At 67.1% G+C, this 56675-nt stretch carries 50 protein-coding genes (2 of these 50 only partly in view); 19 read left to right on the top strand and 31 right to left on the bottom strand.

What is annotated here, in order from left to right; genetic code table 11:
- The 4 genes in view from ACTJI4_RS12030 to ACTJI4_RS12015 are tightly spaced (at most 26 nt apart) and all read right to left on the bottom strand, a layout consistent with a single transcriptional unit that may run on beyond the window.
- On the bottom strand, window positions 1–321 hold the 5' portion of the coding sequence (locus ACTJI4_RS12030) for a sugar phosphate isomerase/epimerase family protein (protein ID WP_392915563.1). 534 nt of this gene lie to the left of the window's left edge; the window shows 321 of its 855 coding nt (coding positions 1–321); its start codon is at window positions 319–321; its stop codon lies off the left edge, out of view.
- A gap of 19 nt (window positions 322–340) precedes the next feature.
- Complete coding sequence (locus tag ACTJI4_RS12025) at window positions 341–1465, bottom strand: Gfo/Idh/MocA family protein (protein ID WP_392915566.1); 1125 nt, start codon at window positions 1463–1465, stop codon at window positions 341–343.
- Between the two features lie 12 nt (window positions 1466–1477).
- Complete coding sequence (locus ACTJI4_RS12020) at window positions 1478–2695, bottom strand: nucleoside permease (protein WP_440869470.1); 1218 nt, start codon at window positions 2693–2695, stop codon at window positions 1478–1480.
- A 26-nt stretch (window positions 2696–2721) separates the two neighbouring features.
- Window positions 2722–3774: a sugar phosphate isomerase/epimerase family protein gene (locus tag ACTJI4_RS12015; protein WP_392915572.1), complete on the bottom strand. Its 1053-nt coding sequence runs from the start codon at window positions 3772–3774 to the stop codon at window positions 2722–2724.
- A gap of 96 nt (window positions 3775–3870) precedes the next feature.
- On the opposite strand from ACTJI4_RS12015, the gene ACTJI4_RS12010 reads away from it, so the two are divergent.
- The gene (locus ACTJI4_RS12010) at window positions 3871–4872 is read left to right on the top strand and encodes a LacI family DNA-binding transcriptional regulator (protein WP_392915574.1); all 1002 of its coding nucleotides are present in this window, start codon (window positions 3871–3873) and stop codon (window positions 4870–4872) included.
- A gap of 60 nt (window positions 4873–4932) precedes the next feature.
- On the opposite strand, the gene ACTJI4_RS12005 is transcribed toward ACTJI4_RS12010, so the two are convergent.
- The 4 genes from ACTJI4_RS12005 to ACTJI4_RS11990 all read right to left on the bottom strand — a co-directional run bounded on the left by ACTJI4_RS12005 (window position 4933) and on the right by ACTJI4_RS11990 (window position 7817).
- Window positions 4933–5364 carry a hypothetical protein gene (locus ACTJI4_RS12005; protein ID WP_392915577.1) on the bottom strand — a complete coding sequence of 144 codons (432 nt, stop codon included), beginning with the start codon at window positions 5362–5364 and terminating at the stop codon, window positions 4933–4935.
- Window positions 5361–5873, bottom strand: coding sequence for a CC0125/CC1285 family lipoprotein (locus tag ACTJI4_RS12000; RefSeq protein ID WP_440869469.1), 513 nt, complete (start codon window positions 5871–5873; stop codon window positions 5361–5363). The genes ACTJI4_RS12005 and ACTJI4_RS12000 overlap by 4 nt, the downstream gene beginning before the upstream one ends.
- Window positions 5874–6079: 206 nt before the next feature.
- The gene (locus ACTJI4_RS11995) at window positions 6080–7141 is read right to left on the bottom strand and encodes an MBL fold metallo-hydrolase (RefSeq protein WP_440869569.1); all 1062 of its coding nucleotides are present in this window, start codon (window positions 7139–7141) and stop codon (window positions 6080–6082) included.
- 106 nt (window positions 7142–7247) lie between these two features.
- Window positions 7248–7817 carry a TetR/AcrR family transcriptional regulator gene (locus ACTJI4_RS11990; RefSeq protein WP_440869468.1) on the bottom strand — a complete coding sequence of 190 codons (570 nt, stop codon included), beginning with the start codon at window positions 7815–7817 and terminating at the stop codon, window positions 7248–7250.
- A gap of 164 nt (window positions 7818–7981) precedes the next feature.
- On the opposite strand from ACTJI4_RS11990, the gene ACTJI4_RS11985 reads away from it, so the two are divergent.
- Together ACTJI4_RS11985 and ACTJI4_RS11980 are read left to right on the top strand one after the other, a co-directional pair.
- A complete protein-coding gene (locus ACTJI4_RS11985) occupies window positions 7982–8425 on the top strand; it encodes a DUF1801 domain-containing protein (RefSeq protein ID WP_440869467.1) in 444 nt (147 codons plus the stop codon).
- 123 nt (window positions 8426–8548) lie between these two features.
- The gene (locus ACTJI4_RS11980; protein ID WP_440869466.1) at window positions 8549–9673 is read left to right on the top strand and encodes a metallophosphoesterase; all 1125 of its coding nucleotides are present in this window, start codon (window positions 8549–8551) and stop codon (window positions 9671–9673) included.
- On the opposite strand, the gene ACTJI4_RS11975 is transcribed toward ACTJI4_RS11980, so the two are convergent.
- Both ACTJI4_RS11975 and ACTJI4_RS11970 read right to left on the bottom strand, forming a co-directional pair.
- On the bottom strand, window positions 9645–11093 hold the full coding sequence (locus ACTJI4_RS11975) for a DUF2867 domain-containing protein (RefSeq protein ID WP_440869465.1): 1449 nt from the start codon (window positions 11091–11093) through the stop codon (window positions 9645–9647). The two genes, ACTJI4_RS11980 and ACTJI4_RS11975, sit on opposite strands and share 29 nt — an antisense overlap.
- 22 nt (window positions 11094–11115) lie before the next feature.
- The gene (locus ACTJI4_RS11970; RefSeq protein ID WP_392915597.1) at window positions 11116–11436 is read right to left on the bottom strand and encodes a metalloregulator ArsR/SmtB family transcription factor; all 321 of its coding nucleotides are present in this window, start codon (window positions 11434–11436) and stop codon (window positions 11116–11118) included.
- A 174-nt stretch (window positions 11437–11610) separates the two neighbouring features.
- On the opposite strand from ACTJI4_RS11970, the gene ACTJI4_RS11965 reads away from it, so the two are divergent.
- The 9 genes from ACTJI4_RS11965 to ACTJI4_RS11925 all read left to right on the top strand — a co-directional run bounded on the left by ACTJI4_RS11965 (window position 11611) and on the right by ACTJI4_RS11925 (window position 21888).
- The gene (locus tag ACTJI4_RS11965) at window positions 11611–12102 is read left to right on the top strand and encodes an RNA polymerase sigma factor (protein ID WP_392915600.1); all 492 of its coding nucleotides are present in this window, start codon (window positions 11611–11613) and stop codon (window positions 12100–12102) included.
- Complete coding sequence (locus ACTJI4_RS11960; protein WP_440869464.1) at window positions 12099–13160, top strand: FecR family protein; 1062 nt, start codon at window positions 12099–12101, stop codon at window positions 13158–13160. Before ACTJI4_RS11965 ends, ACTJI4_RS11960 begins: the two co-directional genes overlap by 4 nt.
- A 71-nt stretch (window positions 13161–13231) precedes the next feature.
- Window positions 13232–16291: a TonB-dependent receptor gene (locus ACTJI4_RS11955; RefSeq protein ID WP_440869463.1), complete on the top strand. Its 3060-nt coding sequence runs from the start codon at window positions 13232–13234 to the stop codon at window positions 16289–16291.
- A 56-nt stretch (window positions 16292–16347) separates the two neighbouring features.
- The gene (locus tag ACTJI4_RS11950) at window positions 16348–17718 is read left to right on the top strand and encodes a hypothetical protein (protein WP_440869462.1); all 1371 of its coding nucleotides are present in this window, start codon (window positions 16348–16350) and stop codon (window positions 17716–17718) included.
- A 108-nt stretch (window positions 17719–17826) separates the two neighbouring features.
- Window positions 17827–18261, top strand: coding sequence for a pyridoxamine 5'-phosphate oxidase family protein (locus ACTJI4_RS11945; RefSeq protein WP_392915610.1), 435 nt, complete (start codon window positions 17827–17829; stop codon window positions 18259–18261).
- 12 nt (window positions 18262–18273) lie between these two features.
- Window positions 18274–19002 carry a DUF72 domain-containing protein gene (locus ACTJI4_RS11940; RefSeq protein WP_440869461.1) on the top strand — a complete coding sequence of 243 codons (729 nt, stop codon included), beginning with the start codon at window positions 18274–18276 and terminating at the stop codon, window positions 19000–19002.
- Window positions 18995–19723: a DNA-formamidopyrimidine glycosylase family protein gene (locus ACTJI4_RS11935; protein ID WP_440869460.1), complete on the top strand. Its 729-nt coding sequence runs from the start codon at window positions 18995–18997 to the stop codon at window positions 19721–19723. The genes ACTJI4_RS11940 and ACTJI4_RS11935 overlap by 8 nt, the downstream gene beginning before the upstream one ends.
- Window positions 19724–19873: 150 nt before the next feature.
- Window positions 19874–20530 (top strand): class I SAM-dependent methyltransferase, encoded by a 657-nt coding sequence (locus ACTJI4_RS11930; protein ID WP_392915618.1) that lies wholly within the window; start codon window positions 19874–19876, stop codon window positions 20528–20530.
- A gap of 131 nt (window positions 20531–20661) precedes the next feature.
- On the top strand, window positions 20662–21888 hold the full coding sequence (locus tag ACTJI4_RS11925) for an MFS transporter (RefSeq protein WP_392915621.1): 1227 nt from the start codon (window positions 20662–20664) through the stop codon (window positions 21886–21888).
- Between the two features lie 37 nt (window positions 21889–21925).
- Here ACTJI4_RS11925 and ACTJI4_RS11920 read toward each other — a convergent pair whose 3' ends face one another.
- The 13 genes from ACTJI4_RS11920 to ACTJI4_RS11860 all read right to left on the bottom strand — a co-directional run bounded on the left by ACTJI4_RS11920 (window position 21926) and on the right by ACTJI4_RS11860 (window position 36465).
- Window positions 21926–22645: a GntR family transcriptional regulator gene (locus tag ACTJI4_RS11920; RefSeq protein ID WP_392917530.1), complete on the bottom strand. Its 720-nt coding sequence runs from the start codon at window positions 22643–22645 to the stop codon at window positions 21926–21928.
- A gap of 323 nt (window positions 22646–22968) precedes the next feature.
- Complete coding sequence (locus ACTJI4_RS11915; protein ID WP_392915624.1) at window positions 22969–24324, bottom strand: SLC13 family permease; 1356 nt, start codon at window positions 24322–24324, stop codon at window positions 22969–22971.
- An 88-nt stretch (window positions 24325–24412) separates the two neighbouring features.
- Entirely contained in the window at window positions 24413–25333 is a 921-nt protein-coding gene (gene mdcH / locus ACTJI4_RS11910; RefSeq protein WP_392915627.1) for a malonate decarboxylase subunit epsilon, read from the bottom strand.
- A complete protein-coding gene (mdcB, locus tag ACTJI4_RS11905) occupies window positions 25330–26163 on the bottom strand; it encodes a triphosphoribosyl-dephospho-CoA synthase MdcB (protein WP_392915630.1) in 834 nt (277 codons plus the stop codon). The genes mdcH and mdcB overlap by 4 nt, the downstream gene beginning before the upstream one ends.
- Before the next feature lie 8 nt (window positions 26164–26171).
- The gene (gene mdcG / locus ACTJI4_RS11900; protein ID WP_392915632.1) at window positions 26172–26843 is read right to left on the bottom strand and encodes a malonate decarboxylase holo-[acyl-carrier-protein] synthase; all 672 of its coding nucleotides are present in this window, start codon (window positions 26841–26843) and stop codon (window positions 26172–26174) included.
- A complete protein-coding gene (mdcE, locus tag ACTJI4_RS11895; RefSeq protein ID WP_392915635.1) occupies window positions 26836–27546 on the bottom strand; it encodes a biotin-independent malonate decarboxylase subunit gamma in 711 nt (236 codons plus the stop codon). Before mdcE ends, mdcG begins: the two co-directional genes overlap by 8 nt.
- Window positions 27543–28451, bottom strand: a complete 909-nt coding sequence (locus tag ACTJI4_RS11890) for a biotin-independent malonate decarboxylase subunit beta (protein WP_392915638.1) — start codon at window positions 28449–28451, stop codon at window positions 27543–27545. Before ACTJI4_RS11890 ends, mdcE begins: the two co-directional genes overlap by 4 nt.
- On the bottom strand, window positions 28448–28768 hold the full coding sequence (gene mdcC / locus ACTJI4_RS11885; RefSeq protein WP_392915642.1) for a malonate decarboxylase acyl carrier protein: 321 nt from the start codon (window positions 28766–28768) through the stop codon (window positions 28448–28450). The genes ACTJI4_RS11890 and mdcC overlap by 4 nt, the downstream gene beginning before the upstream one ends.
- Before the next feature lie 11 nt (window positions 28769–28779).
- A complete protein-coding gene (mdcA, locus tag ACTJI4_RS11880) occupies window positions 28780–30423 on the bottom strand; it encodes a malonate decarboxylase subunit alpha (protein ID WP_392915645.1) in 1644 nt (547 codons plus the stop codon).
- Window positions 30424–30644: 221 nt separating this feature from the next.
- The gene (locus ACTJI4_RS11875; RefSeq protein ID WP_392915648.1) at window positions 30645–32819 is read right to left on the bottom strand and encodes a TonB-dependent siderophore receptor; all 2175 of its coding nucleotides are present in this window, start codon (window positions 32817–32819) and stop codon (window positions 30645–30647) included.
- 219 nt (window positions 32820–33038) lie between these two features.
- Entirely contained in the window at window positions 33039–34745 is a 1707-nt protein-coding gene (gene mqo / locus ACTJI4_RS11870) for a malate dehydrogenase (quinone) (RefSeq protein ID WP_440869459.1), read from the bottom strand.
- Window positions 34746–34883: 138 nt separating this feature from the next.
- On the bottom strand, window positions 34884–35471 hold the full coding sequence (locus ACTJI4_RS11865) for a hypothetical protein (RefSeq protein WP_392915654.1): 588 nt from the start codon (window positions 35469–35471) through the stop codon (window positions 34884–34886).
- An 88-nt stretch (window positions 35472–35559) separates the two neighbouring features.
- Window positions 35560–36465 (bottom strand): LysR family transcriptional regulator ArgP, encoded by a 906-nt coding sequence (locus tag ACTJI4_RS11860; protein ID WP_392915656.1) that lies wholly within the window; start codon window positions 36463–36465, stop codon window positions 35560–35562.
- A 133-nt stretch (window positions 36466–36598) separates the two neighbouring features.
- On the opposite strand from ACTJI4_RS11860, the gene ACTJI4_RS11855 reads away from it, so the two are divergent.
- Window positions 36599–37234, top strand: a complete 636-nt coding sequence (locus ACTJI4_RS11855; RefSeq protein WP_392915659.1) for a LysE/ArgO family amino acid transporter — start codon at window positions 36599–36601, stop codon at window positions 37232–37234.
- A gap of 164 nt (window positions 37235–37398) precedes the next feature.
- The gene (locus ACTJI4_RS11850) at window positions 37399–39387 is read left to right on the top strand and encodes an alpha/beta hydrolase family protein (RefSeq protein ID WP_392915662.1); all 1989 of its coding nucleotides are present in this window, start codon (window positions 37399–37401) and stop codon (window positions 39385–39387) included.
- A gap of 39 nt (window positions 39388–39426) precedes the next feature.
- Here the strand turns inward: ACTJI4_RS11850 and ACTJI4_RS11845 are convergent, their stop codons facing one another.
- From ACTJI4_RS11845 to ACTJI4_RS11835, 3 genes are all read right to left on the bottom strand, one after another.
- Window positions 39427–42087 carry an autotransporter outer membrane beta-barrel domain-containing protein gene (locus tag ACTJI4_RS11845; protein ID WP_440869458.1) on the bottom strand — a complete coding sequence of 887 codons (2661 nt, stop codon included), beginning with the start codon at window positions 42085–42087 and terminating at the stop codon, window positions 39427–39429.
- Window positions 42088–42271: 184 nt separating this feature from the next.
- Window positions 42272–44029, bottom strand: a complete 1758-nt coding sequence (locus ACTJI4_RS11840; protein ID WP_440869568.1) for a peptide MFS transporter — start codon at window positions 44027–44029, stop codon at window positions 42272–42274.
- A gap of 180 nt (window positions 44030–44209) precedes the next feature.
- On the bottom strand, window positions 44210–45358 hold the full coding sequence (locus ACTJI4_RS11835) for a DUF1624 domain-containing protein (RefSeq protein WP_440869457.1): 1149 nt from the start codon (window positions 45356–45358) through the stop codon (window positions 44210–44212).
- Between the two features lie 199 nt (window positions 45359–45557).
- On the opposite strand from ACTJI4_RS11835, the gene ACTJI4_RS11830 reads away from it, so the two are divergent.
- From ACTJI4_RS11830 to ACTJI4_RS11820, 3 genes are all read left to right on the top strand, one after another.
- Complete coding sequence (locus ACTJI4_RS11830; protein ID WP_392915671.1) at window positions 45558–47531, top strand: OPT family oligopeptide transporter; 1974 nt, start codon at window positions 45558–45560, stop codon at window positions 47529–47531.
- Between the two features lie 197 nt (window positions 47532–47728).
- Entirely contained in the window at window positions 47729–49792 is a 2064-nt protein-coding gene (locus ACTJI4_RS11825; protein ID WP_392915674.1) for a prolyl oligopeptidase family serine peptidase, read from the top strand.
- 85 nt (window positions 49793–49877) lie between these two features.
- The gene (locus ACTJI4_RS11820) at window positions 49878–51119 is read left to right on the top strand and encodes a DUF819 family protein (RefSeq protein WP_184125277.1); all 1242 of its coding nucleotides are present in this window, start codon (window positions 49878–49880) and stop codon (window positions 51117–51119) included.
- A 573-nt stretch (window positions 51120–51692) separates the two neighbouring features.
- Here the strand turns inward: ACTJI4_RS11820 and ACTJI4_RS11815 are convergent.
- From ACTJI4_RS11815 to ACTJI4_RS11795, 5 genes are read right to left on the bottom strand one after another with little or no spacing between them, the layout of a single operon-like run.
- Window positions 51693–52175, bottom strand: coding sequence for a hypothetical protein (locus ACTJI4_RS11815; RefSeq protein ID WP_392915677.1), 483 nt, complete (start codon window positions 52173–52175; stop codon window positions 51693–51695).
- A gap of 47 nt (window positions 52176–52222) precedes the next feature.
- Window positions 52223–52483, bottom strand: coding sequence for a cell division topological specificity factor MinE (gene minE / locus ACTJI4_RS11810; protein ID WP_068850125.1), 261 nt, complete (start codon window positions 52481–52483; stop codon window positions 52223–52225).
- Between the two features lie 2 nt (window positions 52484–52485).
- A complete protein-coding gene (gene minD / locus ACTJI4_RS11805; protein ID WP_392915680.1) occupies window positions 52486–53295 on the bottom strand; it encodes a septum site-determining protein MinD in 810 nt (269 codons plus the stop codon).
- 35 nt (window positions 53296–53330) lie between these two features.
- Window positions 53331–54107, bottom strand: coding sequence for a septum site-determining protein MinC (gene minC, locus ACTJI4_RS11800; RefSeq protein WP_392915683.1), 777 nt, complete (start codon window positions 54105–54107; stop codon window positions 53331–53333).
- A 13-nt stretch (window positions 54108–54120) separates the two neighbouring features.
- Entirely contained in the window at window positions 54121–54717 is a 597-nt protein-coding gene (locus ACTJI4_RS11795; protein WP_095363412.1) for a GNAT family N-acetyltransferase, read from the bottom strand.
- Between the two features lie 137 nt (window positions 54718–54854).
- Here ACTJI4_RS11795 and ACTJI4_RS11790 point away from each other — a divergent pair, with 137 nt between their 5' ends.
- The gene (locus ACTJI4_RS11790) at window positions 54855–56048 is read left to right on the top strand and encodes a sensor histidine kinase (protein WP_392915687.1); all 1194 of its coding nucleotides are present in this window, start codon (window positions 54855–54857) and stop codon (window positions 56046–56048) included.
- Window positions 56048–56675, top strand: partial view of a response regulator gene (locus ACTJI4_RS11785; protein WP_440869456.1) — the 5' portion only. 14 nt of this gene lie beyond the right edge of the window; the window shows 628 of its 642 coding nt (coding positions 1–628); its start codon is at window positions 56048–56050; the stop codon falls past the right edge of the window. The genes ACTJI4_RS11790 and ACTJI4_RS11785 overlap by 1 nt, the downstream gene beginning before the upstream one ends.

The following is a 56675-nucleotide window of genomic DNA, read 5'->3' as shown; positions in this document are numbered from 1 at the left end:
CCGGTTGAACGCCACCACGCCCATCAGGTCAGTGCGCAGATCGGCCAGCTGCACATGGGAGGAAATCGCCTTGATCGAATAGCGGTCCAGCAGCTGCTTGAGTTCGGCAGCGCTGACGTTCTGGGTGCCGACCGTTTCCACCGCGCCCACGCCCGCGTCATGCACGATCTTCAACTGCTGGTCGAGCGTGCCGGCGTTGCGCAGCGTGTACATCTGCACTGCAATGGGTTGCTGTGGACCGGCCGTGTCGCCTGCGAAGGCGGGCAGGGCAGCGAGCAGCAGCAATGCGAGGGTGGTGGTCCTGCGTGCAGCAGTCTTCATCAAGCAATCCTCCCGAAGTTCAATCGATGGCGGTCCAGGCGCGCGACCTGGTTGATGCAATGACGCGGTCGACGATCAGGGCCGAACGCAGGCCGTCCGCGAAGGTGGGCAGGCCCTGCGGCCGCTCGCCATCGATGGCGTGATAGGTGTCGGCGACGAACGCCTCGAAGCACTGGGCGTAGCCCTGCGCGTGGCCGGGCGGCAACACCGCCAGCCGGCGTTGTTCGGCACTGCCGGCGCCGGGCCCGCGTACGAAGGTTTCCTCGCGCTGGTCGGGCCGGCCGATCCACAGCCGCTCCGGGTCCTCCTGGTTGAACGCCACGCTGGCCTGCGCGCCGTCGATCTCGAACCACAGGCGGTTGTGACGTCCAGCCGAGACCTGGCTGACCGTCAACGAGGCCAGCGTACCTGCGCCGGTCTTGAACATCGCCGCGGCCACGTCCTCGCTGGTTACCGCCTGCATCGCACCGCCGGCCGCCGGCGTGGTGAAACTCTGTGCCGCCACGGCGGCGCGCTCGGCAACCACGGTGGCGAACGCCGCGCTGACGTCGACGAAGCGCTCCCCGCTGACCCATTCCACCAGATCGCACCAGTGCGAGCCGATGTCGGCGAACACGCGCGAGGCGCCACCCAGCGCCGGGTCCACGCGCCAGTTGTTGCTGGCCGGGTCCAGCAGCCAGTCCTGCAGATAACTGCCGTGGATCAGGTGCAGGGGCCCCAGCTCGCCCTGGGCGATGCGGGCGCGTGCCTCGCGTACCACCGGGTGATAGCGATAGACGAACGGCACCGTGGCGACCAGCCCGGTCGCGGTGGCCAGCGCGGCCAGGGCCTGCGCGTCCTGCAGCGTAGTGGCCAGCGGCTTTTCGCAGATCACGTGCTTGCCGGCTTCCAGTGCCGCCTGCGCCATCGGGCGGTGCAGGTGGTTGGGGGTGCACACGTGCACCACCTGCACCTGCGGATCAGCGATCACCTCGTCGATGTCACGATAGCCGCGCGGAACATTCCATGACCGCGCCACCTCTTCCGCACGCTGCGGGGATGAGGCGACCACGCCGCGGACCTCCGCACCGGCCAGCAGCGCCGCGCGACGATGCACGGCGCCGATCATGCCGGTGCCCACAATGGCGATTCCAAGCTTGCGCATCGTGTCGGCTCCTCAGTGCGTGGTGGGCGAGGCGGCAAGCGCCGGCCGGTCGCGGAACAACACCAGGAAGGCGACCAGCACCACCAGCGCCACGCCGGCCGGGAACAGCCAGATCCGCTGCCAGTCCGGCCCCGCCGCCGTGGTGTAGTGCTCCACCACCGCGCCGGACAGGAACGTGCCGATCAGCATGCCCACCCCGTACGTAGCCAGCGTGATGAAGCCCTGTGCGCTGCTGCGCGCGGCGGGGCCGGCGTGTGCATCGGTGTAGATCTGGCCGGTGACGAAGAAGAAGTCATAGCAGATGCCGTGCAGCACGATGCCGATCACCAGCAGGGAGAAGCCGCCGCCCGCATCGCCGAAGGCGAACATGACATAGCGCACCACCCACGCGGCCATGCCCACCGCCAGCATCGTCTTCACGCCCAGCCGCACGAACAGGAACGGCATGGCCAGCATCAGCAGCACTTCGGAGACCTGGCCCAGCGACTGCAGGCCGGCCGCGCCGCGCACGCCCAGGTCGTTGAGGTAGGGGTTGGTGAAGTTGTAGTAGAACGCGAGCGGAATGCAGATGGCGATGGAGGCCAGGAAGAACACGAGGTAGGAGCGCGACTTCAGCAGCCGCAGCGAATCCAGCCCCAGCACCTGGCCCAGCCCGGCGTCGCGCTGTTGCGCCAGCGGCGGCGTGTGCGGCAGGGTGAACGCATACAGGCCCAGGGCCAGCGATGCCATCGCCGCCATCCGGAAGGTCAGTTCAAGCGTATGCGCCTGTTCCCAGCCCAGCCAGCCGATCAGCACGCCGGCCACGATCCAGCCGACGCTGCCGGCCACGCGCACGGGCGGGAACTGCTTCTCCGGCGATTGCATGTGCCGCATCGCCACGCTGTTGGCCAGCGCCAGCGTAGGCATGAACAGCATCATGTAGCCCATCACGCAGGCGAAGAACGTGTTGAAGTCCGTTGCCGTGGACGCCAGCCACATCAGCACCGCACCGGCCAGGTGCAGGACCCCGAGGATGCGCTGCGCGGCGAAGTAGCGGTCGGCGATCAGCCCGACCAGGAAGGGCGCCACGATCGCGCCGATGGACTGGCTGAGGAAGGCCGTGGCGACCTGGCTGGCGCTGGCCTGGAGCGGACCCTGCACCAGATACGTGCCCAGGGTCACGAACCATGCGCCCCAGATGAAGAACTGCAGAAACATCATCGCGCCCAAGCGCGACATGGCGTGCCTCATGGCGTGCCCTCCCAGGCGGTCATGGCTCAGATACCCAGCATGCGGCGCAGTGATCCTGCGTCCGCGCCGCTGTCGGCAAAGTCGTCGAAGGAACGTTCGGTCACGCGGATGATGTGGTCGCGGATGATCGCGGCGCCCTCGCGCGCGCCGTCTTCCGGGTGCTTCAGGCAGCACTCCCACTCCAGCACCGCCCAGCCCGGGAAATCGTACTGCGCGAACTTCGAGAAGATCGCCTTGAAGTCGATCTGGCCGTCGCCAAGCGAACGGAACCGCCCCGGGCGATCGATCCAGTCCTGGTAGCCGCCGTACACGCCGCTGCTCGCACTGGGGCGGAATTCCGCGTCCTTGACGTGGAAGATGCCGATGCGCGGGTGATAGCGGTCGATGAAGCCCAGGTAGTCGATCTGCTGCAGCAGCAGGTGGCTGGGGTCGTACAGGATCTTGGCGCGCGGGTGGTGGTCCACCACGTCGAGGAAGCGCTCGAAGGTCGCGCCGTCGTGCAGGTCCTCGCCCGGGTGGATCTCGAAGCACAGGTCCACGCCGCAGGCGTCGAAGGCATCCAGGATCGGGCGCCAGCGCCGCCCGAGTTCGGCGAAGGCTTCTTCCACCAGTCCCGGCGGGCGCTGCGGCCAGGGATAGAAGTACGGCCAGGCAAGCGCGCCGGAAAAGGTGGCATGCGCGGTCAGCCCCAGGCGCTGGCTGGCCTTGGCGGCCAGCAGCAGCTGCTCCACGGCCCAGGCCTGGCGCGCGGCCGGATCGCCGCGCTTGTCCGCGGGCGCGAAGCCGTCGAACAGGCTGTCGTAGGCGGGGTGGACGGCTACCAGCTGCCCCTGCAGGTGGGTGGACAGCTCGGTGATCTGCACGCCATGCCCGGCCAGCATGCCGGCAATGTCGTCGCAATATGCCTGGCTGCGCGCGGCCTCGGCCAGATCGAACAGATGTGGCGCGCTGGTAGGTATCTGTACGCCAGAATAGCCCAGCCCCCCGGCCCATCCGGCCAGCGTGTCCAGCCGGTCGAAGGGCGGTGTGTCGCCAATGAACTGCGCCAGGAACAGCGCCGGACCCTTGAGCGTCTTCAACGTGATTCACCCTGATGCAATCGATTGCATTACCCTAGCAGGACGCTCCGGAAAACCTGTTGTGCACTGCACAGCGACAAGAACAACCCAGCAACCATGGCAACCATCTACGACATCGCAAAGCACGTTGGCGTCTCCGCAGGCACGGTGTCGCGGGCGCTTTCGCGGCCGGACAAAGTCCTGCCGGCCACGCGCACGCGCATCGAGCAGGCCGCGGCGGCGCTGGGCTATGTGCCCAACACGGTGGCCCGGACGCTCAAGACCCAGCGCAGCGGCAAGATCCTGGTGACCGTGCCGGACATCGCCAATCCGTTCTTCGCCCAGATCCTGCAGGGCGCGGAGGAAGCGGCGCAGGCCGTGGGCTACGCGGTGCTGCTGGGTGATACCCAGCATCGCCCCGAGCGCGAAGAGCGCTACGCGCAGATGCTCCGCCGCAACGAAGCCGACGGCATGATCGTGCTCGGCCATCGCCTGCCGCCCACCGCGCGCGAGATCGTGCAGCAGCAGGGCGCCACCGCGCCGGTGGTCAATGGGTGCGAATTCGACCCCGCGCTGGGCATTCCCAGCGTGCACATCGACAACGCCGCCGCCGCGCGCGCGGTGATGGAACACCTGTATGGCCTGGGCCACGAGCGGATCGCCGTGGTCGGCGGACCGCCCGACAATCCCCTGCATGAGCAGCGGCTGGAAGGGGTGCAGGCCGCCGGCAAGGCGCGCGGCCGCCTTCGCAGCCTGAGCGTGGTGCCGGGGGATTTCTCCGTGGAATCCGGTCATGCGGCAGCGATGGCGCTGTTGGCCGGCGCGACGGTGCCCACCGCGATCTTCTGTTTCAGCGACCAGATGGCGCTGGGCGTGCTGGCGGCCTGCCGCGATCTGGGCGTCCGCGTGCCCGATGCGCTGTCTGTGGTCGGCTTCGACGACCTGGCATCGTCCCGCTACCTCACGCCCGCATTGACCACCGTCCGGCAGCCCATGCGGGAGATCGGCGAGCGCGCGGTCAACCTGCTGCTCGCCATCATCGAAGGCGTGGAGGTGCCGCTGCAGCAGACCCTGGAATTCAGCCTGATGGTGCGGGGTTCCACCGGGGCACCCAGGTAGAGCCACGCCCTGCGTGGCTTCGCGGTGCCCGATCGAAGTGCAGCCACGCAGGGCGTGGCGCTACCGGCGAACGCAGCTTGGGCCGGATTTGCCCATGCTGGATTCGAACTCCAGGCCCACGCGCGTGTCTTCGTTTTCTCTGTAGATCAGCGACCTGCAGCGCTCGCCTTCGGCCTCGAAGTCCTGGTAGTAGCGGGCACCGGCCTGCGGCGCGACACTCACTGCTGCGCTGCAGCTGATGGTGACGTAGCCGTTGCTGGACACGAAGTTGCTTCCGATGGTCACGCGTTCCCCCGCCGGTATGCTCGCCCGTCCATCGCGGGCGGGACGCAGGATCTGCGGCGCGCTGTTGGCGCAGATCCACGTCACTCCTCCGGGGGCAACGCGCAGCGATGCGGCAGGCTGGCCGGGGGGCAGGCGGTAGGTGCCCATGCAGCCAGTGGCCAGCAGCATGAGCACGGCGGGCACGAAAAAGCGCACGGTCGCGTTCAAGACGCCTTCTCCTGCGCTTGGCCGGGCTTGACCAATGGGCCGAGTCGCGTAATGAGTTCAGCGCTGGACAACGCCGAGGGTTCGCCCGCGGGTACCGGCAGAATGTAGGCGAACGTTGCCGGTTTGCCGAAGGTGGACTTCACCGTCCGGCCGCTGCTGCGTTTGTCGGCGACTGCGTCGGGAAGGGTGGCGTACAGCACGAAGTGACTGGCGCCCTCGCGCTTGGCTACCTCGGCGCAGCGGTACAGCAGGAAATTCTCGACCATTTCGTTTCTGCTGAAGCTGTTGGCCGAGAATCCCACCTTGATCAAGCGGCCCGGGCCCGGTTCGTCCCAGTAACCCCCAGCAAAGCCCAGGATCGGGTTGCGCGCATCGTGATAACCGGTTGCGCACCCGCACAACGACACGGCGATCATCGCCGCCGCGATCAGATTTCCTTTCACTGGTTGTCCCCTGTACGCGCTTGCGCGGCGGAAGGCCGGCCCCGGCGCAGGCCAGATTATCTGCATGTCGCAGGCTGGCCCGCAAGAGGGACGTGGCGCTCACCAGTTCCAGCTCTCCACGCGTGACGTGACCGGTGTTGATGATGCAGCCATGGCCAGCCCGAAGCGGTGACGGGTGGGCGCTCACCTGCGCTTGGCCTGCAGCGGGCCGCTGGGCAGGCGACGCGCCCGTGAGCGCGTCCTGCCCGACGCCTGAGCGGGGCAGGCATCGTTCAACGCGTGCTGCTCGCCACCACGCCGCTGCCCTCGCTTTGCGTCGCGGCCAGCGCCCGCCACCACGGCGTGCCCGCATGTGGCGCGGAAAGATCCAGGCGTTCGCCCATTTCCGGCGTGGACAGCGCGATGCCGCGCTGCGCGGCCAGCGCGCTGACCCGCTCGAAGGGTTCTTCCCAGCGATGCATCGCCAGGTCGAACGTGCCGTTGTGGATCGGTACCAGCCACTTGCCACGCAGGTCCTGGTGGGCCTGGACGGTCTGTTCCGGTTGCATGTGCACGAACGGCCACTTGGCGTCGTAGGCGCCGGTTTCGACGAAGGCGACATCGAACGGTCCATAGCGTTCGCCGATACGCTTGAAGCCATTGAAGTAGCCGGTATCGCCACTGAAGAAGACACGCAGCTCATCATCCAGGATCACCCACGAGGCCCACAGCGTGCGGTTGCCATCGCGCAGCCCGCGGCCGGAGAAATGCTGGGCCGGAGTGGCGGCGAAACGCACGCCATCGACCTGGGTTTCTTCCCACCAGTCCAGCTGCACCACGCGGTCCTGCGGCACGCCCCAGTCGATCAGGCGGTCGCCCACGCCCAGCGGGGCCAGGAACACCTGCGCGCGCGTAGCCAGGAACTTGATGGTGGCGCGATCCAGATGGTCGTAGTGGTCATGCGAGAGCAGCACGCCACGGATCGGCGGCAGGTCCTGCAGCGCGATCGGCGGGGCATGGAAACGCTTGGGGCCAAACCACTGCACGGGCGAGGCACGCTCGGAAAACACCGGGTCGGTCAGCCACCAGCCACCGCGCAGTTTGATCAGCAGGGTGGAGTGGCCCAGCCGGTACACGCTGCGGTCCGGCGCTTCGGCCAGCGACTGCGCGGTAAGCGCGTGCACCGGCGGCGCCTTGGGCGGCGTGGTGCCCGGCGGTCGTTTGAACATGACCTCCCAGAACAGCTTCAGTGTGGCAGCGAAGGATTCCTTCGGCTTCGGCGCCACATTGGTGAACTGGTCGTCGGCGCGCTGCGGCGAGTTTTCGTAGGAGGCAATAGGCACGGTGAAGGTCATCCCGATCAGAACGGTGAGGGAGAAGGCGACAGCGAGTACAGGCAGGATGCGCATGCGTCTCCTTGAAAGTGAGTGCGTACACACTCATTAATGAGGCCGATTGAAATCAACGTTGGATGCCCTTCCAGTACAGATCGAATCCGGCCTGGGCCAAGGCATCGCGTTGCGCGGGCTGGGCGGCCATGGCCTCCAGCGTGGTTTCCAGCAGGGTGATCAACACCCGCCCGAGGTAGAACCCGAGGCGCTCAGGATCCACGTATCGCGCCAGGCTGGCTTCCAAGGTATGCAACGTCGTACCGAACAGGCCAGCGCAGTGCGCGCGCGTGCAGTCTGTAATGCGTTCGGACACCTTGAGTTGTCGCAGCGCCATGCGGTCCACCGGATGGGTTGCGCCCCAGACCAGCAGCGCGTTCCAGACGTGGTGCAGCTGATCGCGCACCTCGGCATCGGCAGGGAAGCGGGCGCCCACTGCCAACGCGAGCCGCTCTTCAAGCCGCACGAACAGCGCATTGAGAAGGGCGTCCTTGGTCTCGAAATAGGTGAACACCGTCCCCTCGGCCACCTTCGCGGCCCTGGCAATCTGCGCCGTGGACGCACCGACACCCTGCGCGGCCACCGCTTGGGCGGCTGCCTCGAGAATCGCAGTGCGTTTCGCGTCGCTGAGCGGGCGGGCCATGGCAGGGAATTAGCTGAGTGATTGCTCATTTATAGGGCGCGGCGGGCTGCCTTGCAAGGGATGCGGAACCGGCCGCTGGCATCCGTTCAGGCAGCCTGCTTGGCGCCGGATTTGAAAAGCCCACCGCAGCGATCTATAAGGTGGGCAGGTTCCAGGACCCGATCATGCCCCGAGCCAGCACCCCCAGCACCCCTATTGCCAACGCCAGCGTCGCGCCGGAGGATGCCGCGCAGCAGATAGATGCGAAGATCGCCGCGCTGGACGACTGGCGCGGCAACACCCTGGCGCAGCTGCGCAGCATCATCCACAAGGCGGATCCCGACGTGGTGGAGACCGTGAAGTGGCGCGGCGTGCCGGTCTGGGAGCACGACGGCATCCTCTGCACTGGCGAAACCTACAAAGCGGCGGTGAAGATGACCTTTGCGCATGGGGCCCAGCTGGACGATCCGAAGGGACTGTTCAATTCCAGCCTGGAGGGCAACACCCGCCGCGCCATCGACGTGCGTGAAGGCGAGAAGATCAACGAGGCAGCGTTGAAGGCCCTGATCCGGGCAGCGGTGGCCTTCAATACGGCCAAGGCAAAAGCGAAAAAATCAACCTCCCGCTGATTGCGGCGCGCTGCCACCGGTAGGGCGCTACCGGGGTGGCACCTGTCGTCAACTTCGGCAAAGATGGTGCGCTGCACGATCGCCACCGGCGCGCGCGCATCCCCCCGGAATCTGGAATTGCCTGTGCTGAGTGTTGTTGGAGTAGTGCTTGCGTTGTACGTGGTATGGCGTTTGATCTGGCCGTTGCGGATGCCGGTTTCGGTGCGTGGCCCGCTGGGGTTGCTGGTGCTGGCGCTGGCGCTGCACCACCGGATCGTGGCGCGGTTTGCCGGCACCATGGCCTCGCCGGAGATTCCCAAGGTGGCCCTTGTGGTGCTGGCCAGCGGCTTCACCGCCCTGCTGCTGGTGGCCGTGTTCCTGCTGGTGCTGGATGCCCTGCTGCTGGGTGCGCGCCTGCTGAAGCTGGCGCGCGTTGCCGATGCCCTGCGTCGCAGCTGGCTGCGGCCAGCGGCGGGCGGACTGGCGCTGGTGCTGGGTATATGGGGTGTGCAGCAGGGCATCGCCGTGCCGCAGACCCGCCAGATCGAGGTGACCATTGCCGGCCTCCCGCACGCGTTTGATGGTTATCGCGTACTGCAGCTCACCGACATCCACGCCAGCCGCCTGCTCACCGGCGATTGGGTGGCCAAGGTGGTGGCCGAAAGCAACGCGCTGAGGCCGGACCTGGTGGTGATCACCGGCGACCTGGTCGATGGCAGCGTCAGCGCCCGGGCCAACGATGTGCGCAGCCTGGGCCAGCTGCAGGCGCCGGACGGCGTCATCGCCATCACTGGCAACCACGAATACTACGGCCAGTATGCGCAATGGATGCAGGCGATCCGCGCGCTGGGCATGCAGGTGCTGGAGAACAGCCACACCCAGGTGACGCGCGATGGCGCGGTGCTGACCATCGCCGGCGTCACCGACCCGGTGGCAGCGCGCTATGGCCTGCCGATGCCGGATCTGGCCGCCGCACTGGCAGGTGCGGATCCCGCCGCCCCGGTCATCCTGCTCGACCACCGACCGCGCGAGGCCAAGGCCAATGCGGCCAAGGGCGTGAAGCTGCAGCTGTCGGGGCATACCCATGGCGGCCACATCGTCGGCATGGACCAGCTGGTCAAGCGTGCCAACGGCGGTTACGTGTCCGGGCGTTACGAGGTCGACGGCATGACCCTGTATGTCAGCAACGGTGCGGGCCTGTGGCCGGGGTTTGCCGCCCGTATCGGCGTACCGTCAGAGATCACCTTGGTGACGTTGAGGGCGCGCTAGACAGCGTGCCGACCAACGGTCGGCACCTGGCGTGCGTAGTGGCCTGCACCAGTTCCGGTGCCAGCGCGTGGGCCACGGCCATGCGCAGCATGGCCGGGCTGATGTGGCGCCGGTGCACGTGATCGATGGCGGCCATGTACAGGCGACCGAAACGGTTATGGGGGCACACCCGGGTGCCCAGCGCGATCACCGCGGCGCCATCGTCCAGCAGCTGCACCCGCACACAGGAACGGAATCGCAGGTGGCGGTCGTCGGCGCCCAGCAGTACTTCGGCGCTGCGGTCGCCGGCGTCCACGCGCTGCGCATGCACCGGGAAGCGCCCGGCGAACAATGTGCTGCGGTCGGTGGACAGCAGCGAGGAGACCGGGCAGCCCAGCGGCGAGGTGCGCAGCTGGAGCGGCGCCACCAGTACGTTGCGCAGCGTCATCAAGCGCCCCACGCTCGGTGGCGGGTTGAGCATGAAACCGTCCAGAACCGCTTCCAGCACGGCGCTGGCCGAGCGCCCGGGAACACTGTGCGCGGGCAGGGCAAGCGTGTTGTAGTCCTGGTGGTGGATGCCTTCCACCAGTGCCTGCTGCAGCAGCGAGTCGGCCGGCGGCCCCGGCAGCGCCTGCACCGGATGGCGCGCCGCGCGGTGCCCGATGTAGCCGTGCGCCGGGCGCAACCGGGCCAGCAGCACGCGCAGCGGGCCAACCAGGTCGCGGGTGCGCGCGCACAACCCCGCCAGCAACGAACGCGACGGCGCCTGCAGCGACAGGCTCACCACGGGCACCCGTGACAGGTCAGCGTGCGCCAGCAGCTGCTGCAGGGCAGGCGGCAAGGTATCCGTAAGGCTGGGGATGTCGGCGTTGTCGGCATCGATCTGCGCGCGCTGCGCCTCGGTCAACACGCCGCTGCGTTCGTTGGCATGGCATGAGAGCGCGAACAGCGCCGGGTGGCGCGGGTGGCGCGAGACGAACTGGTGCCAGGTGCCGCTGCCGAAGCGCACCGTGAACAGGCAATCGGGCGGGATGTCCACACAGCGCAGCGCATGCAGGAACGCAGCCGGGTCACGCTGCAGCTGGGCATCGGACGCGGTGGAAAAGCGCAGCTGCGCACCGCCGCTGCCGGCGATGGCGGTGAACATGCGCGGTCCGGCATGGCGGTGGAACGGATGCCCCTGGCGCCCGACCGAGAACGAATACAGTGACGACGCATCATCGTGGGCCAGGTGCATGCCGCCGAGCCGTGCAGAGGGCTCGTCCAGCGCATCCACGAAGGCCGGGTGCGCGGCCTGGCGCAGTCCGGCATCACGCAGCAGCTGGTCGCCGGCACCGATCCCGAGCTGGGTGATCAAAGCCACTTCGACCGGGCTGCCATCCCCGTACGAAGGCAGGCTGATGCTGGGGAACGAACGACTCACGCGGTGGGTGTCCAGCATGCCGGTCTCCTGGTGGCAGGGCTCAGGTCGAAGGGGTGGGTTTGCGTTTGGCGCGCGCGCGGCTCTCGCGCTGCAACGGCCCGCCAACCGGGCAGACTTCGGCGGCCCAGGCGAACAGGGTGTTGGTCAGGCGCTCGGGCACCTGGCGGAAATAAACGAACTGGCCGCGCTTCTCGCGTTCGATCAGGCCGGCATCCTCCAGGATGCGCAGGTGGCTGGACAGCGCTGGCTTGCTGAAATCAAAGCGTTCGCCCAGTTCGCCCGCAGTCAATTCGCCACCGTTGAGGTAGGCGAGGATCTGGCGGCGGGCGGTGGAGGCCAGGGCCTCGAAGATGCGGTCCATTCCGGTAGTTAATTAATTCGTTAACTAATCGTGCGCCGTGGCCTTGGGGCTGTCAAGTGTCGGCTGCCGCTTTCGCACCGTCACCACCGCGTAATACGCAGCGCTTACCTTGCGCCGCACTTCAGGGGTTGGGGCGGCACAGTGGCCGAGCAGGCAAGAGGGCGGCTGGCGCGGATGTTCGTGGAACACGCGCCCGTGCTTCGGGGGTTCTTCGTGCGCCGGGGGGCGCGACAGGACGCCGAAGACCTGGTGCAGGAGACGTACCTGCGTCTGCTGCGTGCGCATGCGGGGCCGGGCGAGTCCATCGCCAACCCTGAGGCGTATCTGTTCACCGTAGCGCTGAACCTGGCGCGTGAGCAGGCCAGCCGCAGGCGCTGGTCGACCCTGCCGATCGAGGACATCGAACAGCTGGGCCAGGGCCTGGCCAGCGGGGAATGCGTGGAAGATGCCGCCGAACGCGAACAACGCAGCCAGCGCCTGCAGGCGTTGCTGGCCACGCTGCCCGGACACACCCGCGCCGTGCTGGTGATGCAGTACCGCGATGGGCTGAGCTACAGGCAGATCGCAGAGCGCCTGGGTGTTTCCTCGCACATGGTGAAGAAGCACGTCGTGCGCGGGCTTGCCGTGTGCCGGCGTGCGATGGCCGACCGCGAGGTGGCGCGATGAGCGAACCGTCGCTGCACCCCTCCGCGTTGACCCAGGCCGCCGCCCACTGGCATGCGCTGCAACGCCAGGGCGATGTCTCGCCTGCGCAGCAGCGTGCCTTCATGGACTGGCTGCTGGTCTCGCCCGAGCACCTGCGCGAATACCTGGCGATCAGTGAAACCGCAGGCGCGCTGGGAGAGGCGCTACGCGCGATGCCGATCGACCTGGACGCGCTGCTGGCGTCACCGGCACCGCAGCGAACGGGCGACAACGTCGTGCCGTTGCCGGCGCGCGCGCCGCGTGCGGCTGCGCCCGCGCCGGCCAGACGTCGGCAGCTTCCTGGTATCGCTGCCGCCGCCGCGCTGCTGCTGGCGGTGGGCGTCGGCACGCCGCTGGCGTGGCCGCATACCACCCGCTATGTAGCCGCTCATGGCGCGCCGCGCCAGATCGAGCTCTCCGACCACAGCGTGCTCCACCTCAATGCCGAGAGCGAAGTCTCGGTGCGGATGAGCCTGTTCGGTCGCCGCGTTGAACTGGAGCGAGGCCAGGCCAGCTTCGTGGTCGCGCCGGACCGGCGGCCGTTCGCCGTGCATGCCGGCGGCCTGCGGGTGACCGACATCGGCACCACGTTCGATGTCTCGCTGCTGCGCGAACAGGCGCGGATCGCGGTCAGCGAGGGCCGGGTGCAGGTGCACGGCGATGGTGGGCACGGACGCCTGCTGGCCGATCTGTCGGCCGGCAAGGTGGCCCAGGTCGATTACCGCGACCAACGCGTGCAACTGCGCGATGAGGACGCGGCCAGCATGACCGCGTGGTGGCAGGGCCGCATCGTGTTCCGCGACGAGCCCCTGCGCGAAGTGGCCGATCGCTTCAACCGCAGCAACGCCCTGCGCCTGCGCGTGAGCGATGACGCCGGCGCGCTGCGCCTGACCGGCAACCTGCGCGCCGATGACCTCGGTTCGCTGCGTGCGTTCCTGGACCAGCAGCCGGCGCTGGTCATCCAGCAGCGTGCCGATGGCATCCACGTACGCATGCGCGGCGTGGCCGACGGCGCTGTCAAAAAAAATTCATCGAATTAGCGGTGCCCGATCCACGCCTTGCCGCGTCGTAGTTGGGGAATGCCACCGCCACTCCCTTACTGGATCCCACGATGCGCTGCACTCTGTTCCTTTCGATCGCCCTTGCCCTGCAGGTCACCGCGGCGGCCACCGCTGCAGAACCCACGCGTCCTGCCGCCGATGCCATCGCCTCGCAGCCGCTGGACATGGCACTCAACGCACTGTCGCGCCAGACCGGCCTGCAGTTCGTCTACAACGCGCAGGTGGCGGGAAACCCGCGTACCCCGGCGGTGCCGGCGGGCCTGAGCGCGGAGGCGGCCCTTGACCGCCTGCTTGCCGGCACCGGGCTGCGCTACCGCTACCTCAATGCGGGCACGGTAACCATCGAAGCGGCGACGGCCGGCAACCCGCCCACCTCCGGCGTGGTCGCGCCCATGCTGGCAGCCGATGCCGGGGCCGCCCCACTGCAGGCGTCGGCGGGCGAAGGCGGCGCGCCGGGCACGCAGAACCTGGAAACCATCCAGGTGACCGGCAGCTACAGCCGCAGCCTGGAACAGGCGGTCGATCTCAAGCGCGCCAACATCGGCTTTTCCGACTCCATCGTGGCCACCGATGTGGCCGACTTTCCGGAACAGAACTTGGCCGAAGCACTGCAGCGCGTTCCCGGCGTGACCATCGAGCGCAGCAAGGGCCTGGGCACCAAGGTCAACGTGCGCGGCCTGCCATCGGAATATACGTACGTGTCGATCAACGACCTCGCCACCGCCTCCGGCAGTGGTGGGCGTGACGTGGAGTTCGACATGTTCGCCTCGGAGATCATCCAGCAGGTCACGGTGCAGAAGTCACCCACCGCCGCCGATGAAGAGGGCGGCATCGCCGGCTCGGTCAAGATCACCACCGCGCGCCCGTTCGACTACAACGAGCGCAAGCTGGTGCTGTCGGCCGAAGGCGCGCACAACAGCATTTCCGAAGAAGTGGACCCGCGTTTCGCCTTCCTGGCCGCCGATACCTGGGGCGACTGGGGCGGCCTGGTGTCGTACTCGCAGTCCAAGCGCACCAACCGTACCGACTCCACCTCGGGCATCAACTTCCGCCCGATGTCGCGCTTCCTGGGGGCGTCCGGCACGCGCGGTAGCCAGGCCCAGGCCGTGCTCGCCCGCGACGCCGGGGTGAACATCGTCAACCGTACCGACACCGATGAAACCAATCGGGTGGTGTTCCAGGACAAGGTCGGTGACCGCGTCTACCTCAACGAGCAGGACAAGTGGGGCGCCACCGCGTCGCTGCAGTACAAGCCCAGCAGCAGCTTCAGCCTGACCTTCGATGCGATGCTGGGCGGCTACGATTCGACCGAAGACGAGTACGACGCGGCGGCATATTCGGCGTCCAGCCGCAGCACCCTCGACACCATCCACGAATACGATGCCAGCACCCTGTCCGAGTACGGCATGGTGGTGCTGCGCGATGTGTCCTACACCGCCACCCAGCACGAGATGCTGAGCAAGGAGCGGATCAACAAGACCGATTACAGCCAGTACAGCGTTGCGCTCGACTGGAAGGGACAGGACTGGTACATCGATGCCATGGCCGGCTATTCCGGCGCGGAGAAGACCTCGGACTTCTCCAACCTCAAGCATGTTGCGTACGCACCCTCGCGCACCCGCTGGACCGGCCGCAGCGGCGAAACCATTCCCAGCACCCCGGGCGGTTTCGACATGTACAACGCCTCGGACAAGTACCTGTTCGAAGCCTATGAAACCACGCTGGAGAAGGTGGACGACGACAAGTACGCCGCCCAGGTCAACGTGACCCGCATGCTGGACCTGGCCTTCCTGCCGGCACTGCGTGACGTGAAGTTCGGTGCGCGCTACACCGACCGCTCCAAGCAGCGCCAGTATGGCGAGCTCAAGATCACCGGGCCGACCGCCGGCAGCAGCGCCTGGGTCAACAAACGTACCCTGGCCGACAGCCCGCTGCAGTGGATCGGCGACATCGTTCCCGGTGGCGACTACACCATCAAGGACCTGCAGTGGCAGCAGGTCTCCAACGACTACGCGCGCCGTGCGTTCCGCTACGACGGTTTCTACACTCCGTTTGACGCTGGGCAGTTCTACCAGGTCGACGAGAAGGTGACGAGCGTGTACGCGATGGCGGACTTCGGCTTCGATATCGGCCACGTGCCGGTCAACATCAACGCCGGCGCGCGCTACGTCGATACCAGCGTCACGTCGTTCGGCTACCACCCGATCCAGCGGCCCGATGGCAGCACCGGCTACACCGACACCCCGGTGTCCAAGGATGGCAGCTACGACGACCTTCTGCCCAGCTTCAACATGACCGCCGAACTGGCCCAGGGCCTGCTGCTGCGCGCGGCCGCCTCCAAGACCATGATGCGCCCGGCGCTGACCGACATCGCCTACAAGCGCACCGCCAGCTGGAGCTCGTACCGCTTCACCGATGGCAACCCGGAGCTCAAGCCCACCTACGCCAAGCAGTGGGAAGTGGGCCTGGAGAAGTACCTGGACAACGGCGCGCTGTTTGCCGCCTCCTACTTCCGCAAGAACATCGACGGCGTGGTGATCAACTCGCTCACCGGCGTGGTCGAGGATGTGGCGGTGTACAACGCCAACGGCACCCTCAACGGCATCTTCGATTTCGATGTGTACCAGCCGGTGAACGCCAAGGGCTCCTACCAGGTGGACGGCGTGGAGCTGGTGGCGCAGCTGCCGCTGGGCATGTTCCACCCGATGCTGGAGGGCTTTGGCGTGAATGCCAACTACACCGTGCTGGACAGCTCGCTGGCAGGTGAGTCCGACCTGGGCATCCGCACCCCGATGCCCGGCCTGGCCGAGAAGACCTGGAACCTCACCGCGTACTACGAAAATGACCGGTTCGATGCCCGCGTGTCCTACAACCACAAGGACGAATACGTGGAGTCCATCGGTTATGACATGTACCCGATCTGGCGCGACGCCTATGGCCAGATGGATGTGTCCATCGGCTACCGGATCACCGACAACATCAAGGTCAGCCTGAAGGGCATCAACCTGACCAACGAGATCACCAGCGGCTACACCATGGACCCGTCGTTCCCGACCATGTACGAAGCCTCGGGCCGCCGCATCAGCCTGGGTCTGCGCGCTGACTTCTGATCCTTCCGGTGCCTGTCGCCCCTGGCGGCAGGCACCCGCCCAGCAAGGAACCCCACATGCAAACCCTTCTTCTGCTGGCGCTGCTGACGGCGCCGGCCACGGGATCGTCGTCTGCCGATCCTGATGCCGGCCGCGACTGGCAGCCCGGCGATCACCACGTCCACAGCGAGTGGAGCGTCGACTGGGACCGCACTACCACGCCGCCCACCCCCATCCGTGGAGGGGACTCGTCCTACACCCGCAGCCACAACGCCGAGCGGGCGCGTCACTTCGGGCTGCGCTGGATGGTGCATACCGACCACGGTGGCCCCGGCCACTCGGCGGTGACCCGCGATCATGCCTACCCGGCGCTGCTGCAGGCGCGCAGGGACGTGCCCGAACTCATCCAGTTCAACGGCATGGAGTTCGACGTGCCGGCGGGCGAACACGCTTCGCTGATCATCGCGCCCGGCCCGGGGGAGGGCGAACAGCTGGTGTCGATCGAGCGCGACTACAGTCGCGGTGAACCGCTTGAGGAGGGCAGCCGCGATACCCAGCAGCACATGTTGGATGCCCTGGCCCACATGCGCGGGCTGAGTCCGCTGCCGCTGATGCTGATCAACCATCCCTCGCGCACCGCTACCGGGGTAGGGCGCTGGGGCGAAGTGGAACCCTCTGAGCTGCTTGCCTGGCATGCCGCTGCGCCGGAGGTGTTGGTCGGCATGGAAGGCGCGCCGGGGCACCAGGCCACCCGCACCGAGCGCGGCCTGTATCGAAATGCGGCAGCACCGACCTTCGGCGGCTTCGACCAGATGACCACGCAGATCGGTGGCGTCTGGGACCAGATGCTGGCCTACGGCACCCGGTTCTGGATCACCGCCAGCTCCGATTCGCACGTCAACCAGCGTGACGGGGGCAACGACTTCGATCCGGGCGAATACAGCAAGACCTATGTGTGGGCCCGCCCGCAGGGCGATGACATCCTCGGCGGCGTGCGCGCCGGGCGCATGTTCGCAGTGACCGGCGACCTGATCGATGCGCTGCAGCTGACCGTGCAGGCGGCCGATGGCAGCGGTGGGGTAGGGCGCATGGGCGAAAGCGTGACGTTGGCACCGGGCGTGCCGATGCGCGTGCGGTTGCGGGTGCGAAAGCCCGAAAGCGCCAATGCGGTCGGGCAACATCCGGCGTTGCGCCAGCTGCAGTTGATCGTCGGCAGCGGTGGTGGACAGGCGCCGCAGATGCAGACCCGGCGTTTCACCGCGAAGGACTGGAAGCAGGAAGGTGCGTGGTACCAGGTGACGTGGACATTGCCGGCACCGGAAGGCGGTGGATTCGTCCGTGCGCGCGGCAGCAGTACCGACGAACCGACGCCACTGGCCGACATCAAGGGCGAAGATCCCTGGCAGGACCTGTGGTTCTACACCAACCCAGTGTTCATCGACCGGTGAGGGCGTGTGCCGCTCCACCGCCGTGAAAGAAACGGGATGACGCCTGCACGACCCGCTCACGGCACCCCGCCGACGCTGGGAGCACCCGAATCCCGCATGGACCCTGACATGACCACGCTTACCCTGCACGACCTCGCCAAGAAAATGGCCGGCATCGACTTCACCATGCTGCAGACGTTCGCCGATAACGGCGAAATCGCCGGCCGTCCGATGAGCAACAACGGCGATGTCGATTACGACGGCGACAGCTGGTTCTTCTCGCTGGACAGCACCGACATGGTCCGCGAGCTGCAGGCCGAGCCAAAGGTGGCGCTCAGTTTCACCGGCAGCAAAGGTCTGCTCGGCAAGCCGCCGCTGTTCGTGTTCGTGCAGGGCAAGGGCCGCATCATCCGCGACAAGGAGGTGATGCGCGAACACTGGCAGAAGAGCCTGGAGCGATGGTTCGAGCAGGGGGTCGATACTCCGGGCCTGGTCCTGATCCACGTCCACGCGCACCGCATCCATTACTGGGACGGCGAAGATCAGGGCGAACTCCAGGTCTGAACACCGCCGCTCATGGCTTCTTCTTCCAGGCCATTGGTGGGCTGCGCAGGCTGGTCCATTCCAGCCCGCTACGCCGGGCTGTTCGGCCCGGGGGAGAGCATGCTTGCGCGCTACGCCACCCGCTTCCAGGTGGTGGAGATCAATTCCTCTTTCTACCGGCCCCATAAGCCTGAGACCTACGCGCGTTGGGCGGCCAGCGTGCCGCCGGCGTTCCGGTTTTCGGTCAAGATCCCGCGCACCATCTCCCACGATTCTGCGTTGGTCGGCGCGGGGCCCTTGCTTGACCGCTTCCTGGATGAGTCCAGCGCGCTCGGCACCAGGCTGGGTGGACTGCTGCTGCAGTTGCCCCCCTCCCTGGCGTTGGACGCCCGCCGCGCTTCCAGCTTCTTCCGCGCGCTGCGCAGGCGCAGCGAGGTGCCACTGGTGTGCGAACCACGCCATGCCAGCTGGTTCACCGACGCGGCCGAAGCATTGCTGTTGCGGCATGGTGTCTCGCGGTTGGGGGCCGACCCCGCGCGCGTGCCGGCGGCCGCGCAGCCGGGTGGTGCACCTGCATGGCGCTACTGGCGCTGGCACGGCGCCCCGCGCATGTACTACAGCGACTACGACGAGACGGCGTTGGAAGCGTTGGCCGGGCAGGTGAGGCAGGCGCGTGGACCCCGCTGGGTCATCTTCGACAATACCGCACACGGCTTTGCCGTCGCCAACGCCGCGCGCCTGCAGGAGCGGTTGCATGCCTGAAGGTCCATCCATCGTCATTCTGCGGGAGGCTGCGGCAAAGTTCCGAGGCAAGACCGTGCGGCGCGCGCTGGGTAACAGTTCCCTGGATCTCACCCGCATGGAGGGGCGCCGCGTGCTCGCGCTGCGCAGCTGGGGCAAGCACTTCCTGGTCGAATTCAGCGGTTTCAGCCTGCGCGTGCACATGCTGATGTTCGGCAGCTACCGCATCGACGAACGCAAGCCATCGCCTCCGCGCGTTTCGCTGCAGTTCGACAACGGCGAGCTGAACATCTATGCCTCGTCGCTGAAGTACATCGAAGGAAAGCTGGACCAAACCTACGATTGGCGCACCGACGTGATGAACGACGCGTGGGACCCGCGTCTGGCCCGGCGCCGGCTGAAGCAGCAGCCAGACACGCTGATCTGCGATGCACTGCTGGACCAGGAGCTGTTCGCCGGCGTCGGCAACATCATCAAGAACGAAGTGCTGTTCCGCCAGCGCGTGCACCCCGAAAGCACGGTAGGAGCGCTGCCGCCCCGGGTGCTTGGCAGGGTCATTGCCGACGCCCGCGCCTACAGCTTTCTGTTCCTGGAATGGAAGCGCGCCTTCGAGCTGAAGAAGCACTGGCAGATCCATACCAAGCGGACCTGCCCAACCTGCGGTGGCCCGGTTTCCAAGACCTACCCCGGCAGGAGCCGGCGGCGCACCTTCTTCTGTCCCAATTGCCAGATCCAGTACTGAGTGAAGGGCAGAACCCGCCTGTCCTGTAGGATGGGCGCGTCCCACGCCGTTTCGCGCGTCCTGCGCGGCCACCCCGGTCGCCCGCTTCGCTCCCCTTTCGAGCCGTCCGCCATGCTGCTGGGCTGGCTCTCCGTGTTTCATGGAGCGTACATGCCGGGCTATACCACCCGCATTCTCACCATTCCCGTGAACGGCCACGCATTCCGCATACGTGCCCTGAGCGACCTGCAGCAGTTCGCCGACCCCACCGGCCGCGCCGAGCGCGCGGGCATCCATTCCTCGCTGTGGAGCCTGTTCGGCCAGGTCTGGCCGGCCGGACGGGTGCTGGCAGAGACCATGAGCCACTACGACGTGGCCGGCAAACGCATTCTGGAGCTGGGCTGCGGGCTGGGCCTGTCCAGCCTGGTGCTGGCCCATCGTGGCGCCAACGTGGTGGCCAGTGACCACCATCCACTGGCCGAATCGTTCCTGGCCTACAACGCCGGGCTCAATGACCTGCCGGCCGTGCATTACCGCGACCTGCCCTGGGAGATGCCGGATTCGTCACTGGGCCGTTTCGATCTGATCATCGGCAGCGATGTGTTGTACGAGCGCGGCCACGGCGTGCAGATTGCCGCGATGATGGAGCGCCACGCCAAGCCCACTGCCGAACTGCTGCTGACCGATCCCGGTCGCGGCAACCTCGGCGGCTTCTCGCGTGCCATGGCCCTGCAGGGGTATGCAGCGAGTGAAGAGGGCGGGTTCGGTGAAGACGAGAGCAGCTCGCCCGGCCGCGGCCGCCTGCTGCGCTACGCCCGCACCGCGTGACGACGCGCCATGCGTGTCCCACGGAATGCGTGACGCAATGACATGCCGTGCAGGTCTGCCGGGGTAGGCTGCTGGCCATGACCATTCCCGATCCTGCGTCCCGGCCCGCATCACCCACACCCAGCCGCTCCATGATCGTCGCCGGCCTGTCCACGGTAGTGGAGTGGTACGACTTCACCCTGTACCTCTACCTGGCCACCGTGTTGTCTCGGGTGTTCTTCGGCGGCGGCGACAATGCCCTGCTGGCCACCCTGGCCGGGTTCGCGGTGAGCTACCTGATGCGCCCCCTCGGCGCGCTCTGCTTCGGCCACCTCGGCGATCGCTTCGGCCGGCGCTACATGCTGCTTGCCTCCATGGCCCTGATGACCGTGGCGATGCTGGCCACCGCCATGCTGCCCACCTACGGAAGCATTGGCACCTCCGCAGGCGTACTACTGCTGCTGCTCCGCTGTGTCATGGCGTTCTCGGTGGGCGGCGAGTACACCGGCGTGGTGGCCTACCTGCTGGAAAGCGCCCCCGTTCGCCGGCGTGGCCTGGTGACCTCACTGGCCTCCGCAGCGAGCGAAGTGGGTGCCTTGCTCGCAGTGGCACTCTCGGCACTGACCGTGGCCCTGCTCAGCAGCGCCCAACTCGATAGCTGGGGCTGGCGCATTCCCTTCTTCATCGGCGCCGCCCTGGCCGGCGGTATCCTGCTGGCGCGCTCGACCATGCACGAATCGCCAGAATTCGAACGCCAGGTTGCCGCCGGGACCGTCCCCACCTCGCCGATCCGCGATACCTGGCGCTACCACCGCGGCGCCGTAGCGCGCACCTTCGCCATCTCCGCGCTGGGCTCCATTACCTACTACGTAGGCATCACCTACGTACCCGCATTCCTTGAGTCCGCCAGCGACGTAGGCGAATCCAAGGCATTGTGGCTGTCCACCATCGCCGCCGTCGCCGTGATCGGCGTGACCCCGCTGGCCGGCGCATTGTCCGACAAGGTCGGGCGCCGACCGGTGCTGATCGGCCTGGCGCTGCTCTCAGCACTGCTGCCATTGACCATGTTCGGCCTGATGGCCACCGGCAGCGCAGTCCAGATCGCCCTGGCTGCCGTGGTGCTGGCCTGCCTGGCCGGCGGCGTCAGCGCCGTCGCCGCACCGGCCACCGCCGAACAGTTCCCCGGCGAAGGCCGGCTCAGCGGCCTGGCGCTGGGCGTGACCATGGCCACCGCCTTCTTCGGCGGCGCCACCCCGCTGCTGGCCGAACTGCTGGTGCGCCACACCGGCTGGGCGGCCGCGCCCGGCGCGATGATCGCCGCGGTGGCGTTGCTGGTATTGCCGGTGCTGTGGGGCCTGCGGGAAACGCGCCCGACCTGATTACGCAGCCACGCAGGGCGTGGCTCTACCGGGGGGGTTACGTGCCGCCTTGCGTGGGTAACGGGGCAGGGACGTTCAACAGGCCCCCGGCTGCCACATACGCCGCCAACGCTTGGCCCTGGCTCAGCAGGTGTCGTTCCATCGTGCGCTCGGCCGCCTCCGCATCACGCCGGCGGAAGCACGCCATCAACTCGCGATGTTCCGCCAGCGACTGCGCAGTACGCCCCGGCGTCAACAACTGCCGCCCACGATGCATCTTCAGAATGCGGTGCAGGTCATGCGTGATCCGGATCAACCACGGATTACCCGCATAGTGCTGCACCGTCTCATGGATCAGATAGTTGTTGCGGTAGTAGTCGGCAATATTGCCCTCCGCCGCCGCCGCCTCCATCGCCGCATGCAGCGCCTCCAACTGCTGCACCCCGGCATCATCGATGTGCTTCACCGCCTCATGCGCACAGCGCCCTTCCAGCATCGCCATCACCGGAAACAGCTGGTTCAGATCCTCCAGCGTCAGCCGCGTCACCCGCGCCCCACGCCCCGCATCGATCTGCACCAACCCCTCCGCCGCCAGCAGCTTCAGCGCCTCGCGCAACGGCGTACGGCTGATCCCCAGCTCCTCGCAAAGCCCCGGCTCATCAATCCACTCCCCAGGCGGCAAGCGATAGTCATAGATGCGCTCACGCACATGCTCGGCCACCTCCTCATACAAGGGAGCACGCCTTTTACGTGAACGCGGAGCAGGAGCAATGGCCATAAGCAGATTGTATTCGTTCTTTTCCATGGCCACCGGCACACCGTCAAAGGCGGGTCGGGGCGGGTTTATGGGGGTGTGAGCCGCATGGGTCGGGCGTATACGCCCGACGGGTTGGGCAGGAGCCCAACCCCGGTCTTGCCGTGTGCGCAGGACAGCGCACACGTGCAAGCGGCGACCAAGCCCCCATGGACGGGTTCACGGCGTCCCCCATAAACCCGCACCGTCCCGCCAAGCCGCGGAAGCCTTGGCAATAGGCTTTTGCTGTTGCTCTGGCTGTTGCTCTGGCTGTTGCTTTGGCTGTTGCTTTGGCCGTTGCTTCAGCCTTACATCCAGCCAGGAACAACAAACAGCAGCCAAGCCAACAGCGGCCCGAACACCACCACCAGCCCGCTGTACACCAGGAACCGGCGGAACAGCGACTCGCGCTCTTCCTTGGCGGCCGACGCCACCACCAGCGCACCGTTGGTCGAGAACGGACTCACATCCACGATCGTCGACGACACCGCCAGCGCGCAGATCACGCCTGCCGCGCCCAGATGCCCCTGCAGCAGGAACGGCACCGCCAACGGAATCGTCGCGCCCAATACCGCCGCCGACGACGCAAACGCCGACACGATCCCGCCCACGTAACAGACCAGCAGCGCCCCCAGCAGCGGAATGCCGATGTTCGACACCCCGTTGCCAATGTAGTCCACCGAACCGGCCTTCTCCAGCACCCCCACATACGTCACCACACCGCAGATCAGCAGCACCGTCGACCAGCTGATCCCATCCACCGCACCCTTCTGGCTGGCCGGCGACAACAGCGCCAGCACCACCGCCACCGTGATTGACACCAGCCCCACATTGAGGTTGTAGATCAAGGCCGCCACGCCCAACCCGACCAGCCCCACCAGCGTAAGCAGCCGCTCGCGCGTAATGCCCACCGCCTCCAGTGCATCCGGATCGTTCGACAACGTACCGCCACCCGCCGACACCAGCGCCCCGTGGCCCTCGATCGCGAACTGACGCGACGACGCCTGCGGCCCACCGGCCAACGCCAGCTCACCGCCGCCCACCGCCACCGCACCGCGCCGCATCAATGCCACCCCACCAAACGCGAAGAAGCAGATCGTCGCCATCATGAAGTTGAAGCCCAGGCTGGTCAGGAACACCGCCATCTCCGTCACTTCCAGCCCCGCCTTCTGCACCACCCCGTTGGTGATGCTGCCGTACACACTGATCGGCGAGAACCCGCCCGCCTGCGCGCCATGGATCACCAGCAGGCCCATCAACAGCGGATTGATCCGGTACTGCTTTGCAAAACGCAGCGCCACCGGCCCGATGATCGCCACCGCCGCCGGACCCAGCGCACCGAACGCGGTCAGTACCGCCGTGACCACGAACATCACCCACGGAATGGCCACGATCCGGCCGCGTACCGCCCGCACCGCCCAATGCACCAGCAGATCGATGGTGCCGTTCTTCTGCGCGATCGCGAACAGATACGTGATCCCGACCAGCGTCAGGAACAGATCACCCGGGAAGCCACCCAGCACCTCCTTGCCCTCCATCCCCACGAAGATGCCGCCGATGATGAAGGCCAGCGCAAACGCTACCGCACCCATGTTGATCGGCAGGGCAGTGGCGATGATGAACATGATCACCAGACCGATGATCGTTGCAATTTGTGGACTCATGCGCCCTCCCAGACACGTGATTCGCGTACCGCACGGATGGGAACCCGCCATCCACGGGGTGTGGCGTGCTACAGGTGGAGCCAACCGCTCATTGCAGGCGACCGAGTGCGCGTTGCACCCAGTCCGCCGCACCGTCCAGGTGCTGGAATTCTTCGACCGCGCGGACCTCGCAGCACGGATACGCGCTGGCCACCATGCGCGCCAGCGCGGTGCCGGGGCCCAGCTGCAGGAACACCCGCGCACCGCGCTCGAACAGCTGGCGCATCACCTGCGCCCATTCGATGGTCTGCGCCAGCTGTGCCGACAACGTGTGCACGCTGCCGGCGTGGTCGCGCACCACGCGCCCATCGATGCCGGCCAGCACCGGCAGGCCCGGCGGCTGCCACGCCAATGCCTCCAGCGCAGCGGCGAAGCGCGGAACTGCCGCCTGCAGCAAGGGCGTGTGCGAGGGCACATCCACCGGCAACGGACGGATATCCGCACCGGCCGCCCGCGCGTCCCCGGCCAGCGCCTCCAGTCCCGCCAGCGCACCACCCACGATGAAATGATCATGGCCGTTGACGATGGCGATGTACGCGCCATGCACCGCGCACAGCGAGTGCACCCGCGCGCGGTCCAGCCCCAGCACGGCCTGCATGCCTGAGTCGGCGGGGCTGGCGGCATCCATGTACCGCGCACGCTGCAACGCCAGGGCCAGGCAGGAGCGTGTATCGAAACTGCCGGCAATGGCATGTGCCGCCAGCTCACCAATGCTGTAACCGGCCACCATGCGCGGCACCGGCAGTCCAGTGCGAAGCGCGTGCCAGTGCGCCAGGCTGGCCGCGCACAGCAGCGGCTGCGCCAGCGCGTTCTCGAAACGCGACTCCGCGCCTGCCGCAGCGAATATGTCCTGGCCCAGCACCTCACTTGCGCCGTCAAGCACCTCAAGCGCCGCCGCGTTATCGCGCACCCGGTCGAACATCGCCGGGTGCTGCGCGCCTTGGCCCGGGCAGAGCAGGGCAAGGCTCATACCGCCTCCTGCCGCAGCAGGAAAACGCTGCAGGCCAGCAGGTCGGCGCTGCCGCCCGGGCTCAGCCGGCGCGCCACGAACGCCTCGCCCAGCTGCTGCAGGCGCGGGCGCCAACCGGCGCCGAACGCACCGCCCTCGGCCATGAACGCGGCCGCCTGGCTGCGGGCCCAGTGCAGGCCTTCGGCACCGCCACGATGCAGCAGGTTGATGTCATCCAGTCCGGCCACCAGCGCCATCAGCGTGTGGCACAGCGCGGCCTCGCGCGGAAGACCGGCCGCCAGCGCATCGCGCAGGGTCGGCAGCGCCAACGTGCGCAGCATGGGATACCCGGCGGCCGCCTGTTCGCGCACCCCGGCAATGCCATGCCGGCCGCGCACGCGCTGGCCCGGGCTGTGCGGATCCAACGGCGCGGCCAGCAGCTCACGCGACCAGTGCTGGACACCGAGGCAGACCTGCTCGCCCGACACCGGCTGCCCCAGGCCGCGGCGACGCGCAGCCGCCGCCACCAGCAGCCCAAGGCTGAAGATCGCACCCCGGTGCGTATTGATTCCCCCGGTGGCGCGCAGCATCGCCGCCTCGGCCTGGATGCCCAGCGTGCGCAGCGCGGAGAATGGCGCATCCTCCGCTCCGGCCAGCGCGATATCGCGGAAGTAGTGGCGCAACGCAAACAGGCTGCGCAGGAAGGTACCGGCATCCATGTCGTCATGGCTGCCCGGATCGAATGGCGTCACCAGCCCCGGCTTCGGCGCCAATGCCAGCTCCGCATGCAGGCTGCCCACCGCCAGTCGCCCCAACCGCGCCGAATCGACGCGAGGCCGCAGGATGTTCATGACCGCGCTCACAAGGCGACCCCGTAGTGCCACGCCCTGCGTGGCAACCCGACACACCGAAACAGGTTCGACCGCAACTCCAGCCCAGCCCCATCCACCCGCTTCACCAGTACCTGCCGCGCCCCGCTACCAAACTCGCGCCAGTTCACCGCCCCACCACCGGGCAGGCTCAGCTCCCCATCCACGCGCCGGCCAAAGCGCAGCTCCCACGCCTGCAGGTCAGCGACCAGTGCGTCGGCATCCGGCGCGGTTTCGACATTCCACAGCAGGTCGATGTCCGACCGCGCATGCACGTACTCCAATCCGGTCAGTACCTGCCAGGCAAACGCGCCGAACACGCGGGCGGGCGCCAACCTGTCCAGCGCCGCCAGCGCGGCGTGCCACGCCTCCGGCACGAGCGCGTGCACCCGCACCTCCGCCAGTTCCAGCGGGGCCTGCTGTCGCACGATGTCGCCCACCGGTACCCGCAGGCCCAAACGCTGCTTGCCCTCGGCGGGGGGGAGCGGAACACCGAGGCGCACGCGGGGATCGGGTTCATCGGCGGCGCGGCGCGCCACCACGGCGGGCCAGCCCTGCGCAAACCACGCCGCCAGGCGCGCGTCATGCGCGGCCACGTCAGCCCGCCAATCGGCGTGCGCCGACAGCCAGACCAGCGTGTGGCGGGCGGGCCGGTCAGGCATCGCCAGCGGCCACCTGTGCAGCCACCCGCGCGGCCAGCGTACGGCCCCCCCGTTCGGCACCGCGCTGCGCGCGGCGGTCACCCTCGGCCGGCGCACGCAGCGCGTCCAGCACTGCATGCGCCAGGTCGCCGTGCCATACCGACTGCACCGCGCCCATGGCAACGTAGTTCTCCACCCCCGGCGCGAAGACCGGCGAACTCTGGCTGAGTGACTGCAGTTTTTCCAGCGGCTGCTTGGTCACCCGCGCCATTGCGCGCAGGTCCATCACCCGCACCTGTGCATCGGGCAGCGCGTGGATATGGTCGGCCATCAACCCGAATGACAGGAAACCCCCACTGACCGATTCGCCGTACACCAGCGTGACCAGGTGCGCGCCACGGCGACGGGCCAGGTCCAGGGTCTGCGCCAGGTGCGCGAAATAGCCATTGATGCCCAGCAGTTCGTCGCGGCGCGCCAGCCGTTGGCCGGCCGTATCGACCAGCATGACGATCGGGCGCTGCGGGTTCGAGGCGGTGCTCGCCAGTACGGTTTCGGCCAGCACCAGCGCGTGGTCCACGCCGACCTCGATCTTGTCGGTGGTACCGATCACGGTCACCTCGCCGTCGTCGGTGGTGGCGGTGCCGGTGAGTACCGAATCGGCGACGGTGATGCTGTGCCCGCGCGGGAACAGCGCGTCGAGCAGGGAAGGGAGCGGCGTGGTCATGGCAGGTTCCTGTCAGCGGTGGCGGCCAGGAAGTCATCGGTATCCAGCAGCGGCAGCCGCTGCGGATCGTCGATGCCCAGCCGGGCCCAGATCTCCAAGCCATCGCGGCAATCGCCCCAGGCCTGCACACGCGCCTTCAGCGCAGCGTGACGGGCCTGCAGCGCCGCCAGCGCGGTGGCAGGGTCGGTGCTGGCGTCATCCGGCTGAAGGGCAGCGAAGGCCGCCTGCGCGAACGCCTCGATCGCATCGGGCACCAGCACCTGGGCCTGATCGATCAGGTAGCGGTGCTTGCCGCCGGTGACCCGCCAGACCAGTGCGCGGTCGCGTGCATCGAACTCCTCAACGCCGCGCACCGTTTCGATCACTTCCGGGCCGGACAGCGACAGCCGGCCTTCCTCGGACATGATCACCGTGGTGCAGCACCGGGCCACGATGCCCATGCCACCGAACGCGCCATTGCCGCTGCCGATCAGCGCCAGCACCGGTACTCCGGCGGCGCGCGTGGCCAGGACCGCGCGCATGATTTCGGAAATGGCGATCAACCCGGCGTTGGCTTCGTGCAGGCGCACGCCGCCGGTATCAAGCAGCAGCAGCACGGCCTCCGGCCGCGTCTGTACGGCACGTTGCAGCAGGCCGGTGAGTTTGGCGCCGTGCACTTCACCCACGCCACCCCCCATGAACTGGCCTTGTTGTGCCGCCACCAGCACGCGCCTGCCGCGCAGCCGGCCTTCGCCCACCACGATGCCATCGTCGAAGGCGGCGGGCTGGTCCAGCTGGGCCAGGTGCGGACTGATCGCGCGTGCGGCCGGGCCGAGGATTTCCCGGAAGGTACCGGTATCCAGCACGCCGGCGATGCGCTCGCGCGCGTCGGCTTCGTAATAGCTGTGGCGGTGGGCCAGGCTCATGCGCTGTCTCCGGCGTGCAGGGTTTCCACCGCCTGGTCCAGCCGCAGGCTGACCACGGCGGGGGTGGCGCCGGCGTCGTTGATCGACACCTGCACATCGCGCAGCGGGTGGCGGCGCGCGAAATCGGTGATCACCGCTTCCCAGATCGTGCCGAAGCCGCGTGCGGCGGTGACGATGCGTACCGCCATCGCACCATCGAGTGCGGCAGGCTCCAGCAGGATTTCCAGGTTGCCCGAGGCCAGCACGCCGACCAGCACCGCATCGGTGGGGAAGTGCACGGGCTGGGTGCCGGTGAAACGGTAGTCGAGGGTTTCCATGGCACGTTCCCTTACCAGTTGCGGAAGCGCTTGGGCGGGTCGTACAGCCCGCCGGACCAGCGCACAAGGTCTTTCACCGAACGCGCGGCCAGCAGGTCGCGGCTGGCATCGCGCAGGTGGATGCCCAGATCGGCCGGGCGCTGGATCACGCCACGGTCGCGCAGGTTCTCGACCATGGCGCGGTCGCGGCCCAGGCCCACGGCGGTATAGCCGGCCACGCCGCGGATCGCCTGTTCGCGTTCCTCGGTAGTGCGGCACAGCAGCAGGTTGGCGATACCTTCTTCGGTGAGCACGTGGCTGACGTCGTCGCCGTAGATCATCACCGGCGGCAGCGGCATCGCCGCGCGCTCGGCCAGTTCCCAGGCATCAAGGCGATCAACGAAGGCCGGTGCCATGTGTTCGCGGAACGTTTCCACCATCTGCACCACCAGCTTGCGCCCCCGTGGCATTTCACCAGGCCGCGCCGCCTGCTGGCCTGCCTTCAACCAGGCATCGCTGGCATGGCGGCGGCCGCGAGCGTCCGAGCCCATGTTGGGCGCGCCGCCGAAGCCGGCAATCCGGTCGCGGGTGGCGGTGGAGCTGTTGCCCTGCAGGTCGATCTGCAGGGTGGAGCCGATGAACATGTCGCAGGCATACAGCCCGGCGGTCTGCGAAAACGCGCGGTTGGAGCGCATCGAACCATCGGCGCCGGTGAAGAACACATCCCCGCGCGCGGCGATGTACTTCTCCATGCCCAACTCGGAGCCGAACGAATGAACTGATTTGACGAAGCCCGATTCGATCGCCGGGATCAACGCCGGGTGCGGATTGAGCGCCCAGTGCTGGCAGATTTTTCCCTTCAGCCCGAGCGATTCGGCGTAGGTGGGCAGCAGCAGTTCAATGGCGGCGGTATCGAAGCCGATGCCATGGTTGAGCCGGTTGACCCCGTACTCGGCGTAGATGCCCTTGATGGCCATCATCGCCATCAGCACCTGGATCTCCGAGATCTGCGCGGGGTCGCGGGTGAACAGCGGTTCGATATGGTTCGGGCGCGGCGCCTGCACCACGAAGTTGACCCAGTCGGCGGGAATGTCGACGCGGGGCAGGGTGTCGACGATCTCGTTGACCTGGGCGATGACGATGCCGCCGCCGAACGCGGTGGCTTCGACGATCACCGGGGTGTCTTCGGTGTTGGGGCCGGTGTAGAGGTTGCCGTGGCGGTCGGCGGCCTGGGCGGCTACCAGGGCGATGCGCGGGGTGAGGTCGATGAAGTAGCGGCCGAACAGTTCCAGGTAGGTGTGGATCGCACCGATCTGGATGCGCCCTTCGGCGACCAGGTTGGCCAGCCGCACCGACTGCGGGCCGGAGAAAGAGAAGTCGAGCTTCGAGGCGATGCCGCGTTCGAACACATCCAGATGCGAGGGCAGCGACAGCACCGACTGCACCATGTGCAGGTCATGGACCCGGGCCGGGTCGAGGTCGGCCAGGCACTGGGCGAGGAAGTCGGCCTGTTTCTGGTTGTTGCCCTCCAGGCAGACCTTGTCGCCCGGCTCCAGCAGCGCGTGCAGCAGGGCGATGGCATCGTCGGGGGCGACGTTGCGGCCACGCGCCCAAGGGGCGGCGCGTTCAAGCCGGGCGTGGCGGCCGCGCTCCAAGGTGTCCCAACTGGGGTTCATCGACGGGCATCCGAATGGCGTTTCGGTAATTACGCCATAATTATGGAGGTCGGTGCAACCCGCAGCGCAGCAAAAAAAGGCCGCGCCTCGGTAATCCGGCAGCAACCGCTCAGATGAATGCGTCGCCACGCGCCCGTGAGCCGGACGCGCCCATGAAAGAGGGCCCGCCAATGGCGGGCCCTCGTCGTCGGACCGTTTCCGACGTTCGGTGCTTTACGAGATCAGTACTTCCAGCGCAGGCTCGCGGAAATGAAGCGCGGTTCGCCGTAGTTGTTGTAGTCCAGGTTGGCCCAGTAGGTCTTGTCCAGCGCGTTGCGCACGCTCAGGGTGGCGGTCCAGCTGTCGCTGATCTGGTAGTTGGCGTGCAGGTTGACCAGCATGTAGGCCGGCTGGCGCACGGTGCGGGTGCCGCCCAGTGGGTAGGGGATGTTGTAGCCCTCCACTTCGCTCTGCCAGGAGAAGCCACCGCCGATCGTCAGGCGATCCAGCACGCCGGGCAGGCGCACGCTGGTGTTGAGCTGCAGGAAATCTTCGGGCAGGTTGGCGTAGATCAGGTCGGTGCTGGCGCGGGTCACCTTGACGTGGGTGTAGCCGGCATTGACGGTCCAGCCCGGACGGATCTCGCCGTTGACGTCCATTTCCCAGCCGCGCGACCTGGTGCCGTTGACGCCGATGTAAGCGGAGCTGCCATCGCTGAGCGAGCCGTCCGGCAGGCTCATGTCGCGCACGGCGTAGTTGTCCTGCTTGGCCTCGAAGATGGCGGCGTTGGCGGTCAGCTTGCCGTCAAACCACTGCGACTTGATGCCGGCTTCCAGGTTGGAGCCTTCCACCGGGGCGAGCAGGTTCTCGTTGCGGTCCTTGTAGTTCTGCGGGTTGAAGATTTCGGTGTAGCTGGCGTACACCGAGAACTCGGGCACGATGTCGTAGACCAGGCCGACGTAGGGGGTGACTTCGTCGGTGACTTTGTACTGGCCGCTGGTGCTGGTGTAGGTGCCGGCGGCGTTGTAGGCGCGGGTCAGGGTTTCCCAGCGGCTCAGCCGCGCGCCGGCGATCAGCGAGAGCGCGTCGGCCAGGCGCAGGCGGGTGGAGGCGTACACGCCGCTCTGTCTGGTCCGCGCGATGCGGCGGGCGCCGGTGCGGCTGGCGGTCAGCTCGGGAATATCGCCGTTCCAGTCGCGGATGTCGGGGATGTTGTAACGCCAGTTGGCCACCGAGGTGAGGGTCCAGGTGGTGGCTTCGAGGTCGGACCAGCTGCCACCGACGACGACGTCGTGTTCCCGGCCGAAGGCGGGGAAGGTGCCTGACAGGAACAGGTCGGCGCCCTTGCGGGTGTCTTCGGCATCGCCGGCACCGGCCAGCAGGTAAGTGCCGGCGCCCGTCACGGGGTCGGGGTAGCCGCTGCCGTAGACGCGCACGTTCTGGACGTTGCCGCGGGTGTAGGCGGTATTGAGCTTGAGCAGCCAGTTTTCACCGAAGCGCTGTTCGAGGTTGGCGAAGGCGGTGCTGGTTTCGCGCTGCCAGTAGCTCCACTTGGGGGCCATGTTGGTTTCGCGGGGGAGATGGGCGAAGGTGCCGTCGCTGTTGAAGAACGGCACGGTGCCCCAGGTCGAGCCGACCGGGTTGTTGTCCTGGCGCTGGTAGCCGACGGTGACGGTGGTGGAATCGGTCAGGTCGCCTTCGAGCACGGCCATGCCGGCCATCTTGTCTTCTTTGTAGCGGTCGTAATACAGCTCGCGATCGGTGTAGGCGGCGACGACACGGCTGCGGAAGCGGCCGTCGCGGGTCAGCGGGGCGTTGACGTCGGCTTCCATGCGGCGGAAGTCCCAGCTGCCGGCGCTGATGGCGAAGGAGGCGTCGAACTCCTTGCCGGGGCGCTTGCGCAGCAGGTTGACGGTGGCCGAGGGAATGCCGGCACCGCTGAGCAGGCCGTTGGCACCGCGGATGACTTCGATGCGGTCGTAGAAAGCGGTGTCGTATTCCTGGTTGGTGGAGCCGCTGTAGGTGGGCAGGCTGTCGACCTGGAAGTCGGTGATGGTGAAGCCGCGCGCGTAGTACAGGGGGCGCTGGGTGTCGTAGAAGGAGACGTTGACGCCGGTGATGTTGCGCATGACGTCGTTGATGGAGAACAGCGATTCGTTCTGGAGGCGGTCGAGGGCGAGGACGCTGGTGGACTGCGGGGTTTCCTGCAGGGTGATGGGCAGGCGGGTGGTGCTGGACGGCGCGCGCTGGGTCCCGACGACGTTCACCTGGTCCAGGGTCTTGGCATCGGCGGCACTGCTGCCGGCATCGACGGTGTCCGCCAGGGCCAGGGGCGAGGCCAGCGACAGCACGGAGAGCAGGGCCAGGCCCAGTGGGGCGCGGCGGACGGAAGCAGTGGGGAGGGAACGGAAGGACATGCAGGGGTCTCAGCGGAGGCGGGTGGGAGCGCAACGGGACGCAAATGTAAATCGTTCGCATTAGAATTACAATAATTTAACGTCAGCTCATGGCGGGTTTGGCGCTATCGCGCCCCCCACCAGGATTCCCACGTCGGCCGGTGCGAGCAAAAAAAAACCGGCCCTTGGGCCGGTTTTGTAGGGACACGCCATGCGTGTCTACGCGGTGCCTGAACAGGCTTACAGCGCCTGCAATTCCTCGTTGGCGTTGCGCTTTTCCGTTGCCGGGGCTGCCGGCACGGCCGGGGTCACCGGCGGCGGAGTCAGCATCACCGCCGGGCTGGTTTCCACCGGCACGTCCAGGTACGGCAGGCGCAGGGTGTCGCTGGTCTGGCGGCGGATCTCGTTGGTCAGGGCCGGGCTGTCGTTGAGCTTGCGCCCGTAGGACGGCACGATCTGGGCCAGGCGGGCTTCCCAGCCGGCGGCCATCTGCTCGGGGAAGGCCTTCTTGAGCAGGTCCAGCATGATTGGCGGGGAGGTCGAGGCACCCGGGGAGGCGCCGAGCAGGGCGGCCAGGGTGTGGTCCTTGTCGGTCACGATCTCGGTGCCGAACTGCAGCACGGCGCCCTTTTCCGGGTCGTGCTTGATGACCTGCACGCGCTGGCCGGCGGTGACCAGTTCCCAGTCTTCGCGCTTGGCGGTGGGGAAGTACTTGACCAGTTCGGCCTGGCGGTCGTCGTCGTTGAGGCGGGCCTGGCCCATCAGGTACTTCACCAGGTCCAGATTCTCCAGGCCGACGTCGACCATGCCGGCCACGTTGTTGTGGTTGACCGAGGAGTACAGGTCGAACCACGAGCCATGCTTGAGGAACTTGGTGCTGTACAGCGCGAACGGGCCGAACAGGACCACCGGCTTGCCATCGAGCTTGCGCGAATCCAGGTGCGGCACGGACATCGGCGGCGAACCGGTTTCGGCCATGCCGTAGGCCTTGACGCTGTGGCGACCGGCGATGGCCGGGGACTTGAACGCGAGGAACTGGCCGCCGACCGGGAAGCCGGCGTAGTTCTTGGCTTCGGGGATGTTGGAGAGCTGCAGCAGCTTGAGCGCGGCGCCGCCGGCGCCGATGAACACGAAGCGCGACTTGAGGGTGGACTCGGTGCCGGCGTTGAGGTCCTTGACCGTGACGTTCCAGGTCTTGTCGTCGTTCTGGCGCAGGGCGCGGACTTCATGTTCCAGGTGCAGGCTGAAGTTCGGGTTGCGCTGCAGGCCGGCGGTGAGCTGGCGGGTGATCACACCGAAGTTGACGTCGGTGCCCAGCGGCATCCAGGTGGCGGCGACCTTCTGGTTCGGGTCGCGGCCTTCCATCAGCAGCGGCGCCCAAGCCTTGATCTGCGCCGGGTCTTCGGAGTACTGCATGCCGTAGAACAGCGGGTTCTTGACCAGCGCCTGCTGACGCTTGTGCAGGTAGGCGATGTTGTCATCGCCCCACACGAAGCTCATGTGCGGGGTGGGGTTGATGAAGTCGGAGGGCTGGCTGAGCCGGCCTTCCCTGACCTGGTGCGACCAGAACTGGCGCGAGATCTCGAACTGCTCGGCGATGCCGACCGCACGCTTGGTCTCGATGCTGCCATCGGGCAGCTCCGGGGTGTAGTTCAGTTCGGCGAAGGCCGAATGCCCGGTGCCGGCGTTGTTCCAGCCGTCGGAGCTTTCCAGGGCCACGCCGTCGAGGCGTTCGAACACCTGGATGTTCCAGTCTGGCTGCAGTTCCTGCAGGAAGGTGGCCAGGGTGATGCTCATGATGCCGCCGCCGACCAGCACGACGTCGACCGGCTTGTCGTTGCCCGCGGCCGGAACCGAACGCTGGTGGAGGGGCCAGTACAGGAAGACGGCCGCTGCGATCAGCAACAGCACGAGCAGGCCGAGGACGACCTTCGCTAACTTTTTCATGGATATCTCATGTGGGGAGATGAGGGCAGGATGAACGCGCTTCGTGGAAGAAGCGTGAAGAAACAGGGTCTTGGTGCATCCAGGGCCTGATTTTAGCCCGAACCGGTACGGATTTGGTGCAACGCAGCATCACATGGATCAATCCGACCCCAAGGTGAAATATTCCGCGAGGAAATACCCGCACTGGTAAACAAGGGCCACCACGGCCAACGCCAGGTGCATCCGTCGCGAACGGCTTGCGACGCCCATTCCCGCAATCGCCAGCATCATGCCGGTGTGCACCGGGTACGCCTCGCCCAGCATCTGCCAGCGGCTGTGGCCTTTGATCGCCGTATCGCCCAGGTCGAGCAGGGTCACCAGCGCCAGCATTCCGAAGAACCCTGCGCGCCGCTCAATCAGGTACGTCTCGTGACTTCCGTACTCGCGCAGGTCATCCGGCAGCAGCAGCACGCACAGCATGTACCAGCTGGCGCAGTAGCCGATCACGAACAGATACAACCCGAACGTCCACTGCCGCACTTCCGCCAGCCGGAATTCCCACCACCAGAACGTCACCACCGACACCAGCGTCCACAGCAGCCAGCACAGATGGATGCCCGACCATCCGCCACGCCGGGCCGGGTGCTCGATGATCGATGCCAAGCCCTTCACCAGCGTGGTGATGCTCAAGCCCAGGATGATGCTCAGCACCACCCGGATATGCAGATAGACCGGATCCGATTCCATCGAACGCCCCTGCGCTGGATGCTCGAGGGCCACGGTAGGTGCCGACCGTTGGTCGGCACGTGAAGGCGTACCCACCCGCGGCGGGTACCTACCGTTTGCGGCGGACCAGGGTGGCCGACGCCGCGAGCACCGCCTTGGTCAGCAGCGCCATCGTCTGCACGTCGCCCTTCCAGTGCTGCCAGTACAGAGGCACGTCTTCCCACGCGCGCGGTTTCATCAGCACCAGCCGCCCCGCATCCAGATGGCGTTTGACCAGCGGCAGTGGATTCATCGTCCAGCCCAGTCCGCCCACGTTGGCCTGCACGAACGCCCGCGTGGACGGAATCCACCAGGTCGGCGCCGTCATCGGCAGGTCGTCGCCCGCCAGCCGCCGCGCGAAGCGTGCCTGCATGTCGTCCTTGCGGTTGAACACCAGCACTGGCGCCTGGGCCAGCGACTGCGCGTTGACGCCTTTCGCGAAGTAGCGGTCGTGGAAGGCCTGCGTGCACGTGGCCGCATAGCGGATGCTGCCCAGCGCGTGGATCTGGCAGCCCTGCACCGGCTCGTCCAGCGTGGTCACCGCGCCCAGTACCGCGCCCTGGCGCAGCAGCGCCACCGTGTGGTCCTGGTCCTCCGAGCGCAGGTCCAGCGTCGTCCCGGTCTGCCGCGCGAAATTCAGCGCCGCCTCCGGGAACCACGTTTCCAGACTGTCATGGTTCACCGCCACCGGGATGCTCGCGTGCGGCAGGTCCTCATCGGCAATGCCCATCCGGTGCAGCGCATCGTGCTCCAGCAGCGCCGTCTGCTCGGCCAACTGCACCAGCACCTGGCCTTCCGGCGTGGCCACCGCCGGCGAAGAACGCTTCACCAGCAGCCGCCCGACCCGGTCCTCGAGCGCTTTGACCCGCTGCGACACCGCCGAAGCGGTGACATTGAGCGACTGCGCCGCCCGGTCGAAACTGCCTTCCCGGATCACTGCCGCCAAGGCGCGGAGCTGGGCATGGTCGATACGCATCGCCTTAAGTTCCACTAAAGATGGTTAAGTAAGTTTAGCTCTACTTTTCCATGTTGCGGCGCGACAATACGCGCCATCACGGTGCTGTACGCCTTGGCGAGGCACCGCCCCCCAGCAAGACAGGTGGTAATCCATGTTCTCCTTCATTTCCGGCGGCCCCGGTCTGGCCGCGTGGCTCAGTGGTGCCGCAGCCGGCATCGGCCTGTTCGCCGTGGTCGGGGCCCAGAGCGCCTTCATCCTGCGCCAGGGCATCCTGCGCAAGCACATCGTGCCGGTCGTGGCGACCTGCGCGGCGATCGATGCCATCTTCATCTTCGCCAGCGTGGCCGGCCTGCGTACCCTGACCCAGGCGCTGCCGTGGCTGACCACCGTGGTGCTGTGGGGCGGCGTTGCCTTCCTGAGCTGGTACGCCTGGCAGTCGGCCCGGCGCGCGCTGGCCGGTGGCGGTGGCATGCAGGTCGATGACGGCGACAACACGTCGCGCCGCGCCGTGCTGACCGCCGCGGTCGGCTTCTCGCTGATCAACCCGCACTTCTGGCTGGACATGATGGTGATCGGCTCCATTGCCGAAAATTTCGGCAATGCCCGCATGGCGTTCGCCGCCGGCGTGGTCACCGCCAGCTGTCTGTGGCTGACCGCGCAGGGCCTCGGTGCCCGCCTGCTGGCCCCGTTGTTCACCAGACCCCGTACCTGGCGGATCCTCGACGGCACCATCGCCGTGATCCTGTCCATCCTGGCCCTGAGCCTGGCGTTCCGCGGCGTGCATTGATTTTTCTCTCTCTCTCCATCAATGCAGGTCGGAATGGCACCGTTCGCGGTGCCATTTTTCTTTCCAGCCCCGAAAGCGCCGGGGGACGTCGCCACTGGCCTGCCCAGTGCCGACCTGTCTAGAATCCCCGATCACGGACAAGGTGTCTGTTTGAAGGGGGAAGGATGAAGTACTCGACATGGGCGGCTCTGGCCGTCGTGGCCCTGTTGTGCGGGCCGGTGGCGCAGGGTTCCGCCGCGGAACTGGACCTTGAGCACTATCTCAAACGCGACACGTTCACCGACATCAAGCTGTCGCCGGGCGGCGACTACTACGCGGCCACCGTGCCGATGGAAGATCGCACCGCACTGGCGATCCTCAGCCGCGCCACCGGCAAGGTCACCGGTTCGTTCGTGCCCCCGCGCAACAACCACGCCACCCGTTTCTACTGGGTCAACAACGAACGCGTGCTGATCGGCCTCGCCGAGAAGTTCGGCAGCCTCGACGAGCCCCAGCTCACCGGCGAGCTGTACGCCATGAACGCCAACGGCGGCCGTGGCGAACTGCTGGTCGGCTACCGGGTCGAAGGAAATGGCCCCGGCACTCGCATCCAGCCCAAGAAGGTGGAGGCGGTGGCCGCTTTCCTGATCGATTCAATGCCGCAGGACGAGCGCAACGTGCTGGTCACGGTGTGGCCGTTCTCCGAAGACCCCTTTACCCGTGTGGACCGTCTGGATATCGCCAGCGGCCGCCGGGTGACGGTGGCGCGTTCTCCGGTCAGGCGCGCCGATTTCACCAGTGATCCGAGCGGTCAGATCCGTTTCGCGCATGGCGCGGGCGCCGACAACGTCAACAAACTCTATTACCGCGATGCCATCGGCGACACCTGGAAGCTGGTCAACGATGAAGCCGACACCGGCCGCATCGAAACCGCGCTCGGCTTCTCCGAAGACGCCAGGACCGCCTATCTGCAGGTACAGCAGCCCGACGGTCCCGATGCGATCGTGACCTGGGACCCGGCCACCGGCACCCGCACACCACTGCTGCGCGACCCGGTGGTGGATCCGGACCGGCTGATCTACCGCCCCGGTACCCGCGTTCCGGTGGGCGCGCTCTACCTGGGCGACAAACCGCGCACCCGTTTCTTCGACGAAACCTCGGCCGACGCGCGCCTGTACCGCAGCCTGGAGGCAGCGTTCGGCGGCGATGCGGTGTTCATCGCCTCCAGTACGCGCGATGGCCGCCACGTGCTGGTGGAAACCTGGTCGGGGAGCAATCCAGGTGACTTCTACATCTTCGACACGGTTGCCAAGAAGGCCGACCACCTGATCAGCCGCGGCGCCTGGGTCGATCCCGACACCGCCGCCAAAGTGCAGCCGTATGCCTTCAAGGCGCGCGACGGCATGGAACTGCACGGTTACCTCACCCTGCCCGCTACCTCGGCGGGGACCAGACCGCCGATGGTGGTGATGCCGCATGGTGGCCCCTTCGGCGTGTTCGACGATGGCCGCTACGATGCCGAGGCACAGATGCTGGCTGGGGCAGGGTACGCGGTGCTGCAGGTCAACTTCCGCGGTTCGGGCAACTTCGGCCGCGCCTACCGGCACGCTGGCGCCAGACAGTGGGGCGCCGCCATGCAGGACGATGTTACCGACGCCACCCGCTGGGCGATCAGCCAGGGCCACGCCGACCCCGCCCGGGTCTGCATCTACGGCGCCAGCTACGGCGCATACGCGGCGATGATGGGCGCGGCCCGCGAACCGGGGATGTACCGCTGCGCGGCCGGCTATGTCGGCGTGTACGACCTGCCGATGATGCATACCACCGGCGACATCCAGCGCAGCGGTTCGGGCAGCACCTACCTGAAGGAATGGCTGGGCAGTCCCAAGGACGTGGCCGAGGTATCCCCGGTCAACCTTGCCGACCGGATAAAGGTGCCGGTGTTCCTCGCCGCCGGCGGCGAAGACGAGCGTGCCCCGATCCAGCACACCAAGCGCATGGAAGCAGCGCTGCAGAAGGCCGGCGTGCCGGTGGAATCGCTGTACTACTCCAGCGAAGGCCATGGCTTCTATACCGACCCGCACCGCCGCGAGTATTACGGCAAGCTGCTCGCGTTCCTGTCACGCAGCCTCGGCGGCCGCACCGCTTCAGCGGCGGCCGCAGCGCAGCCCTGACCGATGCCCGGGGCGGCGCTGCCGCCGCCCCGGTTCGGATCAGAACGCCATGCGCACCTGCATCTGCGCCTGTACATCGCGAACGCCCATCAGCCGCTCGGCCATCACCGCACCACCGAAATCGGCGCGCAGGAAGCGATAGTCGGCACCCAGCGTTACCCGGTAATCCAACCCGGAAGGCGCCAGCCCCGGCACGGCGAATGCATGATCGCCGGCGCCATGCAGCGTCGCCTTGCGCACGTCAGCGCGAGACGCCAGCGACGCCAGCACCGCTGCATCGCCGCGCAGCGTCCAGCCAGTCCCCAAGCGACCAGTGAAAGCGGTGCCCAGCTCCAGCTGCACACCCCTGCGCGTGCCCGCGCCCACCGACAGCCCCAGCGCGTCCGCGCCATACTCATGGAAGGCCCCCTCGCGGGCGTGGTACGCGGTGGCGCCCAGCCGCGGCTGCCAGCGCAGGCCCGCACCGCCAAACTCAACGCTCAGCGTGCTGCCCACGCGGGCACGCGACAGCGTGCGCTGGCTGTGTGCGCTCATACGCGTGCTGCCCCAGTGCAACTGGCGCTGGCCGTCGGTCTGGTGCCATTCGTTGCCCAGCGTGTGCTGCAGGGTGAACGCGCCCAGTGCCTGGGCCATGCCCACCCCGGCAAACCACGACTGCGAACGGGTCTGGCCGCCATCGGTGGAGAAATCCGAGCCTAGCAGGCCACTGCTCAGCTGCAGCTGGCGACCGCCCCCCATCGCCATCGCGACCTGCACGCCGGTGCCGGTACCCTGCACGCCCGAGGCGGTGGCCGAGCCCGGCCCGAACGCGACCATGCGGGTGCCGTTGCCCGGCGTGGCGCGGGCCAGGCTCGACCAGAACGCGTCGCCGTTGGCGGTCAGGCGCATGCTGGCGGCCGCCAGGCCGTTGCCGGACAGCTGCTGCAGGGCGTGGTTGAACTCGGCGGCGTCGGCCACTTCCAGGCTGTGGTAAAGCGCGTTGTTGGCGTAGCCCGCCTCCAGCGCCGCCGCGACGCTCTGGGTGTCTGCATCGGCGATGTGGCGGTAGTCGTTGCGGGTCATCACCACGTCGACATTCCCGGCCTCGTCGCGCTCGGCCTGTGCCTGCCACACCACCGTGGCGCTGGCGATGTTCTCATCGCCGCCGTCGGCGCCGACGAAGACGTCGTCCAGGCGGACCTGCGAATCGCCGGTGCCGCGGGTGAACCCGGTATCGACGCGGACGTCGACCAGCTCACCGCCCTCATGCAGCATCATCTGCCCGGCACTGCCATCGGCATTGGTACCCACCGTGTAGCCCGACACGCCACGCGGTGCCTGCCAGCCAAGGTCGGGGACGGGGCGATCGGCGTCCTGGGTGGGCTGGTCGGCATGCACGCCGCTGCCATTGCCATACACGTTGACCTGGCCGTTGTTGATCAGGCGGCCGCCGCCACTGGCGCCCATCTGGAAGGCGTGCGAGTTGTCGGCATGGAGGTTGATCACCCCGCCGCGACGGTTGTTGAGCGTGGCCGAGCCGTCGGACTGCATGGCCACCATGTTCTGGCCGTTGTTGCCGCCGGCCACGCCGAGGTTGATCACCCCGTCGTTGATCAGCGTGGCGCCGCGCGCACCGGACATCGCCACCGCACCGTCACCGGTCACGGTCAGCGTGCCCTGGTTGATCAGTGTCGCCTGCGCGCCTTCGGCATGCATCGCCGATTGCCGCTGGGCGTGGCTGATGATCTGCGCGCCGGCGCGGTTGATGCCGGCGCTGGCATGGCTGTCGGCCACCAGGGTCAGCACGCGCGCATTGCCCTCCAGCGTGATCAGGCCATGGTTGTCGAAGGCTTCGATGATGTCGCGCTCGTTGCCCACGCGCGCGGTCACCGCATGCACAAGCGAACCCTGGTTGAGCGCGCCGCTGGCGTTGACGGTGCCGTGGTTCTCGAACTCGGCCATGCCGGTGAGCGCGAAGCCACCGCCCTGGACGCCGAGCGTTGCGTTGCGGCGCCGTTCGCCGTTGTCGAATTCGCTTTCGCCACTGAGCGTGACCAGCGTTTCGCGCAGCTGCATGTCGCCGGGATTATCGAGCTCGGCATCGCCTTCCAGCTGTATCGTTGCATTCTGCGCCAGCAGGGTGCCGTGGTTCTCCAGGCTGCCATCGCGGCGAAGCTGCAGCCGGCCGTGAAGTTCCAGCGTGCCATGGTTGTCCAGGTCGCCATCGTTCTCCACCACCAGGCTGGCTGCCTGGCCGATGCGCAGGGCGCCGCTGTTGTGCAGGCGGCCGTCATTGCGCACGTTGAGGCTGCCGGCGTTGATGCGCAGGTGGCCTTCGTTGCGCGCTGCGCCGGTCACGTGGGTGTCCACGTTGCGGTCCCAGCGGATGTCGGCACCTGGCCCGGCAAGGAACTGGTTGCCGCCGTACTGGCCGCCCTCCGAGCCCGGCGCGACGGCACCGCCGTGGCCCTCATTGCCACCGCCACCACCACCTGCCGCTGCTGCGGCCGCACCCGCCAGCGCGACGCCGCCAAGCAGCCACGGCGTGCTGCTGGACGACGTTCCGTCGTGCGCCTCACACGCGGTGTGACCGGGATCGATGTCGCAATCGACAGCATCGGAATCGGCGTTGCCCGCATTCGCGGGCTGCGACAGCGAGGTGCACAGTGCCAGTGCGATGAGCGCGGCAAGCGCACGGGGGGGCGGGGCGGCGTGGAGCATTGGAAAGGTTCCATGAACGCAGGGAGCGCCATGGTGGGGAGCGATTGAATACCTGTATCTACAACTTGTTCTAACGAATCAGGACTGTGATCGGATCGAATGGTGTCAGGAAACGTTTATGTGCATGGGCGCAGAAACAACAACGGCACCCGAAGGTGCCGTCGTGCCGGGTGCGGGCGCAGGTTCACTTGACTCCGTGCATCATCCGCTTCAGCAACGGCGAGCCGGCGAATGCAACGGCAGCACAGCCCAGGCCGATCCACATCAGCAGCCAGAACAGGTGTTCGTAGCTGGCGGCGGCCGCGGCGATGTTCATGGTTTCGCCTTCGGGCACTTCAATGGCGGCAAGCTTGCCGAACAGCGCGGCGAGGGTCTCGGAGAATGCGGTGGCCAGGAACCAGGTGCCCATCATCAGGCTCACCACGCGCGGCGCGGCCAGCTGGGTGACGGCCGACAAGCCCACCGGCGAGAGGCACATCTCACCGATCTCCAGCACCAGGTAGGCCAGTACCAGCCACCACACGCTGGCCATCTGGCCGGTGGCACCGACCTGCTGGGCGGCGAGTGCCAGTGGGATGAAGGAGAGCGCGGCAAACACCAGGCCGAGCGAGGATTTGACCGGCTTGGAAGGATCCAGCCGGCGCTTGTCGAGCCAGGCCCACAGCACGGCGAACAGCGGTGCGAGCACGACCAGGAACAGGCCACCCAGGTAGGTGAGGGAGCCGGCGGTCTGCGGAATCACCAGGCAGTCGCGGATCAGCAGCACCAGCATCAGGGCGACGATGGCGATGAACAGGGTGCGCGGCGCGGTAGAGCCGGGGCGGCGTTCGGACAGGCGTGCGGCAACCACGAAGCCAAGCGGCGCCAGCAGCAGGGAGGCGATCGACCACGGGATCGGGGTGCCGCCTTGGATCACCAGCGCGGGCACCAGGTCTTTGGTGAGCATGCGGTCGGTGAAGGTGACCCAGGAGCCGTAGGTCTGCTCGTAAAGGGTGAAGAACACCAGCGCCATGAAAATGAGCGCCATCAGGGCGATCATCTGCTGGCGTTGGACGGGCGTGCAGCGGGTGCCGGTGAACCAGGCGAACCACAGCAGCACACCGCCGAGCACGACCACCATGAGCAGCAGGGCGAGGCTGATTTCGCCGCCGATGGCGAAGGCGCCGTTGGCGGCGGACCACATCAGGGCGGCCACGGGAATGACGCCGAGCACGGCGATGCCGTAGATCAGCCATTCGCGGGGAATGCCGGCAATGCGCTGGCGCAGGGCGGCGACGTTGCTGGGTTCGGCGTGGCCCTGCAGGTACTTCTGGCCCCACAGGAACATGGCCAGGCCAATGACCATGCCGATGCCGGCGGCGCCGAAACCGTATTTCCAGCCGTAGGCTTCGCCGAGGAAGCCGCAGACCAGGGAGGCGAACAGGGCGCCGAGGTTGATGCCGGCATAGAACAGGGAGAAGCCGGAATCGCGGCGCGGGTCGCCTTCGGGGTAGAGCTTGCCGACGATGGTGGAGATGTTGGGCTTGAGGAAGCCGACGCCCATGATGATCAGGGCAAGGGAGAGGTAGGTGATGCCGAGGGCGGCATCGTCGCGCACGATCTGGCCGTCGATGCGGGTGGCGGCGTGGCCTTCAAAGGCCATGCCGAGGTGGCCGAGGACGAGCAGGATGCCGCCGAACACGACGGCTTTGCGCATGCCCAGCCAGCGGTCGGCGAGCAGCCCGCCGAACACGGGAATGCAGTAGACCAGGCCGCCGTAGGCGCCGAGCAGGTCAAGGCCAGCCTTGTCGCCGAACAGGTGGTACTTGGTCAGGTACAGCAGCAGCAGCGCCTTCATGCCGTAGAACGAGAAGCGCTCCCACATCTCGGTGAAGAAGCAGACGTAAACGCCTTTGGGGTGGCCAAGGAAGTCGTCGGAAGCAGGCAGGGCGGTGGCGGTCATCGGGCAATACGCGACAAAACAGATCGCGATTATCACGCTTTCGGCGTCTTCACCGTTATCGGTTGGGGCGCGGGCGGCGGCAGGAAACAGCAACGTCAACTGCAGGCGCCGAACCGCGTAGTGCCACGCCATGCGTGGCTGCTCTTCGCGATCTACCGCGCAGCCACCCATGGGGTGGCTCTACAGGTACCGCAACCAGGCCAGGTCTTTGCGGCGCGCCTTCAGCCGCGCGAACGCGCGCGTCGGCCAATACAGGGCCAGTGCCAGCGCGGCGGTGATCAGCCACAGCATCCACACATGGTCCACGGCGAAATAGGCGCCGTGGGTCTGGCCCCAGCGCGCTTCGGCGGCGACGTACAGCAGCTTCAGCAGGTACAGGTGCAGCAGGTAGAAGAACATCGGGGCGGCGCCGATGTTGGCCAGCGGGGCCAGGGCGCGGGCGATCCGGGGCTGTTCGTAGAGGCGCAGGAGCAGCAGGCCGATGCCGAGGGTGAGCAGCAGGAACAGCAGGGACGGGGGGTACTTGGTGACGTTGAAGAGGCTCATCAGGGTCTGGCCGGTGCTGGCCATGGCCTGCCAGGGGGCGTCGCCGTAGACGTTGGCGGCGCGCAGCAGGGCGAAGCCGAGCAGGGCGCCGACGCCGGCCCACAGCAGGCGGCGGTGGCGTTGGGCGGGGTCACCCTTTCGGGCGAACCAGGGGCCGAGGGTGTAGCCGAGGGCGATGACGGCGATCCAGGGCAGCACGGGGTAGGAGGTGCGCAGGCGCAGGGTGTCGCCGACGGCGATCCAGTCGCGCTGGTGCAGGATCTTCCACAACACGGCGAGCGGGCCGTCGCCGCTGACGTGGATGCCATCGAGCAGGTTGTGGCCGGCGATCACCATCAGGGCCAGGGCGGCGAGGGCGGGGCGGGGCAGCCAGAGCAGGCCGGCCAGGGCGACCATGCTGATGCCGATCGCCCAGATCACCTGCAGGTAGATCACGCTGGGCGGGAACTGCAGGGTCCAGGCGAAGTTGACCACCAGCAGTTCAAGCAGGATCAGGAACAGGCCGCGCTTGAGCAGGAAGGCGGAGGCGGTGCGGCGGGGCGCGGCCTGGCCGCTGCCGTACAGCCAGGCGGACAGGCCGGTGAGCAGTACGAACACAGGGGCGCACAGGTGGGCGAGCAGGCGGCTGACGAACAGGGCAGGCTCGGTCTGGTCCACGACCATCGGGTCGGGAACCTGCTGGTGCAGGTAGAAGGTTTCACGCACGTGGTCCAGCAGCATCAGCACGATCACGGTGCCGCGCAACTGGTCGATGGAGGTCAGGCGGGAGGAGGATGGAGCCACGGGTGCTGCTGGGTGGCGTAACAGGATATAACATTACAAATTCATGTGCAGGTGCAGTGCCTGGGGTTTGCCGGTTGGGGTGATTGGAACAATAAGAAGACGGTATCGCCGTTGGCGATACGCCGTGCCGGTGGCACGGCTTGCCTTACCACGGCATGAAGGCTAGGTTTGACAGGATTTTTTGCCAGCAGGGGCTTCCATGAACAACGACGACGCTGCGCCCAGACAGCTCACATTCCGCGCGGTGGTGCTTGCCATCGTGCTGGCGGTGATCCTGTCGGCGGCCAACGCCTACCTGGGTCTGTTCGCAGGCCTGACCATCGCCACGGCCATTCCGGCGGCGGTGATCTCCATGGGGGTGCTGCGCCTGCTGGGCGGCGGCACGATCCTGGAAAACAACATCGTGCAGACCGGCGCTTCGGCCGGTTCGTCGATCGCCGCGGGTGTGATCTTCACCATCCCGGCGCTGGTGATCATGGGCTACTGGCCGGACTTCAAGTACTGGTGGGTGCTGGGCATCGCCGGCCTGGGCGGCCTGCTGGGCGTGCTGTTCTCAGTGCCGCTGCGGCGTTCGATGATCGTCGAAGACCCGCTTCCGTTCCCGGAAGGCAAGGCCGCGGCCGAAGTGCTCAAGGCCGGTGAGAACCCGGGCCCGGGCCTGAAGATCCTGGGCCTGTCGGCGGTGATCGGCGCGGTGGTGAAGCTGGCCGCGGAAAGCGGCATGCGCCTGATTCCCGATGCCTGGGCCACCTCGGCCTACGTGGGCAGCTCCAAGATCACCGCGTTCATCGGCACCAACCTGTCGCCGGCGCTGCTGGGCGTGGGCTACATCGTCGGCCTCAACGTCGGCATCGTGGTGGTGTCCGGCTCGATCCTGACCTGGCACATCGCCATTCCGCTGTACCAGGCGTTCTTCATGAACACTGATCCGGCCCTGGCTGCATCGATCGCCACCGCCTCGTCCACCGAGGCGGCGTTCGCCATCTGGGGCGCGAAAATGCGCTACCTGGGCGTGGGCGCGATGCTGATCGGCGGCGTGTGGACCCTGATCTCGCTGCGCAAGTCGCTGCTCAACGGCGTCAAGAGCGGCTTTGCCGCCGCGCGCAAGAGCAGCGGTCCGGCGCTGGCGCACACCGAACGCGACCTGCCCATGAAGTGGATGCTGGTGGCGCTGGTGGCCTTCACCCTGCCGCTGCTGGCGCTGTACCAGGCCATCGTCGGCCAGTGGCACGTCTCGATCCCGATGACCCTCATCATGATCGTCGCCGGCTTCCTGTTCGTTTCGGTCTCGGCCTACCTGGCCGGCCTGATCGGCTCGTCCAACAACCCGGTTTCGGGCATCACCATCTCCACCATCCTGTTCGCCTCGGCCGTGCTGGTGGTGCTGCTGGGCAAGGACGGCCTGACCCCGGTCGGCGTCGGCGGTGCCCCGCTCGGTGCGGTGGCTGCGATCATGATCGGCGCGGTGGTGTGCTGCGCCGCTGCCGTCGGCGGTGACAACCTGCAGGACCTCAAGGCTGGCTACATCGTCGGTGCCACGCCGTGGAAGCAGCAGCTGATGCTGGGCATCGGCGCGTTCTCCTGTGCGCTGATCATGGCGCCGGTGCTGAACCTGCTGGCCACGGCGTACGGCATCGGCGTCAAGTCGGAGCTGCACCCGAACGCGCTGGCCGCACCGCAGGCCAACCTGATGGCCTCGGTAGCCAAGGGCCTGTTCGGCGGTGAACTGCCGTGGACCTTCATCGGCATCGGTGCCGTGGTCGGTGCGGCGATCATCGCCTTGGACAGCTGGCTGAAGTCGCGCAACGCCCGCTTCCGCGTGCCGGTGCTGGCCGCCGCCATCGGTATCTACCTGCCGCTGGAACTGATGGTGCCGATCTTCCTGGGCGGCCTGATTGCCTACCTGGTCGAGCGTTTCCACAAGGTGCGCGCCGACGATGAAGAAGGCCGCGACCGCGTCCACAAGCCGGGCGTGCTGTTTGCCGCCGGCCTGATCACCGGTGAAGCGCTGATGGGCATCGCCATTGCCGTGCCGATCGTGCTCAGCAGCCGCGCCGATGTGCTGGCCGTGCCGTTCCACCTGCCGGCCGCGCAGTGGATCGGCCTGGCGGTGCTGTTCGTGGTGGGCTGGCTGATCTACCGCACCGGGAAAAAGGGGGAAGCTGCCGCGTAATCCGCAGCAGCCCCACGCTTTGCGCTGCAAAGCGCGGGCGCCCTCGTCACCATCACCCAGATCCCCCGCGGCTTCGCCGCGCCCCCCTTGACTCAAGGGGGGCTCCTCCTGCGTCAAGCCCACCATGACGTGTGGCCTTTGCGTGAGGCGTGATTACGACATTACCATCGGCGTTTTGCCGTTCCGCGGAGAACCCGATGAAGCTTCGTTACGCCCTGTTGCCGTTGTGCCTGCTGACCGCACTGCCGTCGCTGGCCGCCACGCGTGGCCTGGATGTGCGCGACATGATCGCGCTGGATCGGGTTTCGGCCCCGCTGCTGACCGCCGATGGCGGCAACGTGGTGTTCGCCAAGCGCGTACTCGGCAGTGACAGCAAGGCCAGCACCGGCCTGTTCATCCGCAACCTGCGCACCCGCGATGCGGCCCCGCCCAAGCCGCTCACCCCGGCCGGCTGGAACGTCAATTCGGCCGCGCTGTCGGCCGATGGCCAGACCGTGTACTTCCTCAGCGCCAAGGGCGGCAGCCAGCAGCTGTACTCGATGCCGCTGGCCGGCGGTACTCCGCGCCAGCTGACCGATTTCGCGGTGGACGTGGACAGCTTCCAGATCTCCCCGCAGGGCGACCGCGTGGCCTTCAGCGCCGGCGTGTTCCAGGACTGCGGTTCGGACCTGGCCTGCACCAGCAAGAAGCTGGACGCGCACAAGGCGCGCAAGAACACCGGTGAAGTGTTCGACAGCCTGTTCGTGCGCCATTGGGACACCTGGAACGACGGTCGTCGCAACACCCTGTTCGTGGCCCCGCTGCCGGCCGCCAAGGCCGCTGCGGTCAAGGGCGCCTCGGCGATCAGCGCTACGCTGGCCGGCGATGCGCCGTCCAAGCCGTTCGGCGGCAATGATGATTTCACCTGGGCGCCGGATGGCAAAAGCGTGGTGGCCAGCATCCGCGTGGCCGGCCGCGAAGAAGCGTGGTCGACCAACTTCGACCTGTACCGCCTGGATGCCGAGGGCAAGCAGGCCCCGGTGAACCTGACCGCCGCCAACCCGGCCTGGGATGCCGGCCCGGTGTTCAGCGCCGACGGCAATACCCTGTACTACCGCGCGATGAAGCGCCCGGGCTTCGAGGCGGACCGTTTCGGCGTGATCGCGCTCGACCTGGCCTCGGGCAAGGCCCGCGAAATCGCCCCGAACTGGGACCGTTCGGCCGGTGAAGTGGTGCTGTCGCAGGACGAAAAGAGCTTCTACACCGCGGCCGATGACCTGGGCGAGCACCGCCTGTTCAACATCGACATCGCCACCGGCAAGGCCACGGTGGTCGCCGAAGGCGGCAGCATCGGCTCGCCGGTGATCGCCGGCAGCACGCTGGCGTATACGAAGAACAGCCTGAAGAGCGGCGACCAGATCGTGGTGGCCCAGGCCGACGGCAGCAGCCCGCGCGAGATCACCCCGAGCGCCGGCCAGATGTTGCCGGACGTGGCTTTCGGCGATTACGAGCAGTTCCAGTTCAAGGGCTGGAACAACGAAACCGTGCACGGTTACGTGGTCAAGCCGTACAACTACCAGGAAGGCAAGACCTATCCGGTGGCGTTCCTGATCCACGGCGGCCCACAGGGCAGCTTCGGCAACGGCTGGAGCTACCGCTGGAACCCGCAGACGTACGCGGGCCAGGGCTACGCCGTGGTGATGATCGATTTCCACGGTTCCACCGGCTACGGCCAGGCGTTCACCGATGCGATCAGCCAGCACTGGGGCGACCGCCCGCTGGAAGACCTGCAGAAGGGCTGGGCAGCGGCGCAGAAGCAGTACCCGTTCCTCAACGGCGACAAGGCGTGCGCGCTGGGCGCCAGCTATGGCGGCTTCATGGTCAACTGGATCGCCGGCAACTGGAACGAGCCGTGGAAGTGCCTGGTCAACCATGACGGCGTGTTCGACCAGCGCATGATGGGGTACGCCACCGAAGAGCTGTGGTTCACCGAGTGGGAGCAGGGCGGCACGCCGTTCGCCAAGCCGCAGAACTACGAGAAGTTCAATCCGGTCAACCATGTGGCGGACTGGAAGAAGCCGATCCTGATCATCCACGGCCAGCTCGACTTCCGCATTCCGGTCGAACAGGGCCTGGGCGCATTCACCGCCGCGCAGCGCCAAGGCATCGAGTCGAAGTTCCTGTACTTCCCGGACGAGAACCACTGGGTGCTCAAGCCGCAGAACAGCGTGCAGTGGCACGACACGGTGAACGGCTGGCTGAAGCAGCACATCGGGCAGTGATGTGCAAAGCGCCGCCGCAAGGCGGCGCTTTCATATGTGGTTACCCAACGCGCACGCGCGCACCCCATTCCAGGCGCTCCATTCCGTGAAAGCACCCGCTCTGATCCAGAACGACATCGTAGTTTTCGGCCTCATCGCCGCCACCCTGGGTGCCGTGTTCTGGACCGCCTCACGTGAAACGGGGCTGTGGAAGCGCTTCTACACCTTCGTGCCGGCGCTGCTGCTGTGCTACATGATTCCGGGCATCTACAACACGGTGGGCCTGATCGACGGGCAGAACACCAGCCTGTACAACCCGATCGCACGCGACATCCTGCTGCCGGCCGCGCTGGTCCTGCTGACGCTGGCGGTGGACATCAAGGGCATCCTGCGGCTGGGCCCGAAGCTGATCGTGATGTACCTGGGCGCGTCCTTCAGTATCATGATCGGTGCGGTGGTGGCCTTCATGCTGATGAAGTGGGCGCACCCGGAAACGGTCGCGGGCGATACCTGGGCGGGCATGGCCGCATTGGCCGGCAGCTGGATCGGCGGCGGCGCGAACATGCTGGCCATGCGCGAAGTATTCGACGTCAACGCCACCACCTTCGGCCAGTTCGCGGTAGTGGACGTGGGCGTAGGGTACGTATGGATGGCGGTGCTGATCTTCATGGCCGGCCGCGCGGCGAAGATCGACGCGCGCACGGGCGCGGATACCTCTGCGATCGACGAGCTGAAACTGCGCATCGAGAAATTCCAGGCCGAACACGAACGCGTGGCCAGCCTGACTGATCTGATGCTGATCGTGGCGGTAGCGTTCGGCACGGTGGGCCTGTCGCACGCCATCGCCGGCCCGGTATCGGCCTGGTTCAAGGGCCACGTGGCCTGGGCGTCGCAGTTCAGCCTGGACGCGCCGTTCGTATGGGTCGTGGTGATCTCCACCACCTGCGGCCTGGCGCTGAGCTTCACCCGCGCGCGCAACCTGGAAGGCGCAGGCGCCTCGAAGCTGGGCTCGCTGCTGCTGTACTTCCTGATCGCCTGCATCGGCATGCAGATGGACCTGCTGGCCCTGCTGGAACGCCCGTGGCTGTTCGCACTGGGCCTGATCTGGATCGCCGTGCACATCGTGCTGCTGCTCGCACTGGCCATGGCGCTCAAGGTGCCGTTCTTCTACTTCGCCATCGGCTCACAATCCAACATCGGCGGGCCGGCTTCTGCGCCCGTGGTTGCGGCTGCGTTCCATCCCTCGCTGGCTCCGGTGGGCGTCCTGCTTGGCACCATGGGCTACGCAACTGGTACGTACTTGGCTTACATCGTTGGCATCACGTTGCGGGCTTTGGCTGGGGGCTGAATTCTCCCGCGTAGAAGCGCTGGCGTTTTCATTCTCTGCGCGCGGGGGCGCGGGGTGGGAGGGGGTAGCGGGGCACGCGTGAACCCATCCATGGGGCTTATCGCAGCATCCATGCTGCTCAAAGCCCCGCTACCCCCTCCCACCCCGCGCCCCCAGACGGATTACGTCGGCGGACGGGCAGTCAAAGGCAGATAGCGTTAGGTCGATCGATTGTTCCGCCGTAGAGCCACGCCATGCGTGGCTGAGCCGCAGCCGCGAATGTGCGGGCCAGCGAGAGGTTTTTGATCTCCTGTCCGGTCGTCGCAGAGAACTGAGGGGGCGAGGGCGGGGATGCCCTGGCCGGACTTTGAGCAGCATGGATGCTGCGATAAGCCCCATGGATGGGTTCACGCGTGTCCGGCCAGGGCATCCCCGTCCTCGCACCGCGCGGGGAGAACTGAACAGCCAGCGCTTTACGCGTGGACAAGAAACCGCCAGGAGCGTTTCTTGGTCGAGGTGCAATGCGTCGCCGTGCGGATCGTTCGTATCGGCAGTCGTCTGACGACCGACCCTACCGTGCGCTCGTACAACGTTTCAGGCAGCGAGTAGTCCGCGTTCGATCAACCAGGCTTTGGCATCTTCGGCGTCCTGTTCGAACCAGGCGCGCGTGGAGCCGAGGCGATAGGTGTAGCCCCAGGCGTCCATGTCGGCCATCAGCTGCGCGCTGCCTACGCCCGGCAACTGACCGGCCAGCACGATCTGCAGGTAGCAGGTGGCATCTTCTTCGGGGACCGAATCGGTCGCGTCGGTGTGCACCAGCGCGCGGCGTTCGGGCGGCAGCACGATCAGGTGGCAGGCTTCGTGCAGCATCGAGTGCACCGGCGTGTCGTTACGCACATAGACGTCGCTGGCGATGATGCCCGCCTCGGGCTCGCCCCAGTAACTGCCCGGAATCGGGGCGCCATCGGCCACGTGGTGCAGCTGCAGCGCGTGGCGGGCCAGCAGGGCCGCCGCATCCGCGAAGGCGATGTCGCCCACCCGGGTAACCTGCGGTTCTGTTTCGGCGGCGGTGTTCATGACGTGTCGTCCTGCGCCCCTTCCCGGTGGGGAAGGGGCCTGTACGGTCAGGGCTGCTGCGGACCTTCCGGCAGCGCCACCGAAATGTCCAGCACGTCGTGCTCGCCATCCTTGACCAGGTCTACCTTGACCGCGTCCGCGTCGATGTTCACGTACTTCTTGATCACTTCCAGCAGCTCGCGCTGCAGCAGCGGCAGGTAATCCGGGCCGCCACGGTGGCTGCGTTCCTGCGCGATGATGATCTGCAGGCGGTTCTTGGCCGTTTCGGCGGTGGTCTTCTTCGTCTTGAGGAAATCGAACAGGCCCATGCTTACCCTCCGAACAGCTTGCTGAAGAAGCCCTTCTTTTCCACGTTTGTGAAGCGCATCGGGCGCTCTTCGCCGAGGATGCGGGAGACCGCATCATCGTATGCCTGGCCTGCCGGCGATTCTGCATCCAGGATCACCGGTTCGCCCTTGTTGGACGCGTTCAGCACGTCGCCCGATTCCGGGATCACGCCGATCGCCTTCAGTCCCAGCACCTCTTCCACGTCCGTGATGCTCAGCATCTCGCCCGATTCGACACGGACCGGACTGTAGCGGGTCAACAGCAGGAACGCCGGCACGTTCTGGCCCGATTCGGCCTTGTGCGTCTTCGAATCCAGCAGGCCGATGATGCGGTCCGAGTCGCGCACCGACGACACTTCCGGGTTCACCACCACCACCGCGCGGTCGGCGAAGTACATCGCCAGGAACGCACCCTTTTCGATGCCCGCCGGCGAATCGCAGATGATGTAATCGAAGCCGTCCGCGGCCAGGTCCTTCAGCACCTTGCCCACGCCTTCCTGGGTCAGCGCATCCTTGTCCCGCGTCTGCGAAGCCGCCAGCACGTACAGGTTGTCGAAGCGCTTGTCCTTGATCAGGGCCTGCTTGAGCGTGGCTTCGCCGTGCACGACATTCACGAAGTCGTACACCACGCGCCGCTCGCAGCCCATGATCAGATCGAGGTTGCGCAGGCCGACGTCGAAGTCGATCACCGCCACCTTCTTGCCCCTGCGCGCAAGGCCACATGCAAGGCTTGCGCTGGAAGTGGTCTTGCCGACGCCGCCCTTGCCGGAGGTGACTACGATGATTTCAGCCAAAGGACTTCTCCTGATGATTCTGTTGGGTTGCCGCGTCAGTCCAGCGCAGCGATCTTGATCTGGTCCTGTTCCAGCCACACCTGCACGGCCTTGCCGCGCAGGGTGTCCGGGACATCGTCCAGTACCTTGTAATGGCCGGCAATGGCGACCAGTTCAGCGTGGAAGTCACGGCAGAAAATGCGTGCCGTGGTGTTGCCCTGGGCACCTGCCAGGGCGCGGCCCCGCAGCGTACCGTAAATATGGATGCTGCCATCGGCAATCACTTCGGCGCCCGCGCCGACCGTGGCCATCACCGTCAGGTCGCAGTTCTCTGCATACAGCTGCTGGCCCGAACGCACGTTGCTGGTCTGCATGCGGCCCGGCTTGGGCGCATTTCCCGTGTCCGCCGCGGCGGCCGGCGCAGGCGCGGTCGCACGCGCGCGGCGGGCGGGTTCCGCAGTGGGCGCCGGCGCAACGGGCGCAGGTGTCGGTTCCGACTCGGCGCGCTCGTACTGGGCGCGGAACTTGGCCAGCAGCGGCAGCCCCAGCTGCTGCGAGAGCAGGTCGGTTTCAGTGCTGCCGTAGGCCAGCGCCACCGGCAGCACGCCGGCACCGCGCAGCCCATCCAGCAGCGCCTGGGCCGTGGCCACATCGGGCATCTGGCTCAGGCCGCCGAAATCCAGGATCACCGCCGCACGGCCGAACAGCTTGGGCGCGCGGGCCACGCGGTCGCGCATCTCGCGCGTGAGGCGTTCAACATCCAGGGTGCGGATGCGCAGGTTGGCGATGCCCACCTGGCCGATCTTCAGTTCACCGGCCTGTTCAAAATCCATGTTCGCCGCCACCTCAGGTCCCCGTCGGTCGATGCGCGCGCAGCGGCTCGCGACGATGGCCCACCCAGGGCACGTCCGGCAACGCGTCGCCGTAGGTGTCGTGCACCCACTGGTAACTGCACAGATCCTTGAGCAGCATGCTGGCCCGCACGTCCACGTGCGGCATGTTGTTCTGGCCGACCTCGCGGAAGCCGAAGCTGCCATGGAACAGCAGCGCGGCATCGGCGCCATGGTCCAGGAACACCTCGCAGGTCAGCTGCGGATAGCGCAGCTCGGCATAGCTCTGTGCATCGGCGTAGAAGGCCCGGCCCACACCGCCGCCACGGCGGCGGCTGGCCACTACGATGCGGTCGATGTAGAAGAATTTGCTGGTCAGGTGCTGCTTGAACCAGGCGAAGTTGCTGCTGTCGTGCTGGCTGTCGCTGCCAAAACCGATCAGGAAGCCGGCCAGGTTGCCGTCGCGCTCGGCGACGCGGAAATACTCAGCGGTTTCATAGAACAGGCGCAGGCGGGCGGCATCCAGCGGAAGGATGGCCAGGCCGGCGTTGTTGTTCAGGGCCAGGACGGAATCGAGCTCGTGCTCGCGCACGTCGCGGATGACAATCGACATTGTGACTCCGTGGGGTAACGCGGTTGGCCCGTCTAGGGGCCCTGCCGGTGATTATTGCATGGGTGGCCGGGCAGGGCACAGGCCGGCCATGACTTATGTCCGGGTGCAGCGGCGCGGGTTCAGCCTAAGATGCGTCCATGTTGGGATACCTCAGCCAAACCCGAGTACTGCGACTGGCCGGCCTGTTCACCTGGGTCATGCTCGGCTTGCCGCTGGTCTATTCGCAGTACGAAGCGGTGCGCCGCAGCGGCGGCATCGACGTGCCCCCCCTGCTGTTGTTCGTGTCCTACCTGGCCTTCGGTGGCGGCTACCTGTGGCTGACCCGCGGTCTGCGCAACGGCGGCCATTCGGCCTGGTACGACCGCGCCATCCTGGTCCTGCTGACCATTTCCGCCCTGGCCGTCAGCTTTCTCAGCGGCTCGGGCCTGGGCAGCATCCTGATGATGGTGGCCGCCGGCGTCATCCCATGGATGCTGCCGGCCCGGGTCGGAGTGATCTGGCTGCTGGTGAGCCAGTTGGCAGTGGCACCTGTCTACTACCTGTTCCTGCCGTTTTCGCTGTTCGAGGCGATCATGCAGTCGCTGCTGTACGGCGGCTTCTCCATGTTCATCTTCGTGACCAGCCTGGTCGCCCGCCAGCAGACCGATGCCCGCGAGGAACAGCGCCGGCTCAATACCGAGCTGCGCGCCACCCGCGTGCTGCTGGCTGAAAGCGCCCGGGTCAACGAGCGCACCCGGATCTCGCGCGAGCTGCATGACCTGCTGGGCCACCACCTCACGGCGCTCAGCCTGAACCTGGAAGTGGCCGGCCACATCACCGAGGGCCAGGCCCAGGAGCATGTGCATCAGGCCCACACCCTGGCCAAGCTGCTGCTCACCGACGTGCGCGAGGCGGTCAGCCAGCTGCGCGACAGCGGTGCCATCGACCTTGCTGCCGCGCTGCGCCCGCTGACCGAGCAGGTCCCCTCGCTGGCCATCCACCTGGACATCGAAGAGCCGCTGAGCGTGGAAGATCCCGAACAGGCCCACGTGCTGCTGCGCTGCACCCAGGAGATCATCACCAACGCCGTGCGCCATGCCCGGGCCCGCAACCTGTGGATCCAGGTACATCGCGAGCCCCCGGGGCAGGTGGTGGTGGAGGCGCACGACGATGGCGTGGGCGCCGATGGCATCGTCATCGGCAATGGCTTGCGCGGCATGCGTGAACGCCTGCAACAATGCGGCGGTGAGCTGCAGATCGAAACCCACCGGGGTCAGGGCTTCCGCCTGCGCGCCTCGGTCCCCGGCGTGCCAGTGCTGATGCTGGGTGCCATCCTGGAAGGAGTGCGTTGATGATTCGCGTCTGCCTGGTCGACGACCAAACCCTGGTGCGGCAGGGAATCCGCTCGCTGCTTGCGCTGGATGACGGGATCGAAGTGGTGGCCGAAGCCGCCGACGGCCGCCAGGCGGTCGAGGTGGTGCCGCAGATCCACCCCGACGTGGTGCTGATGGACATGCGCATGCCGGTGATGTCCGGGCTGGAGGCGCTGCAGATGCTGTCGCGGCTGGGCCAGCTGCCGCCAACCATCATCCTGACCACCTTCGACGACGACCAGCTGGTCCTGGCCGGCCTCAAGGCCGGGGCCAAGGGCTACCTGCTGAAGGACGTGACCCTGGAACAGCTGGTCGGTGCCATCCGCACTGTGGCCGATGGCGGCTCGCTGGTGCAGCCGGCGGTCACCCAGCGCCTGCTGTCGGGGCTGGAGCACATGCGCAACGAGTTCGTGAGCCTGGACCGGCCCGATCCGCTCACCGATCGCGAAACCGAGATCCTGCGGCTGATGGCCAGCGGATTCTCCAACAAGGAGATCGCCAATTCGCTGGGCGTGGCGGAAGGCACCATCAAGAACCACGTCTCCAACATCCTGTCCAAGCTCGGCGTGCGCGATCGCACCCGGGCCGTGCTGAAGGCATTCGAGC

Source organism: Stenotrophomonas sp. 22385 (genome assembly GCF_052045085.1).
Lineage (GTDB): Bacteria > Pseudomonadota > Gammaproteobacteria > Xanthomonadales > Xanthomonadaceae > Stenotrophomonas.
This window is presented reverse-complemented; position numbering and strand designations above follow the sequence as displayed.

Excerpts from the sequence above, each read along its gene's own strand:
- ACTJI4_RS12025 (WP_392915566.1), bottom strand. The coding sequence starts at position 1,465 with ATGCGCAAGCTTGGAATCGCCATTGTGGGCACCGGCATGATCGGCGCC.
- ACTJI4_RS12020 (WP_440869470.1), bottom strand. The coding sequence starts at position 2,695 with ATGAGGCACGCCATGTCGCGCTTGGGCGCGATGATGTTTCTGCAGTTC.
- ACTJI4_RS12010 (WP_392915574.1), top strand. The coding sequence starts at position 3,871 with ATGGCAACCATCTACGACATCGCAAAGCACGTTGGCGTCTCCGCAGGC.
- ACTJI4_RS12000 (WP_440869469.1), bottom strand. The coding sequence starts at position 5,873 with ATGCAGATAATCTGGCCTGCGCCGGGGCCGGCCTTCCGCCGCGCAAGC.
- ACTJI4_RS11995 (WP_440869569.1), bottom strand. The coding sequence starts at position 7,141 with ATGACCTTCACCGTGCCTATTGCCTCCTACGAAAACTCGCCGCAGCGC.
- ACTJI4_RS11990 (WP_440869468.1), bottom strand. The coding sequence starts at position 7,817 with ATGGCCCGCCCGCTCAGCGACGCGAAACGCACTGCGATTCTCGAGGCA.
- ACTJI4_RS11985 (WP_440869467.1), top strand. The coding sequence starts at position 7,982 with ATGCCCCGAGCCAGCACCCCCAGCACCCCTATTGCCAACGCCAGCGTC.
- ACTJI4_RS11975 (WP_440869465.1), bottom strand. The coding sequence starts at position 11,093 with ATGCTGGACACCCACCGCGTGAGTCGTTCGTTCCCCAGCATCAGCCTG.
- ACTJI4_RS11970 (WP_392915597.1), bottom strand. The coding sequence starts at position 11,436 with ATGGACCGCATCTTCGAGGCCCTGGCCTCCACCGCCCGCCGCCAGATC.
- ACTJI4_RS11965 (WP_392915600.1), top strand. The coding sequence starts at position 11,611 with ATGTTCGTGGAACACGCGCCCGTGCTTCGGGGGTTCTTCGTGCGCCGG.
- ACTJI4_RS11960 (WP_440869464.1), top strand. The coding sequence starts at position 12,099 with ATGAGCGAACCGTCGCTGCACCCCTCCGCGTTGACCCAGGCCGCCGCC.
- ACTJI4_RS11955 (WP_440869463.1), top strand. The coding sequence starts at position 13,232 with ATGCGCTGCACTCTGTTCCTTTCGATCGCCCTTGCCCTGCAGGTCACC.
- ACTJI4_RS11950 (WP_440869462.1), top strand. The coding sequence starts at position 16,348 with ATGCAAACCCTTCTTCTGCTGGCGCTGCTGACGGCGCCGGCCACGGGA.
- ACTJI4_RS11945 (WP_392915610.1), top strand. The coding sequence starts at position 17,827 with ATGACCACGCTTACCCTGCACGACCTCGCCAAGAAAATGGCCGGCATC.
- ACTJI4_RS11940 (WP_440869461.1), top strand. The coding sequence starts at position 18,274 with ATGGCTTCTTCTTCCAGGCCATTGGTGGGCTGCGCAGGCTGGTCCATT.
- ACTJI4_RS11935 (WP_440869460.1), top strand. The coding sequence starts at position 18,995 with ATGCCTGAAGGTCCATCCATCGTCATTCTGCGGGAGGCTGCGGCAAAG.
- ACTJI4_RS11930 (WP_392915618.1), top strand. The coding sequence starts at position 19,874 with ATGCCGGGCTATACCACCCGCATTCTCACCATTCCCGTGAACGGCCAC.
- ACTJI4_RS11925 (WP_392915621.1), top strand. The coding sequence starts at position 20,662 with ATGATCGTCGCCGGCCTGTCCACGGTAGTGGAGTGGTACGACTTCACC.
- ACTJI4_RS11920 (WP_392917530.1), bottom strand. The coding sequence starts at position 22,645 with ATGGCCATTGCTCCTGCTCCGCGTTCACGTAAAAGGCGTGCTCCCTTG.
- ACTJI4_RS11915 (WP_392915624.1), bottom strand. The coding sequence starts at position 24,324 with ATGAGTCCACAAATTGCAACGATCATCGGTCTGGTGATCATGTTCATC.
- mdcH (WP_392915627.1), bottom strand. The coding sequence starts at position 25,333 with ATGAGCCTTGCCCTGCTCTGCCCGGGCCAAGGCGCGCAGCACCCGGCG.
- mdcB (WP_392915630.1), bottom strand. The coding sequence starts at position 26,163 with ATGAACATCCTGCGGCCTCGCGTCGATTCGGCGCGGTTGGGGCGACTG.
- mdcG (WP_392915632.1), bottom strand. The coding sequence starts at position 26,843 with ATGCCTGACCGGCCCGCCCGCCACACGCTGGTCTGGCTGTCGGCGCAC.
- mdcE (WP_392915635.1), bottom strand. The coding sequence starts at position 27,546 with ATGACCACGCCGCTCCCTTCCCTGCTCGACGCGCTGTTCCCGCGCGGG.
- ACTJI4_RS11890 (WP_392915638.1), bottom strand. The coding sequence starts at position 28,451 with ATGAGCCTGGCCCACCGCCACAGCTATTACGAAGCCGACGCGCGCGAG.
- mdcC (WP_392915642.1), bottom strand. The coding sequence starts at position 28,768 with ATGGAAACCCTCGACTACCGTTTCACCGGCACCCAGCCCGTGCACTTC.
- mdcA (WP_392915645.1), bottom strand. The coding sequence starts at position 30,423 with ATGAACCCCAGTTGGGACACCTTGGAGCGCGGCCGCCACGCCCGGCTT.
- ACTJI4_RS11875 (WP_392915648.1), bottom strand. The coding sequence starts at position 32,819 with ATGTCCTTCCGTTCCCTCCCCACTGCTTCCGTCCGCCGCGCCCCACTG.
- mqo (WP_440869459.1), bottom strand. The coding sequence starts at position 34,745 with ATGAAAAAGTTAGCGAAGGTCGTCCTCGGCCTGCTCGTGCTGTTGCTG.
- ACTJI4_RS11865 (WP_392915654.1), bottom strand. The coding sequence starts at position 35,471 with ATGGAATCGGATCCGGTCTATCTGCATATCCGGGTGGTGCTGAGCATC.
- ACTJI4_RS11860 (WP_392915656.1), bottom strand. The coding sequence starts at position 36,465 with ATGCGTATCGACCATGCCCAGCTCCGCGCCTTGGCGGCAGTGATCCGG.
- ACTJI4_RS11855 (WP_392915659.1), top strand. The coding sequence starts at position 36,599 with ATGTTCTCCTTCATTTCCGGCGGCCCCGGTCTGGCCGCGTGGCTCAGT.
- ACTJI4_RS11850 (WP_392915662.1), top strand. The coding sequence starts at position 37,399 with ATGAAGTACTCGACATGGGCGGCTCTGGCCGTCGTGGCCCTGTTGTGC.
- ACTJI4_RS11845 (WP_440869458.1), bottom strand. The coding sequence starts at position 42,087 with ATGCTCCACGCCGCCCCGCCCCCCCGTGCGCTTGCCGCGCTCATCGCA.
- ACTJI4_RS11840 (WP_440869568.1), bottom strand. The coding sequence starts at position 44,029 with ATGACCGCCACCGCCCTGCCTGCTTCCGACGACTTCCTTGGCCACCCC.
- ACTJI4_RS11830 (WP_392915671.1), top strand. The coding sequence starts at position 45,558 with ATGAACAACGACGACGCTGCGCCCAGACAGCTCACATTCCGCGCGGTG.
- ACTJI4_RS11825 (WP_392915674.1), top strand. The coding sequence starts at position 47,729 with ATGAAGCTTCGTTACGCCCTGTTGCCGTTGTGCCTGCTGACCGCACTG.
- ACTJI4_RS11815 (WP_392915677.1), bottom strand. The coding sequence starts at position 52,175 with ATGAACACCGCCGCCGAAACAGAACCGCAGGTTACCCGGGTGGGCGAC.
- minE (WP_068850125.1), bottom strand. The coding sequence starts at position 52,483 with ATGGGCCTGTTCGATTTCCTCAAGACGAAGAAGACCACCGCCGAAACG.
- minC (WP_392915683.1), bottom strand. The coding sequence starts at position 54,107 with ATGGATTTTGAACAGGCCGGTGAACTGAAGATCGGCCAGGTGGGCATC.
- ACTJI4_RS11795 (WP_095363412.1), bottom strand. The coding sequence starts at position 54,717 with ATGTCGATTGTCATCCGCGACGTGCGCGAGCACGAGCTCGATTCCGTC.
- ACTJI4_RS11790 (WP_392915687.1), top strand. The coding sequence starts at position 54,855 with ATGTTGGGATACCTCAGCCAAACCCGAGTACTGCGACTGGCCGGCCTG.